Origin of the sequence: Amycolatopsis eburnea, assembly GCF_003937945.1 — a bacterium.
GTDB classification, from domain to species: domain Bacteria; phylum Actinomycetota; class Actinomycetes; order Mycobacteriales; family Pseudonocardiaceae; genus Amycolatopsis; species Amycolatopsis eburnea.
Genome location: NZ_RSEC01000058.1, coordinates 1,361,573 through 1,417,971, shown reverse-complemented (window position 1 = coordinate 1,417,971; position 56,399 = coordinate 1,361,573). Strand labels below are relative to the sequence as shown.

Genomic DNA, 56,399 nt, shown 5'->3' with positions numbered 1-56,399 from the left:
GACGCGGACGAGGTCCGGCAACGTCAGGTCGATGCGCACGATCCCTCCGGGTCTCTGCCCCTCCATCGGGTGAAGATCTCGTTCCGTTACATAGCTGACCTGGGTTTTTGCCTCTCCGGGAAATCTTCTCGACGAGGACGGACGGGCCCTGAATGATGGCTCCAGAGACCGCTTTCGGGGGTTCGCGGTCTCGACGAGGGGGAATCGCCGGCACGTTCCAGCGCCGGGCCGCGACGGTCCGGCGCCGGTTGCCGCGCGCCTTCGTCGTCAGCACACCGATGATCCGAAAAGGGGAACGATGACGAAGATGAAGCGCCTCATGGTGACGGTCGCCGCGACCGCGGGCCTGCTCGGCCTGGTGGCCGTGCCGCAGGCCGGCGCCGCGCCCGCCGACGGCAAGGGCACCGCGGTCACGTCGATCGGCGACCTGAAGCTGCGCCCGGCGAAGGTGGCCGGTGTCCAGCAGAAGAAGTCGACGAACACGATGGCCGCCGCGGCCGTCGACCCGGGCCCGTACCTCATCGAGTCCGTGGCCTTCGGCCGCTGCTGGGACGCCGACCTGAACACCATCAACGCCAACGGCACCAAGGTGCAGCTCTGGGACTGCAACGACACCGCCGCCAACCAGGCGTGGTGGCTGACGCAGAACCCGGAGGGCTACTTCCGGTTCCAGAACTACCAGAGCGGCCGGTACCTCGACGCCGACGCGAACTCGATCGGCAAGAACGGCACCAAGATCCAGCTCTGGGACTTCCAGGCCGGTGGCAAGAACCAGTGGTGGAGCCTGACCGAGATCCCCGAGGGCTACCTGCGCCAGCAGACCCCGGCCAGCCCGCGCTACCTGACCGCCGAGGGTTCGGTCGGCGGCAACGGCACGCGGCTGCAGCTGTGGGACTTCATCGCGGGCGGCAAGTCGCAGTGGTGGTTCTGATCCGCTAGGCAAGGGAACGCGGGCCCCGCTCGGGGCCCGCGTTTCCGCTTCCGCGTAGTACCTTTGCAGATTCGGAAGGTGCTGCGGAGGGATGGGCTTGGACCGGCACGAACGGCTCAGCGCACTGCTGGACATGGTGGGGCAGCGGGAAAAGATCGACGTCGAGGCCTCCGCGGAAGAGCTCGACGTCTCCGCCGCGACGATCCGGCGCGACTTGGACCACCTGGCCGGGCGCCAGCTGCTGACCCGCACCCGGGGCGGCGCGGTGGCCAGCAACGTGGCGTACGACCTGCCGCTGCGGCACAAGGCCGCGCGCAACGCCCCCGAAAAGCAGCGCATCAGCGCCGCCGCCGCCCGCCTGGCCGAACGCGGCATGGTGATCGGCCTCAACGGCGGCACGACGAGCACCCAGGTCGCCCGCGCGCTCGCGCTGCGCCCGGAACCGCCGGGCCGGGACGGCTCGCCGGCGCTGACGGTGGTGACCAACGCGCTCAACATCGCCCACGAGCTGGCGGTGCGCCCGCACATCAAGATCGTGGTGACCGGCGGCGTCGCCCGGCAGCACTCCTTCGAGCTGACCGGGCCACTGGCGAGCCTGTTCCTCGACCAGATCACCCTCGACCTGGTGTTCCTCGGCGTGGACGCGTTCGACGCCGAGCGCGGCGCGTACGCCCACCACGAAGGCGAAGCGAGCATCAACCGGCTGATGGCCTCGCGGGCGCGGCACGTGGTGGTGATCGCGGACAGCGGCAAGCTCGGCGGCCACGCGTTCGCCCGCATCTGCGACACGGCGGCGGTCGACCGGCTGATCACCGACTCGGGCGCGGACCCCGGCCACATCGAGGCGTTCGAAGCGGCCGGGGTCGACGTCCTGCTGGCGTAGCGGCGTCGCGGGGACCGCCGGACCGGCCGCGCTGACCCGGTCCTGGCTCAGGCGTCCAACAGGTCGAACGCCAGCAGGCCGGCGCCGAGGCGGCCGGCTTCGTCGCCCAGCTTCGCGATCCGCAGCTCCGGCATCTTCTGGAACGTCAGGTGCGCCGCCAGCCACTCGCGCACCGGCTCCAGCACGTAGTCGGCCGCGGTGAACAGGCCGCCGCCCAGGACGATCACCTCCGGGCCGAGCAGCGTCAGCAGCGTCCGGATGCCGTGGCCGAGGCCGTCGAGCGCGTCCTGGACCACCGCGACCGCGACCTCGTCGCCGCCGCGGGCCAGCTCCACCACCTCGCGGGCGCCGTCGGCCGGGCGGCCGGTGCGCTCGGTGTAGCGGCGCGCGATCGACGCCGCCGACGAGATCGCCTCCAGGCAGCCGGTCGCGCCGCAGCCGCACTTGCCGGGGTGGCCGACGTCGATGTGCCCGACCTCGCCCGCCTGCCCGTGCGCGCGGTGGATCCGGCCGTCGAGCAGCAGCGCGGCCGCGATGCCGGTGCCGACCGGGATGAACGCCGCGTTCGTCGCGCCCTGCCCGGCGCCGACCCGGAACTCGGCGATGCCGCCCGCGGTGACGTCGTGCCCGAACGCCACCGGCAGCCCGAGCCGTCCTTCCAGGAGCTCGCCGAAGTGCACCTCGCGCCAGTCGAGGTTGGCCGAGAAGTGGCAGATCCGGGTCTCCTCGTCGACGATCCCGGGCACCACGACCCCGACGGCGGCGGGCCGCCCGGTGCCCGCCTGCTCCGCCAGCGCGGCCACGATGTCCACGACCTGCGCCGCGAGCGCCGTCCCGTCCGCGCTGCGCGCCGTCTCCGCCCGCAATGCCGCCTGGGGCCGCAGCTGCTCGTCGAGCAACGCCGCCTTGATCGTCGTCCCGCCCACATCGAGGGCCGCCACCATTCGAGTCACCGCGGCATTGTCACATTGACGGGGCCGGAACGGCGGACCTACGCTCAACCGGCCAGACGAGGAGATTCCGGAACGCGGTGCAAGTCCGCGCGGTCGCGCCACTGTGACCCCCGCCAGGGGGAAGCCAGACCCGGACCCTCGTGACCGACCCCGATGAGGCCGCGAAAGCCCGAGGAGGCCACGCCCATGTCCCACACGGCAGCTCCCGCCGTCCCGCTCCCGATCCGCATCCCGATCCGTGAGATCGTGCCGTGGGCGGTGTTCGTGGTGCTCCTCGCCCTGATCGCGCTGTACTTCGTCAGCGCCGAGCAGGGCGCGATGGCGGTCTTCGCGAACTCCTACGTCCACGAGTTCGTGCACGACGGCCGGCACCTGCTGGCCTTCCCCTGCCACTGAGCGGCGGGCACGCACTCCCATGATGAAGACCCTGCTGGTCCGCGGCATGCTCGCGGGCCTGATCGCCGGCGTGCTCGCGTTCGGGTTCGCCTACGCCTTCGGTGAGCCGTCGGTCGACACCGCCATCGGCCTCGAAGAGTCCGGCGGCCACTCGCACTCGCATTCGCACGACGCCGGCGCCACGCCCGCCGAGGAGCACGACGAGGAGCTGGTCCCCCGGGACGTCCAGAGCACCCTCGGGCTGCTCACCGGCGTCCTGGTCTACGGCGTGGCGATCGGCGGCCTGCTCTCGCTCGCCTTCGCGTTCGCCCAAGGCCGCCTGGGCACCCTGCGCCCGCGCGTGACGGCACTGCTGCTCACGGCGGGCGCGTTCGCCGTGGTGTTCCTGGTGCCGTTCCTCAAGTACCCGGCCAACCCGCCCGCGGTGGGCCAGCCGGGGACGATCGGCGCGCGCACCGAGCTGTACTTCGGGTTCGTCGCGGTGTCCCTGCTCGCGGGCATCCTCGCGACGGTGTTCGGCCGCAAGCTCGCGGACCGCTTCGGCGCCTGGAACGGCTTCCTCCTCGCGGCGGCGGGCTACCTCGTCGTGATCGGCGTGGTGGCCTGGCTGATGCCGGCGGTCGACGAGGTCCCGGCGGAGTTCCCGGCGTCGACGCTGTGGAGCTTCCGCACGGCGTCGGTCGGCACGCAGGTGACGCTGTGGCTGGCGCTGGGCCTGGCTTTCGGCGCCTTCGCGGAGAAGGCGCTCACGAAGAAGACCGCCGTCGCCGCTTGACTAGGGGGCGCCCGGCGGGACGAACGGAAGTCCCGCCGGCGCGCCCCGCTCGAGCAACGCGAGCAGCGTCGCCGCGTCCAGGTGGGCGTCGATCGCGTCGGCCAGCTTGTCGAGCATTTCCTCGCGCAGGTCCCCGAAACCGGGCGCGTCCGGCGCGGGCGTCCACCCGACGCCCGCCTGCGCCGCCGCTTCGGTGAGCCACGCGCGGCGGAAGCCGTCGTTCTCGAAGGCGCCGTGCCACATCGTGCCCCACACCGATCCGGCGCGCACGCCGTCCAGAAAGGACTCCAGACCCGCCGGCGCGGTCACCGAGCCGTGGTGGATTTCGTAGGCGCGCACCGGGTTTCCGCGCCACTCCCCTGACGGCCGCGCCAGCACCTTCTCCGCGGCGAACGCCACCCGCGTCGGCAGCAGGCCGAGCCCGGACACCGGACCGGCGCCGGACTCGACATCGTCCACAATGGACTCCGCGAGCATCTGGTAGCCGCCGCAGATGCCGAGCACCGGCCGTCCGGCCGCCGCGCGCGCCGCGACCGCCCTGTCCAGGCCGCGTTCGCGCAGCCAGGCGAGGTCGTCGACGGTGGCGCGCGAACCGGGCAGCACGACGACGTCCGCGGCCACGACGACGTCCGGGTCGGCGGTCAGCGTGACCGTGACCCCGGGCTCGGCGGCGAGCGCGTCGACGTCGGTGGCGTTGGACGCGCGCGGGAACCGGACGACGGCCACGCGCAGGCCGCCGCCGTGGGTCTCCCGCCGCCAGCCCGCGGCCGCCAGCGCGTCCTCCGAGTCGATCCACACGCGGTCGAGCCAGGGCAGCACGCCCAGCACGGGCCGTCCGGTGACCTTCTCGAGGCTGTCCAGGCCCGGGCGCAGCAGGCCGACGTCGCCGCGGAACTTGTTGACCACCCAGCCCGCGACGAGCGCCTGGTCCTCGGCCGAGAGCAGCGCGAGGGTGCCGAACATCGCGGCCAGCACCCCGCCGCGGTCGATGTCGCCGACGACCAGGACCGGCAGCCCGAACCGCCGCGCGAGCCCCATGTTGACGTAGTCGCCGCCGCGGAGGTTGATCTCCGCCGGGCTGCCGGCGCCCTCGCAGACGACGACGTCGTAGCGGGCGCTGAGGTCTTCGTACGCGCCGAACGCGATTTCGGCGAGCCCGGCCCGGCCGGTGGCGTACTCACCGGCTTCGAGCGTGCCGAACGGCTTCCCGAGCGCGACGACGTGACTGCGCCGGTCGCTCCCGGGCTTGAGCAGCACGGGGTTCATGGCGGCCTCGGGCTCCACCCCGGCGGCGCGCGCCTGCACCCACTGCGCCCGGCCGATCTCGGCGCCGTTGCCGCAGACCATGGAGTTGTTGGACATGTTCTGGGCCTTGAAGGGGGCCACGCGGATCCCGCGGCGTGCGAGCCACCGGCAGATCCCGGCGGTGACCAGGCTCTTCCCGGCATCGGACGTCGTGCCGGCGACGAGGAGGCCGCTCACCGGTTGTCCACAGCCACGGCGCCGGCCCCCGAGTTGTCCACAGATCGCCGAGCGGAGCTTTTCCCCCGGCGGGGGCCGATAGACTGGACAGGGGCCGCCCCCCAGGGAGTGGTGGGGGCTGCGATGGCGGCGGCGACCAGCAGCGCGGCCGCGCCGACCCGCCGGGACAACCGCACTGCCCGCCGCAGGTCCACCGGCTCCGGCTCGCGGCCCTCCCCCAGCCTCGCCCGGCTCTCCACCTCGCCGCCGTAGCTGTTCGTCCCGCCCAGCCGGATGTCCAGCGCGCCGGCGAACGCCGCCTCGACCTGACCCGCGTTCGGGCTGGGGTGCTGCCCGCCGTCGCGGCGCCAGACCCGCCACGACGCCCGCGCCCGGCCGCCCGCGCACACCGCCGTGAGCGCCGCCCCGAGCCGCGAGGGCACCAGGTTGACCAGGTCGTCGGCCCGCGCCGCGGCCCAGCCGAAGTTCCGGTGGCGCGCGGAGCGGTAGCCGACCATGGCGTCGAGCGTGTTGAGCGCCCGGTACCCGAGCAGCCCCGGCAGCCCGGCCACCGCACCCCAGAACAGCGGCGCGACCACGGCGTCCGACGTGTTCTCGGCGATCGACTCGGTGGCCGCGCGGGTCAGTTCGGCGGAATCGAGCGTCGTCGCGTCGCGCGCGCAGAGGTGCGAGAGCCGCTGACGCGCTTCGGGCACTTCGCCCGCTTCGAGCAGTCTGGCCATTTCGGTGCCTTCGGCCGCGAGACCGCGTCCGCCCAGCACGACCCAGGTAGACACCGCTGTCAGCACGAAGCGCGCGAAGGGACTTCGCCGTGAAGCCGTCTGAAGCGCGACGCCCAGCCCTACAGCGGCGAAGGTGCACAACCCCGCGTACACGGCTCCGCGCGGCTTCGAGTCCGCCCACAGACGGTGTTCCAGCCGCGCGGCGGCACTCCCGAACAGGGCGACCGGATGGCCCGTTCGGGGGTCACCGAACAGAGCGTCGGCCCCATATCCGGTAACGAGTCCGGCAGCGGTTGTCCCTAGACGGAGTGGCACGTGGCGCACGGTAGCGCGTGCACCACAATGCCGGGTATGACCAAGCTGACCCACCGGCTCGCCGGGTACCTCGAGACCCTGGCGCGCGCACTACGCCGGTACGGCCGCGACGAAGGCAAGGTGCTGGTCCTCGGTGGCGTCCGCTCGGGGAAGTCGCGGCACGCCGAGCGGCTCGTGGCCCGCCACCCGCACCTCGTCTACGTCGCGCCCGGCCTGCCCGCGAGCGACGACGACCCCGAATGGGCCGCGCGGGTGGCCGCGCACCAGGCGCGACGGCCGGCGCACTGGAAGACCGTGGAGACCACCGACCTCGCCGGCACCCTGCGCACGGCCACCGAGCCGCTGCTCATCGACTGCCTCGGCACCTGGCTGTCGCGCGTCCTCGACGAGATCGGCGCCTGGGACGGCAAGCGCGGCTGGGAGCACCGGCTCGACGACCGGCTCGAAGACTTCCTCGCCGCGTGGGCCGCGGCGCGGGTGCCGGTGGTCGCGGTCAGCAACGAGGTCGGCAGCGGTGTGGTGCCCGCAACGTCGTCCGGACGGCTGTTCCGTGATGTGCTGGGCGCACTCAACAACCGGGTGTCCGCCGACGCCGACCGGGTCGTGCTGGTCGTCGCGGGCCGGGCGCTCGACCTGTAGCAGGAGGCGCCCCGTGTTCGACGTACCCGTGCCCGACCCCGCCGCCCGCGCCGCCGCGCTGGAGCGGCTCGACGGCCTGGTCAAGCCCCTCGGCGCGCTCGGCAGGCTGGAGGAGCTCGCGGCCTGGCTGTCCGCGGCGCACGGCAGCGTGCCGCCGCGTCCGCTCGACGACGTCCGGGTGGTGGTCTTCGCGGGCGACCACGGCGTCTCGGCGCTGTCGGCGTACCCGCGCGAGGTCACCGCGGCGATGGTCCGGGTGTTCCTGGCGGGCAAGAGCGGCGTGAACGTGCTGGCGGCGCAGGTCGGCGCGCGGGTCCGGGTGGCCGACCTCGGCGTCGACTGGGACGGGGCGGACGTCCCGGACTCGGTCACGGCGCACAAGATCCGCCGCGGTTCGGGCTCGATCGACGTCGAGGACGCGCTGGCCCCCGGCGAAGCGCGCGCGGCGTTCGAGGCAGGCCGCGCGATCGCCGGCGAAGAGGGCGAAGCGGACCTGCTCATCCCGGGCGACATGGGCATCGGCAACACAGCGGTGTGCGCGGCGGTGGTCGCGGCCTCGCTGGGCCTGCCGGCGGCGGAGGTGGTCGGCACGGGCACGGGCGTGGACGCGGCGGGCCTGTCGCGGAAGACGTCGGCGGTGGCGGCAGCGTTGTCACGGGCTTCGGGCCGCGTCGAGGACCCGTTCGACCGCCTGACGGCGCTGGGCAGCGCGTGCCTCGCGGCCACGGCGGGCTTCCTGGTCGAGGCAGCGGTTCGCGGCATCCCGGTCGTGCTGGACGGCGTCTTCTCGGGCGCGGCGGCCCTGGTCGCGCGGGACATCGCACCGGGCGCGGAGCAGTGGTGGCTGGCCGGGCACCGGTCGACGGAGCCCTCGCAGGCGTTCGCGCTGAAGGCGCTCGGACTGGAGCCGATCCTGGACCTCGGCCTGCGGCTGGGCGAGGGCAGCGGAGCGGTGCAGGCAGTCCCGACCCTGCGAGCGGCGCGGGCGATCCTGGCGGACATGGGCCTGCTGGCGGACCTGGCGTGAGCACCGGGCCCAAGCGCCCCAATGTGGCCTTCGTTGCGTCTAGCGCACCCAAGGCGGCCTTGGTTGCGTCCCGCGCACCCAAGGTGGCCTTCGGTGCGTCCCGCGCACCCAAGGTGGCCTTGGTTGCGTCCCGCGCACCCAATGTGGCCTTGGTTGCGTCCCACGCACCCAAGGCGGCCTTCGGTGCGTCCCACGCACCCAAGGCCACATTGGGGCGCGCGTGAGCCGCTGGGGGGACTCCGCGCGGATGGCCGTCGGAACCCTCACCACCATCCCGGTCCCGGCCCCCCGCACCATCAACCCCCGCACGGCGAGCGGCGCCATGGTCCTCGCCCCCCTTGCCACCCTCCCCCTGGCCCTCGCCGCCGCCCTCATCGTCGCCGCCGGGCAAGCCCTCCACCTCCCGGACCTCGCCACCGCCGCCCTCGCCGTCGGCGCCGTCGCCCTCGGCAGCCGAGGCCTCCACCTCGACGGCCTCGCCGACACCGCCGACGGCCTGGGCGCCTCCTACGACCGCGCCAAGGCCCTCGACGTCATGCGCCGCGGCGACTCGGGCCCGACCGGCGTCGCGACCCTCGTCCTCACCCTCCTCATCCAAGTCGGCGCCCTCACCGACCCGTACCAAGCGTTCGCCGCCGTCCTCATCGGCCGCTGCACGCTCTCGATGGCCTGCGCCCGCGGCATCCCCTCCGCGCGGCCGGAAGGACTCGGCGCCACCGTCGCGGGCTCGGTCCCCCGCACCGCCGCCCTCGCGATCGCCGTGGCCGCCGCCGCACTCGCCACCCTCCTGCCCGGACTCCCGTGGTGGCGCGGCCCGCTCGCGGTCGTCCTCGCCTACGCGGTCACCGCCGCGCTCCTCAACCGCTGCACGAAACGGCTCGGCGGCATCACCGGCGACGTCCTCGGCGCCGGGGTCGAAGCCGCCGTCGCGGCCTCGCTCCTCGCGCTCGCCTGAAACTGTCGTACCCCATCCCTACAGTCGGCTACGTGAACCGCACCGACCGTTTGTACGCGCTCGTCGAAGAGCTCCGCGCCGTCGCGCCCCGCCCGCGGAGCGCGCGCTGGCTCGCGGGCAAGTTCGAGGTCAGCGCCCGCACCGTGGAGCGCGACATCGGCGCGCTCCAGCAGTCCGGCGTGCCGATCTACGCCGAACCCGGGCGCACCGGCGGCTACTGCCTCGACCGGTCGCACACGCTGCCGCCGGTCAACCTGACGCCGGGGGAAGCCGTCGCGATGGCGCTCGCCCTGCGCCGGCTGGACGGCACGCCGTTCCGCGCCGAAGCCGGGTCGGCGCTGCGCAAGCTCGTCGCCGCCATGCGGAAGGACGACGCCGCCGCGGCGCAGGACCTCGCCGCCCGCGTCCACCTGCTCGGGGACGCGGGCAGCCCGCCGCCGATGCCGCACGTGCTCGGCACCCGCCGCGTCCTGCGCATCGGCTACGCCGACCGGGAAGGAGCCGTCACGCGCCGGGAGGTCGAGCCGCTGGGCTACGTCGGCAAGCCCGACCACTGGTACCTGGTGGCCTGGTGCCGGCTGCGCGAGCAGGTCCGGGTCTTCCGCACCGACCGCATCACCTCGATCGCCGCGACCGCCGAGGTGCCCCCGCCCCGCCCGTTGCGGCGCGAGGACCTCGACATCCCCTACGGCGTCGTCGAACAGCTCACTTTGGCGGGGTGAACACGGAAAAATGGTTGCCCGCGGGATCGAGCAGGTGCGCGAACGTGACGCCGACGGGGTTGACGACCGGAGGCCGCTGCACCTTGCCCCCGGCGGCTTCCGCGCGCTCGCACGCGGCGGCGACGTCCTCGACGAGCACGGTGAAGATCGCGTAGTCCCCGGCACCCGTGGCGAGCCCGCCGCGCGAGCCGCCGGTGTCGATCACGCGGTAGGCGGGGTCGGGGCTCGCCGACTCGTCCTGGACGGCCTTCCAGCCGAAGACGTCGCCGTAGAACCGTTCGGCGGCCGCCGGGTCGGTCGCGCCGATCTCGAACCAGGCGACGTCGTTGAATCCGGGCATGGGGTTCCTTTCGCTGCCACGCCGGGCGTTTCCCGGCTCCGCCCACTGTGGGCGGTGGTGGCGACAGCCCCCTGTCGGTGTTTAGCGAACTTCTTCCAGCGCCTTCAGGAACGCGTCCGTCGTCGCGCGGTCGCGCACGGCGAGCCGCAGGTGGTCCGGGCCGAGGCCGGGGAAGGTGTCGCCGCGCCGGACCGCGTAGCCGGCGTCCCGCAGCCGGTCCCGCACCGCGGCCCCGTCCGGGATCCGCACCAGCACGAACGGCCCGCGCGGCTCGCCCAGCACCGGCACACCCGCCGACGCCAGCCCGGACACCAGGTAATCGCGATCTTCCTCCGCGGCTACCGCCAGCTTCTCGGCTTCTTCCAACGAGCTTGGACGACAGCACGCCACTGTGGCGACCGCGGCCAAGGTGGACACCGACCACGGCACCTGCACCGCCCGCAGCCGCTCGACGACTTCGGGCTCGGCGAGCACGTAGCCCGCCCGCAGCCCGGCCAGGCCCCACGTCTTCGTCAGGCTCCGCAGCACGACGACGCCCGGGTGCCCGCCGGCCAGGCTTTCCCCCTCGCCGGGAACGGCGTCGAGGAACGCCTCGTCCACCACGAGCAGCCGGCCCGGCCGCGTCAAGGCCAGCAGCGCGGAAGCGGGGTGCAGCACCGAAGTCGGGTTGGTCGGGTTGCCGACGAACACCAGGTCCGCGTCGGCCGGGACCAGCGCCGGGTCGAGCACGAATCCGTCCTCTTCGGACAAGATCACGCGCGAGACATCGTGCCCCGCGGCCCGCAACGCGGCCTCGGGCTCGGTGAACTGCGGGTGCACGACGACTGCCCGGCGCGGCCGCAAAGCCGACGCCAGCAGCGTGAACGCCTCCGCCGCACCGGCGGTGACCAGGACTTCGTCCACCGCACGCCCGTGCCGCGCGGCCACCGCCGCCGCGGCTTCCGAGGAGGAGGGGTAAGCCGCGAGGGTGTCCAAAGCGGACGCCAGCTCGTCGCGCAGCCACGCGGGTGGCCGCGGGAGGCGGACGTTCACCGCGAGGTCCACCAGCCCCGGCCCGACTTCGCGGTCGCCGTGGTGGTGCAGGTCGTAGTCACGCATGGGCCCGCACCCGGGCCGCGAACCGCTGGGCCAGTTCCGGATAGCCCGCCCAGTGGACGTGCAGGTAGGACGCGTGCAGCGTCGGTGAAGCGAAGCCGTCCAGCTGCCGGTCCCAGCCCCAGGCCGCCGTAGCGCCGTGCGACGGCGTCACCTCGGTGCGGTGGAACTCGTGCCCGGTGACGCGCTGCCCGGCCGCGGCCAGGAGGTTGTCCTCCACGGCCACCGCGCGCCGGTAGCCGAGCTTGCCGCGGGCGGTCATCTTCGCGTCCGCGGGCACCGCACCGACCATCGGGAGGCCATCCAGGGACTGGCACAGGTAAAGCAGGCCGGCGCATTCGGCGCTGACCGGCATCCCGCGCTCGATCGCCGAAGCGACCTGCGCGCGCAACGCCGTGTTCGCCGACAGCTCGGCCGCGTGCACCTCGGGGAACCCGCCGCCGAAGTACAGCCCCGCACACCCTTCGGGCAGGGCTTCGTCGCGCAGCGGGTCGACGTCCACGACGTCCACCCCGCACGCGGCCAGCAGCTCGACGTTCTCGGTGTACCGGAAGGTGAACGCGGGTCCGCCGGCGGCCGCGACCGTCACGCGCGGACCGTCCACACCGGACGGTTCCCACGGCCGCGCCGAAAGCCGCGGCGCGCCCGACGCGATCCGGACGATCGCTTCGAGGTCGACGCCCTCGGTGACCCACGCGGCCAGCGCGGGCAACACGTGCTGGGCTTCCGCGGCCCGTTCCGCCGCCGGGACGAGCCCGAGGTGCCGGCTCGGCGCGTGGATCTCCTCGTTGCGGTACAGCGCGCCCAGCAGCGGGACGCCGGTCGCTTCGAGCGCGGAGGCGATCTCGTCGAGGTGCCGCTGCGAGCCGAGCTTGTTGAGGATGACGCCGGCGAGCCGCACGCGGTTGTCGTAGTGGGCGAAGCCGAGCACGGTCGCGGCGACGCTGCGCGAGGCGGCCGAAGCGTCGACGACGAGCACGACCGGGGCGTCGAGCAGCCGGGCGACGTGCGCGGTCGAGGCGTAGCCCTCGGTGCCGAGCGCGCCGTCGAACAGGCCCATCACGCCTTCGATCACGGCGATGTCGGCACCGGCGGAACCGTGGCGCAGCAACGGGATCAGCCGGTCCTCGCCCTGCAGGAAGGGGTCGAGGTTGCGCGCGGGCCGTCCGGTGGCGAGCGCGTGGTAGCCCGGGTCGATGAAGTCCGGGCCGACCTTGTGCCCGGACACCCGGTGCCCGGCCGCGCGCAGCGCCGCCATCAGGCCGGCGGCGATGGTGGTCTTGCCGTGCCCGGAACCGGGCGCGGCGACCACCACGCGCGCTACCACTCGATCCCCCGCTGGCCCTTCTGGCCGGCGTCCATCGGGTGCTTGACCTTCGTCATCTCGGCGACCAGGTCGGCGGCTTCGACGAGCTCGGGCGGCGCGTACCGGCCGGTGATGACGACGTGCTGGTGGCCGGGCCGCGAGGTCAGGGTGGACACGACGTCGTCCACCTCGAGCCAGCCCCACTTGAGCAGGTAGGAGAACTCGTCGAGGACATAGAAGTCGTGCGCCTCGGCGGCGAGGCGGCGCTTGATCTCCGCCCAGCCCTCGCGGGCGTTCGCGGCGTGGTCCGCTTCGGTGCCAGACTTGCGCGCCCAGCTCCAGCCCTCGCCCATCTTGTGCCACTCGACCGGCCCGCCTTCGCCGGTGTCGTCGTGCAGCCTGCCCAGCGCCTTGAACGCGGCTTCCTCGCCCACGCGCCACTTCGCCGACTTCACGAACTGGAACACGCCGATCGACCAGCCCTGGTTCCAGGCGCGCAGCGCCATCCCGAACGCGGCCGTCGACTTGCCCTTCATCTCGCCGGTGTGCACGGCGAGCAGCGGCCGGTTGCGGCGCTGGCGGGTGGTCAGCCCGTCGTTCGGGACGGTTTCCGGTTTGCCCTGTGGCATCAGGCGGCCCTTCCGGTCCGGGCGCGGACGGCGCTCGCCAGCGATTCGGCGGCGACGTCGGCGAGGGGAACGTGCTCGGCGCCGAGGTGGGCGGCCAGATCGGCGGCCAGGCCGAGCCGCATCTTGCCGCTTTCGCAGTCCATGACGACAGTCGTGACGCCGTTCAGCAGTCCGGCCGCGGCCTGAGCGCGCGCGACGGCGTCCGGGCCGCTGGTGGCGCGGCCGTCGGTGACGACGACGAGCAGCGGGCGGCGCCGCGGGTCGCGGATCTCCTCGACGCGCAGCACCCGTGCGGCCTCCAGGAGCCCTTCGGCCAGCGGCGTCCGGCCGCCGGTGGGCAGGCCTTCGAGGCGGGCCGCGGCGGCGTCGACGCTGATCGTCGGCGGCAGCGCGAGTTCGGCTTCGGCACCGCGGAAGGTCACCAGCCCGACCTTGTCGCGGCGCTGGTAGGCGTCGAGCAGCAGGGACAGCACCGCCGTCTTGACCTCGCGCATGCGAGCCTTGGCGCCCATCGAGCCGGACGCGTCGACGCAGAACAGCACGAGGTTGCCTTCACGGCCTTCGCGCAGCGCGTAACGCAGGTCTTCGGGGCGCAGCTTCAGCGCGGCGCCGTCGCGGCCGCGGGCTTTCTGGTGCGGTGCCGCGGCTTTGACGGTCGCGACCAGGTGCGGCCGTCCGTCGCGGACGCTCGGGGGCTGGACGCCGATGGTGCGGCCGCTGTCGGTGATCGCGCGCGACCGGCGTCCGCGCTCGCCCTCACCCATGCCCTTGACGCGGAAAACCTTGGCCTTGAACGTTTCCCCGGCGCCGATGGTCTTCTGCTGCCCGCCGTTGCGCTGCTGCTGGGGCTGTCCCTGGGGCGCGTCGCCCGGCGGAATCTCCTGCGGGGCCTCGTCCGGGGTCGAACCCGAGCCGGGACCGTCGTCCTCGGGGCCGGGCTGCGGGGGCTGGGCGTCCTGGAGGGCCTGCTCCAGCTGCTCTTCCGAGATGCCGGGCGCGTCGAACGGGTTGCGGCGGCGCCGGTGCGGCAGCGCGAGCCGCGCGGCGACGCGGACGTCTTCGGTGGTCACCTCGTCGCGGCCGGCCCAGGCCGCGTGCGCGACCGCGGTGCGGGCGGTCACGATGTCCGCGCGCATGCCGTCGACCTCGAAGGACGCGCAGACCTCGGCGATCTGGCGCAGGGCGTCGTCGGGGAGCTTCACGGCGGGCAGAAGCTTCTGCGCCGCCTCGATTTCCGCGGCGAGCCGGGCGTCCTCGCCGGCGTACCGCGCGGCGAAACCGTCGGGATCGGCTTCGTAGGCCAGGCGGCGCCGGACGACCTCGACGCGCTGCTCGGGGTCGCGGCTGGAGGCGACCTCGACGGTCAGCCCGAACCGGTCCAGCAGCTGCGGCCGCAGCTCGCCCTCCTCCGGGTTCATGGTGCCGATCAGCACGAACCGCGCCGCGTGCGAGACCGAAACGCCCTCGCGCTCGACGGTCGCGCGGCCCATCGCGGCGGCGTCGAGCAGGGTGTCGACGAGGTGGTCGTGCAGCAGGTTGACCTCGTCGACGTAGAGCAGCCCGCGGTGCGCGGCGGCCAGCAGGCCGGGCTGGAAGTCCGTGACGCCTTCGGCCAGCGCGCGTTCGAGGTGCAGCGACCCGATCACGCGGTCTTCGGCCGCGCCGACCGGCAGCTCGACCAGCTTGGCGGGCCGCCGGTGCGCCTTGGCGCCGTCGTGCGGGCCGTCCGGGCAGAGCGGGTCGGGGGCGGCGGGATCGCAGGAGAACCGGCAGCCGTCGACGACGTCGACGCCCGGCAGCAACCCGGCCAGCGCGCGGACCATGGTCGACTTCGCGGTGCCCTTTTCGCCGCGCACCAGCACCCCGCCGACGGCGGGCGAGATCGAGGACAGGACCAGCGCGAGACGCAGGTCCGGCAACCCGACGACGGCGGTGAACGGGTAGGGCTTCAACAGCACTCCTCCTGGTGGGCGACCGGCCGATCATCGCACAGCGCCGGGCTCGCTTAGGGTGGGAAATCGTGCGCGAAAAATCACGGTTGACGGTGGTGGGGATCGGGGCCGACGGGTGGTCCGGCCTGTCCGAACAGGCGCAAGCCCTGGTCCTCGGCGCCGACGTCGTGCTGGGCGCGCCGAGGCAGCTCTCGTACTTGCCCGACGACGTCGCGCGCGAGCCGTGGCCGTCGCCGTTGCTGCCGGGGCTGGACGCGTTCCTCGCGGAGCACGAAGGACAGCGGATCTGCGTCCTGGCCAGCGGGGATCCGTTTTTGTCGGGGGTCGGCACTACTCTCGTGGCACATGGATACGAGGTCGACGCGTTCCCCGCGCTCTCGTCGGTGACACTGGCCCGCGCCCGGCTGGGCTGGTCCGCCGAGGAGACCGAGGTGGTGACGATCGTCGGCCGCTCGTCGGCCCGGGTCGCCCGGGTGCTGGCCCCGCGGCGGCGGGTGCTGGTGCTGGGTGCCGACGCGACGGCACTGCGCTCCCTCCTCACCGTGCGGGGGTATGGCGAGAGCGAGCTGTTCGCGCTGGAAAACCTGGGCGGCCCCGAAGAGCGCATCACCGACGGCTGGGCGGGCGAACCCGGCCCGCTGACGGTGTTCGCGCTGGAGTGCGCGGGTCCGGCGCTGCCCCTGATCGGCATCCCGGACGACGTGTACGCCCACGACGGCCAGCTGACGAAGCGCGACCTGCGGGTTTCGGCGCTGTCGAGGCTCGCGCCGAGCCCCGGCGAGCTGCTGTGGGACGTCGGCGCGGGCGCGGGCAGCGTCGGCATCGAGTGGTCGCGGCTGCACGGGCTGAACCGCGCGGTCGCGATCGAGCGCGACCCCGAACGAGCGGAGCGGATCGGCCGCAACGCGGTGGACCTGGGAGTACCGGAACTGGAGGTGGTGACGGGAGAGGCACCGGAGGCGCTGAGCGCGTTGCCGGCCCCGGACGCGGTGTTCATCGGCGGCGGGGTGACGGTGCCGGGAGTGCTCGAGACCTGCGTGGCCACCGGAGCACGGGTGGTGGCGCACGGAGTGACGGTGGAGGCGGAACAGGTGCTGGCACGGGCCTATGCGGAACACGGAGGTGAACTGGTGCGGATCGGGGTCGAGCGAGCGGCGCCCCTGGGCGGCTTCACGGGCTGGTCGCCGGCACGTGTGGTGACGCAGTGGAGCAGCCGATGACCCGCCCGCAGCCGAGCCCGGCCGCCGCCGCGGTACGCACCTCGCGGAGCAGCGCCCGCCCGACCCCGGCCGCCACGCCGGCCCGCAACCCCTGGAGCAGCCGATGACCGTGCACTTCATCGGGGCCGGTCCCGGGGCCGCCGATCTCATCACCGTCCGCGGGCGCGATCTCCTCGCCCGGTGCGGGATCTGCCTCTACCCCGGCAGCATGACCCCCACCGACCTCCTCGCCCACTGCCCGCCCGGCGCCGAACTCGTCGACACCGCGAACCTCAGCCTCGAACAGATCGTCGCCCGCATGGTCGAGGCCCACCGCGACGGCCGCGAAGTCGCCCGGCTGACCTCGGGTGACCCGTCGCTCTACAGCGCCGTCGCCGAACAAATGCGGCGGCTCGACGCGGAAAACGTCCCGTACGAGGTCGTCCCGGGCGTGCCTGCCTTCGCCGCGTCGGCTGCCGCGTTGCACCGCGAACTCACCGTGCCCGAAATCGGGCAGAGCCTCGTCATCACCCGCGTTCAGGCGCGCTCCACGAAGATGCCGCCGGGTGAAACCCTCGCCGCCTTCGCCGCTACTGGGGCGACGCTCGCGTTGCACCTCGCGATCAACCACGTCGAGCGGGTCACCGGCGAACTCATCCCGCACTACGGCGAAGACTGCCCGGTCGCCGTCGTCGCGCTCGCGAGCCAGCCCGGCGAGACGATCGTGCGCGGGGTGCTCGGCGACCTCCCCGGCCTGGTCCGCGAAGCCGGGATGACCCGCGCGGCCACCATCTTCGTCGGGCGGGTGCTCGCCGCCACGAACTTTCCCGACAGCTTCCTCTATTCGAGTGCCCGTGACCGGGCCGACCAACCGGAGTCGTTGTGACGGAACTGCGCTGGGGCCTGCTGGCCGCGGGGACGATCGCCGGGCACTTCGCCGCGGGTGTCGAAGAAAGCAGGCACGGCACGCTGGCCGCCGTCGGCGCGCGCGACGCCGGCCGCGCGCGGGAGTTCGCCGCGCGGTTCGGCATCCCGAAGGCGTACGGCAGCTACGAAGACCTGCTCGCCGACCCGGACGTCGACGCCGTCTACGTCTCGACGCCGCACGCCCTGCACAAGGAGTGGGCGATCGCCGCCGCCGAAGCGGGCAAGCACGTGCTGTGCGAGAAGCCGCTGACCATCACCGCGGCCGATGCCGAGGAGGTCATCGCCGCCGCGCGGAAGCACGACGTCTTCCTCATGGAAGGGTTCATGTACCGGCTGCACCCGCAGACGCGGCGGCTGACCGAGCTGATCGCGAACGGGGCCATCGGCGAGGTCCGCGCGGTCGACACCGCGTTCTCCTTCGACAGCAACCCGGAGGAGACCGCCCGGCTCGGCGATCCGGCGCTCGGCGGGGGCGGGATCCTCGACGTCGGCTGCTACTGCACGTCGCTGGCCCGGCTGGTCGCCCAGGCCGCGACCGGCGAGGCCGTCGTGGAGCCGACCGAGGTCAGCGGGATGGCCCGGCTGAACGCGGACGGCGTCGACGAGTACGCGACCGGCCTGCTGCGGCTGCCCGGCGACATCCTCGCGACGATCTCCTGCGGCATCCGCCTGACCCGCGAGGACGGCATCCGCGTGTACGGCTCGCGCGGGCACCTCCACATCCCGCGCCCCGCGTGGATCCACCCGCTGCGGACGCCGGGCACGTCGCAGATCATCCTGACCCCGGCCGGCGGCGAGCCCGAGGTCATCGAGGTCGAAGCGACCCAAGGGGTCTTCGCGCGCGAAGCCGACCACGTCGCCGCGCACGTCGGCGACCGGCAGGCGCCCGAACTGACCTGGGCGGAAACCCTCGCCAACCTGCGGACCCTCGACCGGTGGCGCGAGGCCGTCGGGTACGGGCGGCCCCGGTGATCCTCATCCTCGGCGGCACCGGCGAAGCCCGGAAACTCGCCGAAGACCTGACAGCGCGCGAAGTCCGGGTCGTCTCTTCGCTCGCCGGACGCGTCGCGCGGCCGCGGCTGCCTGTCGGCGAAGTGCGCGTAGGCGGCTTCGGCGGTCCCGAAGGACTCGCGGCCTGGCTCCGCGAGAACGACGTGGCCGCCGTCGTCGACGCCACGCACCCCTTCGCCGAGCGCATCGGCGCCAACGCGGCGAAGGCCGCCGAGCTGACCGGCACTCCGCTCCTGCGGCTGGCCCGACCGGGCTGGCAGCCGGGGCCCGGCGACGTCTGGCACTGGGCGGACGACCTCGCCGACGCCGCGAAAATGCTCCCCGAGCTGGGAAAACGCGTGTTCCTCACCAGCGGCCGCCAAGGGCTGGCCGCCTTCGCGCACCTCGACGACCTGTGGTTCCTGATCCGCTGCGTCGACCCGCCCGGGCCGCCACTGCCGCGCCACCACGAGCTGATCCTGGCCCGCGGGCCGTACGAGGTGGCCGCCGAGCGCGAGCTGCTCGGCCGCGTCGACGTCCTGGTCACCAAGGACTCCGGCGGCGGCCAGACCAGCGCGAAGCTGACCGCGGCCCGCGAGCTGCAGAAGCCCGTCGTGGTCGTCCGGCGCCCGCCGCGGCCGGCGTCCGAGACCGCCGCGACCGTCCCCGAAGCCGTCGAATGGGTCCTGCGCCGATGATCGAAGAGTTTTACGAAGTGCTCCGCAAGCGCCGCGACGTCCGCGGCGAGTTCACCGGCGCGCCCATCCCCGAAGCGACCCTCACACGGGTCCTCGAAGCCGCGCACGCCGCGCCCAGCGTCGGGCTCACCCAGCCCTGGGACTTCGTGCTGGTCGACGACCACCCGACGCGCGAGAGGTTCGCGAAGCACGTCCACGAAGAGCGGGAGGTGTTCGCCGCGCAGCTCGCCGAAGACCGTGCGAGCACCTTCGCGAACATCAAGATCGAGGGCATCCTCGAGTCGAGCCTCGGCATCGTCGTCACCTACGACCCCGCCCGCGGCGCGCCCGACGTGCTCGGCCGGCACGCGATCGCCGACGCCGGCCTCTACTCGGTGTGCCTGGCGATCCAGAACCTCTGGCTCGCCGCCACCGCGGAAGGCCTCGGCGTCGGCTGGGTGAGCTTCTACCGCGAACCGTTCCTGAGCGAGCTGCTCGGCATCCCGGACGGCGTCCGCCCGGTCGCGTGGCTCTGCGTCGGCCCGGTGAGCCGGCTCGAGACCGTGCCGGACCTGGAACGCCACGGCTGGCGCGACCGCCGTCCCCTGACCGAGGCGGTCCACCACGGGCGGTTCACCCCGCGTGATCCGGGGGCTGCGTCAGCCGCCGACCACTGACCCGTTAGCGTTGCGCCGATGCGTCTGATTGCCGTAGCGCTGGGGTTGCTCTCGGCCTTGTGCGCGCTGGCTTTCCCCTTCCTGCCGGTGGTGCAGGACACGGCGGAGGTCGTCTGGCCCACCGGCAGCGACACCCGCTCCGTCAACGCGCCCTTGACCGGGTACTGGGCGCAAGACCTGCGCGCCGAACTGCCGTGCGCGGCGATCCGCTCGGTCGACGCGCGCACGAACGGCCCGGGCCTGCTCTTCGCCACCGTGCCGGACGGGCGCACCGACCCGAACGCCGGCAAGGGCGTCGGCCTGCAGCTGCGCGTGGACAACGGCGTGCTGTTCGCCTCCAGCCAGGGCCAGCAGATCGCGCAGCAGCCGCTGCCCGCCGAGAAGTGCGACGTCGAGCTGGACGTCGACGCGACGCAGATGACCCTGGCCGTGGCCGGGACGCCGATCTTCCACGCCGAAGGCGACGTCCGCCCGCGGGTCGTCGGCATCTACTCCTCGATCAACTCGAGCAAGGACCCGATCGCCGGCCTGCACGTCTCGGTCGTGCCGGACACCCGCTACCAGACGTCGCCGACCGCGCTGAAGATCGTCGTCGGCGTGGTCGCCGTGCTGTCGCTGATCGGCTGCATGATCGCGGTCTGGCGGCGCGACTCCGGCTTCGCGCGCCGCGCCCCGCGCTGGGCGCCGGTCGGCTGGTGGCGGCTGACGCTGCGCGACGCCACGGTGATCGCCGCGCTCGGCGCGTGGGTCTTCATCGGGCCGGTGACTTCGGACGACGGTTACATCCTGACCATGGCCCGGGTCACCGAAGCGACCGGTTACCTGACGAACTACCACCGCTGGTTCGGCGTCGCCGAGGCGCCGTTCGGCTGGTTCTACCACGTCTTCGAGCTGATGACGCACGTCAGCACGGTGCCGCCGTGGATCCGCCTGCCGTCGTTCCTGCTCGGGGTGCTCAGCTGGCTGCTGATCAGCCGCGAGGTGATGCCGCGCCTGGGCACCCAGATCCGCACCAGCCGCCCGGCCAGCTGGGCGGCCGCGACGGTGTTCCTGATCTGGTGGATGCCCTACAACAACGGCGTCCGGCCGGAACCGGTGGCCGCGCTCGGCTCGCTGCTGGCGATCTGCGCGGTCGAGCGCACGCTGGTGACGCGGCGGCTGCTGCCGCTGTGCCTCGGCCTGACCGCGGCCGGGTTCACCCTGGCCGCGACGCCGACCGGGCTGATCGCGGTGGCGCCGTTCCTGGTCGCCGCGCGGCCGCTGTTCAAGCTGGTGCGCCAGCGCGCGACCGAGAGCGGCTGGCTGCCGGTGCTGGCTCCGGTCGCCGCGGCCGGGCTGCTCGTGCTGGTCGTGGTGTTCGCCGACCAGACGTTCGCGACCGTGCAGGAGGCCACCCGGATCCGCACCCAGGTGGGCCCGAACCTGTCGTGGTTCCAGGAGCTCGCGCGCTACCAGCTGCTGTTCGAGAGCCTGCCCGACGGCTCGGCGCCGCGCCGCTTCCCGGTGCTGCTGGTGGTGCTGTGCACGGCCACCTGCCTGGTGATGCTGCTGCGCCGCGGCCGGATCCAGGGCGCGTCGCTCGGCCCGGCGCGCCGCCTGATCGGCACGACGGCGTTGTTCTTCCTGCTGCTGGCACTGACGCCGACGAAGTGGACGCACCACTTCGGCGCGTTCGCCGCGGTCGGCGCGTCGATGGCGGCGCTGACCGCGCTCGCGACCAGCTCGACGGTGCTGCGGTCGAAACGCAACCGCGCGGCGTTCCTGGCCGGGCTGCTGGTCGTCGCCGCGCTGGCCGCGACCGGGCCGAACACTTACTGGTTCGTCTCGCGCCTCGGCGTCCAGTGGACGAACGTGGCACCGTCGATCGGCGGCATCCCGCTGTCGACGATCCTGCTGGTGGCGGCGGCGATCGCCGGGGTGTACGCGTTCGTCGAGAACGTCCGCGCACACCGGCCGGGCGCGCCCGCGCCGGTGCAGGAGGGCCGGCTGCGCGCGCTGCGGCTCGGGTCGCTGTCGCTGGTGGTGGTCTGCGGCCTGGTGGCGGCGGGCGAGTTCGTCACGATGGCGTGGGCGATCCACAACCAGGCCGGCAGCTACAGCCTGGGCGCGGCGAACGTCGGGCACCTGTTCGGCAAGAGCTGCAACCTTTCCGACCACGTGATGGTCGAGCGCGACGCGGCGACGAGCATCCTGCACACGCAGTCCGAGCAGCGGACCGTCGCGGAGAAGCCGCAGGAGAACTCGCCGCTGCCGAACCCGGACCAGGACAACGGCCGCGTCCAGACCGGCTTCCACACCCGCCCGGTCGACGACAAGGACCCGCTGGCCGAGCCGCCGCACGGGTTCACCCCGGACAAGGTGCCGATGTGGTCGAGCTTCCTCGACCCGGAAACCCGCGCCGGACGGCTGCGCAGCGACTGGTACGCGCTGACGGAGAAGCCGGCCGACGGCCAGGTCGTGGTGGCGACCGCGGGCGCGGCCCGCCGCCCGACGTCGGTCAGCCTCGACTACGGCGTCAACACCCCCGACGGTGTCAAGGTCCTGCGCAGCCAGTTCATGCTGCCGCCGGGCGCGGGCACCGGCGGCTGGAACGACACCCGCATCAACCTGCGCGACCTCCCGCCGGAGACGAACGCGGTCCGCATCAACATCGTCGACAACGACCTCACCGAGGACGGCTGGATCGCGGCGTCGGCCCCGCGCGTGCCGACCTTCACGACGCTGACCGACCGCATCGGCTCGAAGCCGGTGTACGTGGACTGGCCCGCGTCGTTCGTGTACCCGTGCGTCCAGCCGGTGACGTCCCACGACGGCATCTCCCAGGTCCCGGCCTACCGCATCACGGCAGGCGGCCTGGCGGACGAAGCGAACTGGGCGTCGTCGACGAACGGCGGGCCGATCGGGTGGCTGGAGGAACTGGCCGAGGAGCCCGAGGTCCCGAGCTACCTGATCGGGCAGCCGAGCCAGTCGTGGGGCCAGCTGCTGCAGATCGAGCCGTTCACCGAAGGCATCGCGCCGACGTTGGTGCACGGCGAGAAGACGGTGCCGGGCTGGTGGTCGCCGGGTCCGGGGCCGCGGCAGCCGAACGGCAAGGACCCGACGCGCTGAGCCGGTCGGCGGACCTCCGGTACCGCCGACCGGGTGCGCGTACCAGCCGTCGCTCTACCCTCAGTGGCGCGAAACAATAGGGCGGAAAAGGCGACGCCCGAGATATCCATTACCGGCATCGACTCGATCACGAAACTCGTCGGTTCCCATTCCCGGAACTACTTTTCAGTGATGCGCAGACCCGTGATCCGGCTGGTCGCACTGGCCGCAACAGCACTGACCACCGCAGGTCTCCTGACCGGCGCCGCCACGGCGAGCGAGCGGACGCCGTTGCCGGGCAGCACCCCGGCCTGGGCGAAATCGTCCGCGCGGACCGGGGCGGCGAATGCGGCGGACAATGTCGCGTTCCGCGTTTACCTCGGCTGGAGCGGCGACGCGGCCGCCACGGCGAGCAGCGTCTCGACGCCGGGCTCCGCCGGGTACGGCCGGTTCCTGACGGCCGCGCAGTTCCGGCAGCGGTTCGCGCCGTCGCAGAACGACGTGAGCGCGGTGCAGCAGTGGCTGCGCAAGGCCGGCTTCGACGTCGGCTACACCCCGGGCAACCGCCGGTACGTGCAGGCCGAGGGCACGGTCGCGCAGGCCGCGGCCGCGTTCGGCACGAGCTTCGGCGAGTACAAGGTCGCCGGCAAGACGCTCCGCGCGCCCGAGCAGGACCTCTCGCTGCCCGCCGGCCTCCCGTCGAGCGTCGGCGCGGTCGTCGGGCTCGACGAGTCGTTCGCGCTGCTGCAGCCGTCCGCGGGTCCGGCCGCGACGCCGTCGCCCGCCTTCGTCAACGCGCCGCCGTGCTCGGCCTACTACGGCGAGAAGACCACCGCGACCACGCTCACCCCGGACGGCGTCAAGGTGCCGGACGCCTACGGGCACCCGAACCCGTGGGCGCCGTGCGGGTACACGCCGGCGCAGCTGCAGAGCGCGTACGGCGTCCAGCAGGCCATCGCCTCCGGCACCAACGGCAGCGGACAGACCGTGGCGATCATCGACGCCTACGCTTCGCCGACGATCCTCTCCGACGTCAACAGCTACTCCCGCCTGCACGGCTTGCCGCAGCTGTCCGGCAACCAGTTCAGCCAGGTGGTGCCGCCGGGCGTGTACAACCGCCCGCAGAACCCGAAGCAGGACCCGCAGGGCTGGTACGGCGAGGAAACCCTCGACGTCGAAGCGGTGCACAGCATCGCGCCGGGGGCGAACATCGTCTACGTCGGTTCGCCGAACAACTACCAGGACCTCGACGCGGCCATGAACCACGTCGTCGACCAGCACCTGGCCTCGATCGTCACGAACTCCTACGGGTTCTCGACCGAGCTGCTGCCGACCGGCTACGTCAAGCCGTTCAACGACACGCTCATCGAGGCGGCGGCGACCGGGATCGGCGTCTACTTCTCCAGCGGGGACAACGCCGACGAGACCGACGGCGTCGCCGCGAACTTCCCGAACGCGACGCCGGACTGGCCCGCGGTGAGCCCGTGGGTGACCGCGGTCGGCGGGACGTCGCTCGGCGTCGGCAAGAACGGCGAGTACCTCTTCGAGACCGGCTGGGAGACCGGGCGGTCGACGCTGACGAACGGCGCCTGGGTGCCGGCGCCGCCGGGTGAGTTCTTCGGCGGTGCCGGCGGCGGGACGAGCCGGCTGTTCGCCCAGCCCGCGTACCAGGCCGGGGTGGTGCCGAACGCGATCGCGACGGCGAACGGCGCGCGCCCGCAGCCGATGCGCGCGGTGCCGGACGTGGCCGCGCTGGCCGACCCGAACACCGGTTTCCTGGTCGGGCAGACGCAGGCGTTCCCGGACGGCACGGCGAAGTACAGCGAGTACCGCATCGGCGGCACGAGCCTGGCGTCTCCGCTGTTCGCCGCGTTCGTCGCGCTGGCGCAGCAGCGGGCGGGCCGCACGTTCGGCTTCGCCAACCCGCTGCTGTACGGGAAAGCGGGCAGCTCGGCGTTCCACGACGTCAAGCAGCCGCCGTCGCCGATGGCGGTCGCCCGGGTGAACTACAACAACTCGGTGGACGCCTCGGCCGGGTACTCGGCGGCGAGCCTGCGTTCGCTGGACGCCGACGCCGTGCTGACGATCCACGTCCGCGACGGCTACGACGACGTCACGGGCATCGGCACCCCGAACGGAGCCGCGTTCCTGACCGGGCTCGGCTAGTGTCGTGCGTCCGAGGTTCGGTGACAGCGCCCCGGCAATGCACCCCAATGTGGCGTTGGTTGCGTCCAACGCACCGAACGCCACATTGGGTGCGCTGGACGCACCGAACGCCACATTGGGGCGCTCGGCCCGGCCGTGAAACGACTCGCGACGCGCGACACTAGTAGCTGCGTGGGGTCCAGACGACACCGGCTTCCGCCCGGGTGCGGCTGGACCCCACGATCAGCAGGCAGCGCATGTCCACTGTGGACGGATCGAGGTCCCCGAGCGTCGTGATCCGGATGTCCTCCTCCGGGCCGCCGACGTCCCGCGCGACCACCACCGGTGTCGCCGGGGCGCGGTGGCGGAGGAGGACGTCACGGGCATCGGACAGCTGTGTCGTCCGGGTGCGCGACGCCGGGTTGTACAGCGCCAGCACCAGGTCCGCCGCGCCCGCCGCGTCCAGCCGCTTCTCGATGATCTCCCACGGCTTCAAGCGATCCGACAGCGAAAGCACGCAGTAGTCGTGTCCCAGCGGCGCGCCCACCCGGGACGCCGCCGCCTGGGCCGCCGTCACGCCCGGGACGATGCGGACCTTCACCCCGGTGCCGTGGCCCGCGGCCACCTGCTCCAGGACCGCCGACGCCATCGCGAACACCCCCGGGTCGCCCGAGGAAACGACCGCCACCCGGGCACCGGCGGCGGCAAGGGACAGAGCCTCGCGGGCGCGGTCGGCTTCGACCCGGTTGCCCGACGCGTGCCGCTGCTGCCCGGCTTTCTGCGGTACCCGGGCGACATACGGGCCGTAGCCGACGATGTGCTCGACCTCGGCCAGCTCGGCAGCGGCCTCCGGGGTCAGCCACTCCGGCCCCGCGGGCCCCAGTCCGACCACCACGACCTCGCCGCCGGACGCGGCCGGAGCCGGAGCCGGAGCGGGCGATTGGCGCGAGGCATAGGCGGGCGAAGGCAGCAGCGCCAAGGAAAAGTACGGCACGGAAGCGGGATCGACGTCAGCGAGGGGCTCGATCCGCTGCTGTCCCCACGTCGCGCGCTCGACGAACACGGCGTCGTCGAGCTTGCCCGCCTCCGCGAACGCCTCGCGCACCGAGCCGAACGTCCGGCCCAGCTTCAGCACGGCCGCCGCGTCGGTGTCCGCCAGGCGGCGGGCCAGTTCCGGGGCCGGGAGGGTGCCCGGGAGCACCGTCAGGACCTCGTCGCGCTGCACCAGCGGGCGGCCGAGCACCGAGGACGCCGCGCTCACCGACGTCACGCCGGGCACGACGATCGCTTCGAACCGGCCGGAAAGCCGTTCGTGCATGTACATGTACGAGCCGTAGAAGAACGGGTCGCCCTCGCAGAGGAGGACGACGTCGCGGCCTGCGTCGAGGTGCTCGGCGAGCCGTTTCGCGCTCAGCTCGTAGAAGTCCGCGATCGCGCCCTCGTAACCGCCGGGGTGGTCGGTCGTCTCCGTCGTGACCGGGTAGACGAGCTTCTCCTCGATCTGCCCCTCGCGCAGGTACGGCTCGGCGACCGACCGCGCGATGCTGCGGCCGTGCCGTGCGCTGTGGTACGCGATCACCGACGCTTCCGAGATGAGCCGCGCCGCCTTGACCGTCATCAGTTCCGGGTCGCCGGGGCCGAGCCCGACGCCGTACAGCTTGCCCAGGCTCATTCTTCGGCGCTCGCCAGTGCGTTGATCGCCGCGACGGCCATCGCGCTGCCGCCGCGCCGCCCGTGCACCACCAGGTACGGGGCCGGGGCGCGCTTCGCGAGCTCCACTTTGGACTCCACGGCGCCGACGAAGCCCACCGGCACGCCGATGATCGCCGCGGGGGCCCCCACGCCTTCGTCGAGGATCTCCAGCAGGCGGAACAACGCCGTCGGCGCGTTGCCGATCGCCACGACCGAGCCGGGCAGCTTGTCGCGCCACAGTTCCAGGGCCGCCGCCGAGCGCGTGGTGCCCATCCGCTCCGCCAGCGAAGGCACGCTGGGATCCGACAGCGTGCAGAGCACTTCGTTGGCCGCGGGCAGGCGACGGCGCGTGACGCCGCTGGCGATCATCTGCGCGTCGCACAGGACCGGCGCGCCGGCTTCCAGCGCGGCCCGGCCCGACTCGACGACGTCGAGGGTGTAGCGCAGGTCGTCGACCAGATCGACCATGCCGCAGGCGTGGATCATCCGGACCGCCAGCCCGGCCACGTCGTCGGGCAGGATCGCCAGGTCCGCCTCTTCGCGGATCGTGGCGAACGAGTGCCGGTAGATCTCGGCACCGTCCCGCAGGTAGTCGATCACAGCATTCCCTTCACCTCGTCGAGCGGCACCCAACGACCGTCGACCCGATATCCGTCCGCTTCGGCGACCACGTCCACGTGGGACCCCGACGGCTTGCCGCACCGCCGTTCGCAGCCCGAAAAGTGCGCGCGCAGGCCCGGCCGGAACACCGCGTCGGCACGCACGTCGGCACGCGACTTCGCGCAGCCGGGGCGGCCGATGCAGGCGGTGGTGCCCAAGGCCTCCGCGCCGAAACCCAGCCGCTCGAAGACGTCCGCGGGCGCGTCCGGCAGCACCACGGACTTCCACGGCGTGACCAGCGCCGTCCCGAACCCGGCCAGCGCCCGCGCCTGCGCGGCCGAAAGCTGCCCGAACCGCGGCACGACACCCGCCGCGAGACCGCCGTCGTCCCGCGTGAACACCCCGGCCACGGCTTCGGTGTCCGCGAAGGGCACGGGAGTCCCCCGCCACGCCGGGTCGTCGAGTTCGGCGACGCGCCACGCGGCCCCGCGCACCCGGCCGAACTCGAGCGCGACGTCGATCAAGGCGGCGACGGCATCGGCGCGGGCCACCCGCCGCCCGGTGTCGCCGCCCGCGAGCAGCAGCGTGCCCTCGTCCGGACCGGTCGCGCGCCAGCAGACGTCGGCGCCTTCCCCGGCGACGTCGCCGCGGCCGTCGTCGAAGGCGAAGAGGAACCGCCCGGGCAACTCGGCCAGCTCCGGTGCCGCACACAGCGCGAGGTCGAGCGACTCGGCCAGGCCCCGGACGTCGGCGAGCCCGCCGCGAAGCCCGCTCAGCGGCGACGCGAGGACGTTCCGGACCCGCTCGTGCGACGGCGAGGGCAAGAGGCCGGCGTCGGTCAGGCGCTCGGCGAGCCCGGGCCGGGTGACGCCGCGCAGCTGGACGTTGCCGCGCGAGGTGAGGTGGAGGTCGCCGTCACCGCACGCCTCGGCGGCGTCGGCCAGCGCCCGCAGCCGTGCCGCGGAAATCGTGCCGCCGGGCAGCCGCACCCGCGCGAGTGGCCCGTCGGCGGCGTCGTGCGGTGCGGAAACACCAGGGCACGCGTCGGCTCGCACACGTGCTGGGGTCGGCATGGGGTCACTGTAGCTGGCCGTTTTCCGGCTCCGGCGGGTCCGAACGGGGCCGGATCCGGGCGATCCCGGCGTCCAAGTCCACGTCACGCCAGGGAGGCGCCCCTTCGCCGTCCTGCTCGACGAGCATCGACATGGTTTCCCGGTGTTCCAGCTCACGCCGCTTGGTGCCGTAGAGGAAGGCGGTCGTCTCTTCGATGTACGTCGCAGACAGCCGGGCTTTGAAGCGCGAGCCGTCCTTGCGCGGCCGCAGTTCGATCGCGGCCATGACCAGCAGGATCACGACGCCACCCGGGAGCGCGAGCCCCAGCCAAGTTCCCATGCCCGGCGAACCGGGTGACCGCCGGTCAAGTTCCCGGCCGCGGGAGAAAGTTTTCAGCGTCCGGCGACCACGGCCCGGGTGGCGTCTTGAATGACTCATTCAGGTCTTCGGAGGTCCTGAATGACTCATTCAAGACCCGGGCCGGGCCGCCGCGGAGGCCGGGCGCGCCGCCGGAGCCGCGCCGGAACCAGAACACCAGGCCCAGCAGCCACATCAGTCACCGCCCACGCCGGCCAGCCGGCCGGATACGACAGAGCGCCGACCGGCCGCGATGTCATGAACGAGTCGTTCACCTCGCCAGACGACATGAACGACCCTTTCATGGCATCGCCCAGCCCGCACCCGAAGCAGGACTCTGATCGAATGTAGTAGGTGTGCTACATTCGATCGCATCAGTCAGATGGGGGTGACGCGCGATGAGAGATCCAGCGGACCCGGTGGTCCACGTGCGCGGGCTACGGATGCGCTACGGCACCAACGACGTGCTCCACGGGGTCGAGTTCGAGGCCCACCGCGGTGAGGTCGTGTGCCTGCTCGGGCCCAACGGCGCCGGCAAGACGACCACGATCGAGATCCTCGAAGGCTTCCGGATGCGGTCGGCGGGCGAGGTCAGTGTGCTGGGCACCGACCCGGCGCACGGCGGGGAGGACTGGCGGGCGCGGCTGGGGGTCGTGCTCCAGTCCTGGCGCGACCACGGGAAGTGGCGCGTGCGCGAGCTGCTCGCGCACCTCGGCCGGTACTATGCGCCCTACTCGACGCCCGAGCTGCCGCGGCCGTGGGACGTCGACGAGCTGATCGGCGCGGTCGGGCTGACCGAGCACGCGCACAAGAAGCTCAAGCAGCTCTCCGGTGGGCAGCGGCGGCGGCTCGACGTCGCGATCGGCATCGTCGGGCGGCCCGAGCTGCTGTTCCTCGACGAGCCGACCGCGGGGTTCGACCCCGAGGCGCGCCGCGAGTTCCACGACCTGGTGCACCGGCTCTCCGACGAGCTCGACACCACGATCCTGCTCACCACGCACGACCTCGACGAGGCCGAGAAGCTGGCCGACCGGATCCTCATCCTCAACGGCGGCCGGATCATCGCCGACGGGTCGGCCGATGAGCTGAGCCGGCGGATCTCCGGCGAGGCCGAGGTGCGGTGGAGCGTCGGCGACCAGCGCTTCGTGCACTCGACGACCGAAGCGACGAAGTACGTGTACGACCTGTTCAAGCAGCACGGCGAAGCGGTCGCGGACCTCGAGGTCCGGCGGGCGTCGCTGGAGGACACCTACATGACGCTGGTCCACCGCGCCGAGACCGGTGGCGAAACGGAGCTCGGCCTCCAGGAAGCGGGTGCGCGATGAACGCCAGGACCGCCGCGGTGCGTGCCGGCCTGGCGCGCGGCTGGATCGAGTTCAAGCAGACCTGGACCAACCGGGACGACGTCGTCGGCCAGCTGGTCTTCGTCGCGCTCTTCCTCGGCGCGCTGTTCTTCATGCGCAACGCCACCCTGCCCGGCACCGGGTTCTCGCTCGGCGCGGCCACCGTGCCCGGCGTGCTCGGCGCCGGGATCGTGTTCAACGGCCTGAACAGCACGGCGGGCTACCTCGCCATCGACCGCGAGGACGGCACGCTGCTGCGCGCGAAAGCGACGCCGAACGGCATGCTCGGCTACCTGGTCGGGAAGACGGCGGCGGTGGCGCTGGCGCAGGTCACCTCGATCCTGCTGGTGCTCATCCCCTGCCTGTTCCTGTTCGACTCGCTGGCGCCCGACGGCGTCTGGTCGTACGCGCACCTGGTGTGGGTGCTCGCGCTCGGGCTGGTCGCGACCCTGCCGCTCGGGGCCGCACTGGGGTCGCTCACGAACAGCCCGCGCTCGATCGCGCTGATCACGCTGCCGATCATGGGCCTCGGCGCGATCTCGGGGATCTTCTACCCGGTCACCGCGCTGCCGAGCTGGGTGCAGGGCATCGCGCAGGTGTTCCCGATGTACTGGCTGGGCCTCGGCATGCGCTCGGCGCTGCTGCCGGACACCGCGGTCGTCGTCGAGATCGGCCAGTCGTGGCGGCCGGTGCCGACCCTCGCCGTGCTCCTCGCGTGGGCCGTGATCGGATTGGCACTGGCCCCGGTCCTGCTCCGCCGCATGGCGCGGCGCGAAGCGGGTTCGTCGGTGGCCGAACGGCGGGAGAAGGCCATGCAGCGTGTGGGGTAATGATGAGTGAGGTCGTCTACAACCGGATCGCGATGCTGCGCGCCGAGCGGTCGATCTCGCGGCGCCAGCTCGCGGAGGCACTCGGCGTGCACTACCAGACGATCGGCTACCTGGAACGCGGCGAATACAGCCCGAGCCTGTACCTGGCGCTGCGGATCGCGGAGTTCTTCGAGGTCCCGGTGGAGGTCCTGTTCTCCACGAAGCCGTTCCCCCGGCTGGGAGAACGCTCCGCGTGAGGCGTCAGCGGAACAAGTAGGCGGCCATCGCGACGACCGCGCCCGCCGCCACGCACAGCGGGCCCGCCGCGCCGAGGGCCGCGCAGCCGAGGCTGCCGGCGGCGAGCACGGCCGCTCTCGCCACCACGGCCCACGACACCGCCTCGGCGCCGAAGCAGCCGCACGGCACGCCGGGCCGTCGCACGCGCAGCACGCCCGCGTACCCGGCGAAGGCGGCGTAGAGCACGGCCTGCGCGAGCAGGGCGGGTGCGGCGGCCGCCGGGGCCGCGAGCAGGAGCAGCAGCGCGGAGGTGCCGACCAGCACCTCCGCGCCCGTCGTCAGCGGGGCGACCACCGGGGGCAGCAGGCGGTGCGCCCGGACCACCGCGCGGTGTTCGCGACGGCGCACCGCGTGCCCGGCGCCGGCCGCGAACAGAAGAATCGCGCCGGCCGCGGACAAAACGGTCAGCACCGCCGCCCAGGAAATGCTCACCAGCCCCACGGTATTCGCTGCCCGAATTGCCGTCCCCGTTCGGCGGTATTCGCACCTCCCGTTGGCCGAACAATCGTGACCGCGGCCGAAATCGTCGGTTAGTCTCGCGAGACGGAATACCGCCGAAGCGGAGGTCCGATGGGGAGTCAGGCACTGCGGTTCACGGCGCCGGGCGGCGGCCGCGTGACGGTCGGCCTTTCCGCGCGGGCTCCGGTTTCGCACGTGGTCGCCGGCATCCGCTTCGTCGGCGGTTCGTACGGCACGGGCTTCCAGATCGGGTCCCGCGGCTACCACGACTTCGCCTGCACCCGCGTCGCGCCGGCCCGCACCCGCGAGCGCCTGCTCGTGCACGGCCGCGAGGTCGTCGTGGCCGAGGCAGCCGACGGGCAGTCGTCCGTGGCCACCCTGCTCGGCGAGTACCACGAGCTGATGACCGTGTACGCCGGCCCAGCGCCGCACCGCGACCGCGTGCTCGGCCTGTTCGGCTCCCTGCGCATCGAAGACCGGGTCGACGGCATGGTCGTCACGCCCCGGCCGGCGACGCTGCTCGACCCGGCGGGCGAGCACCTGGTCGTCGTGGTCCGCGACCACGGCTCGCTGTCCATCCCCGCCCCGCGCGAGGCCGCCGCGCTGCTCCCGGCGCACGCGGGCGCGCGCACGAAGCACGGCGAGGTCTGGAAGACGAACACCCGGTCGTTCGTGCTGGGCTGCCCGGCGGGCGTGGCCGAGGTCCACCTCGCCGACACGGCCGCGACGACCGAACGCGAGCGGCTCGACTGGCTCGACGAAATCGACGTCGCGTGGCAGCGCCGATGACGACGTCGACCGCGGTCCTGCTGATCACCTGGGCGGCCATCGCCGTGCTCTTCTTCGGCCTCGCGGCGGTGCTGCGGGAAGTGCGGCTGCTGCGCGGGATCGTCACCCGGACGTCCGACGGCTTCGTGGCCGCGCCGCCGGACGTCGACCTCGGGCCGCGGTTCGCCGGCCGGGTCGTGGCGGCCGTCGACTCCGGCTGCCCGCTCTGCCTGACCGTCGTCGACCGGCTGGCCGAGCTGGCCGCCGGGACGACGCTGCTCACGCACGAACCGGCGTCCGTGTGGGAGGACCTGGCCCGTGGGCTGCCGGTGGTCTCGGACGCCGAAGCGTGGCGTTCGGTCTCGCACCTCGCGCCGCCGGTGCTGATGCTGACCGACGGCACCGGCCGCGTCCGGCGGCTGCGGCTCCCGGTCCGCGCCGCCGACGTGGACACCACCCTGGCCGGCTGGGCCGGCCCGAAGGCGGGAGGGGATGTCGGTGGCACTCGAGCCGTCGCAGATTCCGGATCTTGACCGAGCGGCACCGGACGCCGTGCCCACGCGCGCGGGGACGAAGCTGCCGGGGACCACCGGCCGCCGGACGTTCCTGCGGGCGGTCGCGCTCGGCGTGCTGACCATCGGCGCGACCGCGCTCGACTGGTCCGGCCTGTCCCGCCTGCGGCGCGCGAACGCGGAGATCGGCCCGAACGGCATGCAGGGCTGGGACCGCAACGACTGCCACGACGCCTACGCCACCGGTTACCCCGAGCTGCCCGACACCAGCGGCGCCTACGTCAACACCTACGCCGCCTGCTTCGGCGGCTACTGGCGCGGCAGCACCTACTGCGAAGCGGGCTGGCACAAGTACGGGACGTGGAACGAGAACGGCGTCCAGGTCGACCACCAGCCGCTGTCCAACACCTGCGGCCAGACGATCGCCAAGAACGCGTGGCGGTGGACGACCCCGGACAAGAAGGTCTACCGCTGCTCGGACGGGTTTTCGACGTTCTGGGGCGACGGCAGCACCGGGCAGACGTACCTGACGATCTGCCGGGCCGAGCTCTGACCGCGGCGCTCCCCCGCCGCCGCTGGCACCCGCTGACGATCGCCGCCGGGCTGGTGGCCGCCGCGCTGGGTGTGGCCGTGCTCGCGCCGCCGGGCTGGCTGCTGCCGAGCGCGTGGCTCGTCCTGTGCGCGGCCGCGGGCTTCGCCACCAGCGGTTCCGTTTGAAGCCGGAACTCGGCCGCCGTGCTGAGCTCGCCGGTCTGGCGGGGCACACCGACACTGGCGTTCTGCGCGGGACTCGTCTGCGGGGGCGCCCTCACCGCACTGGTGCTCGTGGTCGCGGGATCGCTGCTGCGCGCGCCGTTGCCGGTCGCCGTCCGCTGGGGCGTGGTGGCCGCGGCGCTCGTGGCCGTGCTGCTGCGCGAGGCCGGCGTGTGGTCGTTCCGGCTGCCGGAGAACCGCCGGCTGGTGCCCGACACCGTCTTCCGGCTGGGCCGGCACCTCGGCCCGCTGCAGTTCGGGTTCGAGATGGGCACCGGCGTCCGCACCTACCTGCCCAGCGGGCTGCCGTACGTCGCCGCGATCGACGTGGCGCTCACCGCGCCACTGCCCGCCGCGCTGGCCGCGGGCGCCGGGTTCGGGCTCGGCCGCGCGCTGATGACCACGGCGAACACGCGCTACGACACCGAAGGCGGCTGGGACGGCGAGTGGCTGGCCCACGGCCGGATCCTCCGGCTGCTCACCACCGCCGCCTTCGCCGTCCCGCTCGCCGTCGTCATCCCGCTGACGTCCGGTACGCCCTGAGCACGGTCTGGGTGACGCTGTTCCCGTCGGTGTCGCGGGCGGTGATGCGCAGCGAGACGAAGCTGTCGCCCGCCGGGTTGCGCACCACCGCCAGGCCGCCGTCGCCGATCCGGACGGCGTGCGCGTCCGCCCAGGTCACGCCGTCATCCGCGGACGTCTCCACGCGCAGGTCCGCGAGGCGGAACGCGCCCGCGCCCGGCTGCCGCTGCGCGGTCAGGGAGAGCAGGAACGGCCGGCCCGCCGGGGCGCGGCTGTCGTCGTCGAGCGCGCCCTGGGCCCGGACCACCAGCAGCGGCGGCGGGACGGCCGGGCCGGTGTCGCGGAACGTCCAAGCCACGTCGACGTGGGTGCCGAGCAGCGACCACGGCACGCTGCGCGTGGCGACCGACCGCAGGGTGAGCGCGCCCCCGCCGCCGGGCACGGTGAAGGCCCCGAAGGCCGGATCGGCCGTGCTGCCCAGCTCGACGCCGTCGCGCGACAGCGTCGCCGTGCCGGTCAGGCCGACCGGCGGCGCGCTGTACTGCTCCGGGTCGCTGCCCGAGACGATCGGGATCGCGTAGGTCAGCTGGTCGCCGGCGCGCAGGACACCCCAGCCGTCGCGCGGCGCGCCGAACGCGGGCCCGACCGGGCCGCTGTTCCAGTCGGCGCGCTGGGGGCCGGGCCGGTAGGTGCGGTAGGAGAACTGGTTTTCCGAGTCGGTCAGCGTCGGCGGGTACACCGCGAGGATGTGCTGCCAGCTCACCGACGGTCCCGGCGTGTAGTACTCGGTCCGCCGGCTCGGCAGCGTGTGCGGCAGGATCTGGTACGCGCCGCTGTCCGCGCCCGGGAAGCCGAAGGACGCGTAGTCGACGCGCAGGCCGTCCGTCACGCCGCCCTGGGTGCGGTAGCGGGCGTCGACCACGGCGAGGTCCTTGTCCCGCACCCGGAACACCGGGTCGGCGGGCACGCGGCCGCGTTCGAGCAGCGCCAGCTGGTAGACGTACCCGGCCGGGTCGGCGCCCGGCTCGCGGGCGGCGAGCGTGGCCCGGAAGTACGTCGCGTAGGTGTGGTCGGTGACGCGGGCGCCGGAGCCGGCCGCGAACAGCTCGTTGCCCGGCTGGACGAGCCAGGCGAGGGTGCTGGTGCGGTCACCGGCCGGGTTCCCCGACACCAGGCCGAGTTCGCCCGACTGCAGGTGCGCGTCCGCGTGGTCGACGACCGCGCGCACCGGCTTGCCCGTGCGGGCGTCCAGCGTGAACGACGTGGTCCCGGTGATCGCGACGCCGGGCTTCGACAGCAGCGTGACCGCCTGGCCCGCCACGGCGAACGCGTTGAGGTCGTAGCTGCCCTTGGGCACCCGGACCACGGCCACGCCGTCGGCCCCGATCGGCCGGACGCCGAACGCTTCCCCGGTCGTGGTGCTGACGAGCTTGGCGATGCCCGCGCCGGGCCCGCCGTCCCGGCCGGTCAGCCGGACCGTGACGTCGTAGCTCTCCCGCTCGAGGGACGCGCCGAACGCGGTCTGCACGGCGATCCCCGGTGCCGTCGCGCTCAGCCTGCCGCTGTGCGGGCCGGTCGCCGCCGCCGTCGGCCGGAGCGTGACGCCGACGTCGGCGGTGCCGTGCGCGGGGACGACGACAGTGGCGGCGGACGGCGTGACGAGCGCGTCGGAGCTGGTGAGCGTGAGGGTGACGGGTGCGTCGCCGTCGTTGCGGTAGGTCACGGTCTTCGTCGACGGCGTGGTGTGCGGCCAGGCGAAGAAGCCGTAGCTGAGGCTCCCGGTGGTGGCGGTGACCCGCTGGGTGACCGCGCGGGCGGCGTCCACCCGGCCCGCGCCCTGCCCGGGGACGTCTCCGGTGGGCTGCGCGGTGCTGGTCAGCGTGGGCTTGAGCCGGGCGGCGGTCCAGTCCGGGTGCTGCTGCCGCAGCAGCGCGGCCACGCCGGCGACGTGCGGCGCCGCCATCGACGTGCCAGACAGCCGGGCGTAGTCGGCGTCGACCGGCGCGGCGTCCCCGTCGCGGGTGCCCGGGGCCCGCGCCGAGACGATGCCCTCGCCGGGCGCGGACAGGTCGGGCTTGACCGCGTAGTCGCCGAGGCGCGGCCCGCGGTTGGAGAACGGGCTGGTGACGTCGGCGGCGGACACGCTGCCGACCGCCAGCGCCGCGTCCGCCGCCGCGGGCGCCACGACCGGCAGGGGTTCGGGCAGGTCGAGCGTCCGGTCGTTCCCGGCGGGAGCGACGAAGAGGGTGCCGTACCGCGCGGTGAGCGCGTTCACCGCCTGGGACAACGGATCCGTGCCGTCGGTCGCGTCGCCGCCGAGGCTGAGGTTGACCACCGGCACCTGCGGCGCGAGCCACTCCATCCCGGCGATCACCGCCGACTCCGGGCAGCCGTAGACGACGCAGACCTTGCCGCTGATCAGCTTCGCGTCCGGGGCCACGCCGCGGTAGCGGCCCCCGGAGGCGGCGCCGGTGCCGGCGATGATGCCCGCGACGTGCGTGCCGTGCCCGAGGTCGTCGCTCGCGTCCGGCCGGGTCCCGGTGAAGTCCTTGGCGGCCACGACCTTTCCGGCCAGGTCCGGGTGGTCGGCCTTGACGCCGGTGTCGAGCAGCCCGACGGTGACCCCGCTGCCGGTGTAGCCGGCCTGCCAGGCGGCCGGGGCGCCGATCCGCGGCACGCTGACGTCGAGCGCCGGGGTGGCCAGGCCGTCGAGCCACACCTTGCCGATCCCGGCCGGCAGCGTGCCCGGCGACGCGGTGAGCCACGTCCAGAACTCCGTGCCGCGCCGCCGGTCCTGGCGCAGCGCCGCCCCTCGCACGCTGGGCAGGTCCCGGACGCTCGTGGCGGCCACCGCGGCGGGCCGGGCCCCGGCGGCGTAGGTCATGATCAGCGGCAGGCCGGGTTCGGGGTCGGCCAGGTGCCGGCGCAGCAGCTCGGAGACGTCGAACAGGCGCGGGTCGAGCCGCCCGGCGGCCAGCAGCGGCAGCGCGTCCGCGGGCACCACGGTGACGTCACCCGGGCGGCCGCCGGTGCTCGTCTCGCGCAGGAAGCCGATCCCGCCGCGGCCCGGTCCGGGCTCGACGACGACCGCGGCCGGTCCGCGAGCACCGGGCAGCACGCGCACGCGGTCGCCGGTGATGAGCGTGACCGACTGACCGTCCGCTCGGGGGGCCTGGCTCGCCACCGCCGGAACGGGGACCGCCAGTCCGGCCACCACGGCGATCGCGACCGCAATTTGTTTCCGACGCACGAGGAGCCTCCCCGAATAGAGATCGGAATTGCCTCCGGTCGCGCTGCGAGCCCCCATGACCCCATTCCCGCGGCAGGCGTGGAATGCGAGAGCGACCGGCCTCCGCACTTTACGACGCGGGGATGTGGTGTCAATCACCCGTCGCGGTCGAAAAAAGGGTCAGGGTTTCGCGAGATCGGCTTCCGTCAGCGCCCGCACGACGTCGGCGCGCCGCTCGGGGGACTCGCGCACCGTCCGGCTCATCTCGACGTGCAGGAAGACCGTGTCGTCCGAGGCGGCCATCTTGCCCTGGACGTTCGTCGTGCCTTCCAGGCCCTTGCACCGCTCTTCCCAGGCGCGGCACACGGCGAACCCGTCCGCGGTAAGCCGGTCGGCCGCGCGCCGGGCCGCGTCGCCGGCGACCGTGGCGCCCGAAGAGAGCACTATGTCCGTCGAAGGCAGGTTCTGGTCGTGGAAGCCGTGCAGCTGGACCTGCGCCAGCCCGCGGCCCGCGAGCGCGGTGGCGACGACGTGGAACACCGAATCCTCTTCGTGCGCGACGTCGGCCTGGCCGTCGTCCGCCTTGCGGTGCGCGCCCGCGACCAGCAGCACCGCGCCCGGCACGCGCCGGAACAGGTCGACGCCGAAGAGCTCGGTGCGCAGGTCGAACGCCGGGTGCGGCACCTCGACCACCAGCGACGGCGGCGCCGAACGGTCGATGACGTACATCCCCCACGCCCGGTCGGTGCCGGTCTCGTTCACCGCGATCGTGTACGGCCGCCCGGTCGCCGGGTCGACGCCGTCGCGCACCGAAAAGCCGAGCCGCGCGAAGTCCGCGGTGCCCCGGCGATCCAGGACGGCGGCGAACCCGGTGGCCGCCGTGCGACGTTCGTCGGATTTCGGTGAGCGGTACTCCTGGTCCGCGGACAGCCCGGCGGTGAACTGCGTGACGAGGGAATCCAAACCGGCCTCCGGCGCGGGCGGTGGTGGCTCGTCGTCACCGAGGACCAGCACCAACGTCAAGGCCAGTCCCAGCGCGACGACCACGCCGGCCACGCTGAGCAACGTCCGGGGCCGACTGATCACCACCCGGAGTGTACTGACTCCATCCGGCCGTCACCCATGGCCGCTGTTTGTCGCACGATGGGGTGAGTTGTACCGTCACCGCTGACAACTTCGAGACTTTCACGTGACCCGAAAGAGTGGACCTTCCGCTACGGCCCCTGGTGGCCGGCGACCTTCCGGGATCGCCCGACTGAAAGGCCCTGGGGAGACCAGGTGAACCGGCCAAGACCGCACGACGATCGAGCCGCCCGGTTGCGCGCGCAGATCCCGGAAGCGGGGTTCCCGCGCGGCGTGGGCGTCGCGTCCGCGACCACCTTCGCGTTGCTGCTGCTCATCGCGGCCTTCACCGCGCTCTACCTGTCCACCGCGGGCCCGCTGTCGCTGATCCGCGCCGACGACCAGTCCGGCCGGGTCTCCGACGAGGTCACCGCGAGCCGCCAGCGGACCACCGCCGGGCTCGCGCAGAGCGTCGCGACGTCGGCGACGGCCGCCGCCGGTGACCTGCAGGTCGCGGCCGGCTCCGGCGTGTTCGACACCGCCGACGACGCCGCGCTCCTCACCCGTCTGGGCGAAACCTACGACGACTGGCGCGGCATCGCCGTCTACGACCCGGCCGCGCAGAAGGTGGCGGCCACGCGCGGCGAGCCGGTGCCGGTGGAGACGCTGCGCGGGGTCCCTGTCGCGAACCTCACGGTCCGTCCGGTCGCCCGCCCCGGCGACACCCCGCTCGTGCTCACCGCGCTCCCGCTGACCGGTACCCGCGCCGGCAAGCTCCTCGTCGTCTCGACCGCGTTGCGCGGCATCGGCGGCGACCTGGACGCGAGCACCCAGCAGCAGGTCCGCCTGGTCACCTCGGACGGCGCGGTGCTGCACACGCACGGCACCGACGTCGCCGCGACCGACCGGCCCGCCCAGGAACTGCTCGCCCGCGCGGCGACCGCGGCCGCCGCGGGCCAGACCGGCGTCCTCACCGGCGACCCCGACCAGGCGGGCAAGCGCGCCGCCGTCGTCTCCTACGCGCCGGTCACGCCGTCCGGCACCGGCGGCAGCCTCGGCCTGTCGGTCGTGTCGTTCAGCCGCGTCCCGGTCGACGCGGTGCCGGTCCGCTGGCCCGGCCTGATCCCGGCCGCCGCGCTGCTCGTCCTCGCCGTCGCCGGGTTCGTCCTGCTGCGGCGCACGGTCGTCGCGCCGATCCGCCGCCTGCGCACCGACGCGCTCGCCGTCGCGGCCGGCGCGCTCGGCAAGCCGGTGCGGCAGTCGCGGATCCGCGAGGTGAACCGGCTGACCACCGCCGTCGAGCGGTACCGCGGCAAGCTCCGCCGCCGCAAGCCCGCGAAGCCGGTCCGCCCGTTCCTGTCCGCCCAGTTCGTCATCGTCGCGGTCGCCCTCGCGCTGCTCGGCTGGTCGGGCGCGGTCGCCGCGACGCTCGGGCGGCAGCACGCCGAGGTCTCGGCGACGACGCTGTCCGAGCACGGCGTCCGCGTCACGCACTCGGCGGACACGCTTCGCCGCAGCCTCGCCGAGGGCCTGACCGACCTGCAGTCCGTCGCGCGGCTCGGCAAGGGCAAGGAGCCGGACCGGCTGCGCGGCATGCTCGACCAGCTCGCCGGCACCGAAAGCCGGTTCCGCAGCGTCTACGTCGCCGACGAGCAGGGCGCGGTGGTGCTGCAGGCCGGGCGCGAGGCCCTGCGCGACCCCGGCAAGCTGCCGGACGGCGAAGGCCTGCGCCAGCACAACACCAGCGGCCGCGTCCCGGTCGTCTACGCCTTCACGCCGCTGCCGGACTCGAAGAACGTCCTGGTCGGCGAGTACGACGTGCCGCGGATGGCGGCGCTGCTCGGCCCGGCGGGCGGCCGCGTCCGGGTCGTCGACGAGGGCAAGCGCACCATCGCCGACACCGAGGGCTACCTCGCCTTCTCCGCGCTTTCCGACCCGGCGCTGATCAAGAGCGTCGACGCGGCGCAGGCCGGCAAGGACGCCCGCGAGACGACGCCGTCGGCGCTCGTGGCGGCGCAGCGCCTGGCCGACAAGGGCAACGCGGCTTCGCTCAAGTGGGTCGTCGTCGCCGAGCAGCCGATCGGTTCGCTCGGGCTCGCGGACAACACCGTGCGCTCCGGCGCGCGGGTCGCCGCGCTGCTCACCGCCGTCGTCGCGCTGATGCTGTTCGCCTGGCACTTCCTGGTGGTCGTCCGGCCGCTGCGGCGGGTCGGCGCGGAAGCCCGGCGGATCGCCCGCGGCGACACCGGCGCCGTCGTCTACCCCCAGCGGCAGGACGAGATCGGCACCATCGCCTCCTGCGTCGAGATCTGCCGCCAGGCGCTGACCGAGGGCACAGCCCGGCTCGGCGAGGTCCGGCGGCCGACGGGCGCGGCGACCGACGAGACCGAGCTGATCCAGCGCATCGAGGTCGACGTCGAGCCCCGACGGCAGCGGGCCAAGAGCGACTACCTGAGCTGGCTGGACGGGGCCGGGGTCTGACGTGACGTTCCTCTACGTCGTGCTGGTCCTGGCATCGGCGGCGATGCTGCTGGCCGGGATCGCCGAACAGCGCCAGCACTACAAGCACCTGCACAGCATCCCGACGCGCGTGCTCGTCAACGGCATCCGCGGCAAGTCGTCCATCACCCGGCTGTGCGCGGGCGCCCTGCGCGGCGGCGGGCTCGTCACCACGGCGAAGACCACCGGCACCGCGGCCCGGTTCATCCACCCGGACGGCAGCGAAGAGCCGGTCTACCGCAAGTTCGGCATCGCCAACGTCGTCGAGCAGATCGGCATCGTCCGCCGCGCCGCCGCGTACCGGCCGGACGCGCTGGTCATCGAGTGCATGGCCGTGATGCCGGACCTGCAGGAGATCAACCAGAGCAAGCTCATCCGCTCGACCATCGGCGTGCTGTGCAACGTCCGCGAGGACCACCTCGCCGAGATGGGGCCGACCCTGGACGACGTCGCGCGGTCGCTGTCGCGGTCGATGCCGGTCGGCGGGATCTGCCTGACCGCCGAGAAGGACCGGCTGCACATCCTCCGGGAGGAGGCCGCCAAGCGGGACTGCGAGCTCATCGCGGTCGACCCCGAATCGGTCTCCGACGAGGAGATGCGCGGCTTCGGCTGGATCACCTTCAAGGAGAACGTCGCCATCGCGCTGGCCGTCGCGGACCTGCTCGGCGTCAACCGGCAGCTCGCGCTGGACGGCATGTGGGCCGCGCCGCCGGACCCCGGCGTGCTGCAGGTCCACCGGTACCGCGCCGGGCGCCGCCACCTCCGCTTCGCCAACGTCTTCGCGGCGAACGACCCCGAATCGACGTTGATGAACATCGACCAGCTCCGCGCGCAGGGCGCGATCACCGACCCCCTGCACGTGATCATCAACTGCCGCCCGGACCGCGTCGAGCGCAACGGCCAGATGGGCGCGCTGATCCCCCGCATCGCGCCCGAACGCGTCGTGCTGATCGGCGAGCCGACGCGCAGCGCCCGCGTCGCGATCCCCAGCGAGTGGCACGACCGCGTCGTCGACCTCGGTGGCTCGCGCTCGCCGCGGGAGCTGCTGCGCGGGATCGTCGGCGGCGTCGAGCGGCAGGCGTCGCTGATCGCCATCGGCAACATCCACGGCCAGGGGGAACTGCTCATCGAGGAACTCGCGAAACTGGAACCGGTCGCCTGATGCTCACCACGTCCCTCGCCCCCGAGGTCGCCACCGTCGGGCTCGCCATCGGCCTGCTGCTGTCGCTGGTCTGCTACCTGACGACGAACCTGTCCCCCGGCGGGATGATCACGCCCGGCTGGATCGCGCTGACCATGGTCGAGGACTACCGGCGCGCGGCGATCATCGTCCTGATGACGGCGCTGACCTTCGGCGGCACCAAGCTGCTGCAGCGCATGGTGATCCTCTACGGCAAGCGGCTCTTCGCGGCGGTCGTGCTGCTCGGCGTCGTGCTCCAGACGACGTTGCTGCTGTTCCTCCAGGCCGACTTCCCGCTGCTGTTCGTGCACCAGACGCTCGGGTTCGTGGTGCCCGGCCTGGTCGCCTACCAGCTGGTCCGGCAGAAGCCGGTGGCCACGATGCTCGCCACTGGCGGCGTCAGCCTGGCCAGCTACGCGGTGCTGATCAGCGGTGTGCTGGTCGGCCTGGTCCCCACGGTGTGAGGTGACGATGCGCAAAGCGGTCCGGATCGGCGTCCTCGCCGCGGTCATCGGCGTCTCCGGCACGGCGGCGGTGTACGTCGCCACGCAGGACCGCCCGGACATCACGGCCATCTCGGCGTCCCCCGCGGCCTCGGGCGCGGCCGTCACCGGCGGCTACACCTACGACCGGCTGGACCACCCGGCCCGCACGATCGTCCGCGACGCGGCGGGCGCCCAGCTCGCGTCGTTCACCGACGGCTCCCGCACGGTCATGCTGACCGGCCGGTCCCGGACGTTCACCGAGCCGAAGTTCACCACCGCCGGCGTCACGACGACGGCCTGGATCCGGCTCGCGCCGCAGGCCTGGCAGGCGGGCGCGGAGAAGGAGAAGTGGTTCGCCGACTGGCTCCCGAAGGCCGCCGCCGACACCGGCCCGGACGTCCTGGCGATGGCGCTGCAGTACACCGACGGCGCGGCCGACCAGGTCGTGAAGAAGCTGCGCGTGGCCGGGGACGCCAGCTTCGGCCCGGACAGCGCCGAGGGCAGGCTCGAGAAGTCGGATTTCTACGACTACCTGGGGATCGGCTGGGACTTCCCGGACGGCGTCCACGAGGCGGCGGAACCGCGGCGCGCCCGGTCCCTCGACTGCTCCGGGTTCGTGCGGATGGTCTACGGCTACCGGGCGGGCTACCCGCTGCTCGGGACGAACAAGAAGGGCCCCGGCCTGCCGCGGCGGGCGTGGGCGCTGGCCGAGCTGGGGCCGGGCACCACGCTGATCCCCGACGAGAAGAAGCAGGCGACGGACTTCAGCGCGCTCCAACCGGGTGACCTGCTGTTCTTCAACCTGGAGCCGCAGCTCGGGCCGCAGGTGTCGCACACGGGCATCTACCTGGGCATCGACGGCGACGGCCACCACCGCGTGCTGTCCAGCCGCAAGGTGGCGAACGGCCCGACCTTCGGGGACGCGGGCGGGGTGTCGCTGATCGACGGCTCCGGGACCTACGCGAAGGCGTTCCGCACGGCCAAGCGGCTCTGAGCCACGCACGTCACCTTGACGCCGGGTCGGCCGCACCGGAGAGTGAGGCGGAACCCACGCGTCGGCAGGTGGAGGAACCCGGTGGGAGTCCGGGGCGGTCCCGCCACTGTCAGCGGAGCGATCTCCGCGAGCCAGGAACTCCGGCCGGCGCGACCGTCGACCCGGGGCGCGGACCCCGAGGAGGAACCTCGTGATCCTGCTTCTGTCCACTTCGGACACCGACCTGCTCAGCGCGCGTTCGGCCGAGGGCGAGTACCGGCTGGCGAACCCGGCCCGGCTCGACGTCGCCGAGCTGCCGGGCCTGCTCGAGGACGTGCGCATCGTGGTCGTCCGCATCCTCGGCACCCCGCGGACGTGGCAGGACGGCCTCGACACGCTGCTGGCGTCGGGCGCGCACGTCGTCGTCCTGGGCGGGGAGCAGACGCCGGACGCCGAGCTGATGAAGCTCTCGACCGTCCCGGCGGGCATCGCCGCCGAGGCCCACGCCTACCTCGCGCAGGGCGGCCCGGCCAACCTCACCCAGCTGCACCGGTTCCTCTCCGACACGCTCCTGCTCACCGGCGACGGCTTCGAGCCGCCCGCCGAGCAGCCGTCGTGGGGCGTCCTCGAGCGGCCGTCGCGCGCCGAAGGCCCGGTGGTCGGGATCCTCTACTACCGGGCGCACCACCTGTCCGGGAACACGCAGTTCGTCCACGCGCTCGCCGACGAGATCGAGGCCGCGGGCGGGCGCGCGTTGCCGATCTACACCGCTTCGCTGCGTACGCGCGAGCCGGCGATGATGGCCGAGCTGGCTTCCGTCGACGCCCTGCTGGTCACCGTGCTCGCGGCGGGCGGCACGCGGCCGTCCGAGGTGGGCGCGGGCGGGGACGACGAGGCCTGGGACGTCGCCGAGATGGCCGCGCTCGACGTCCCGATCCTGCAGGCGCTGTGCCTGACCAGCGACCGCGAGACGTGGGCGGCCAACGACGACGGGCTCTCCCCGCTCGACGCCGGCAACCAGATGGCCGTCCCGGAGTTCGACGGGCGGCTGATCACGGTCCCGTTCTCGTTCAAGGAGCTGGACGAAGACGGCCTGCCCCGGTACGTCCCGGACGCCGAACGCGCGTCCCGCGTCGCCCGGATCGCGCTGGCGCACGCCCGCCTGCGGCACACGCCACCCGCCGAGCGGCGCATCGCCCTCATGCTGTCCGCGTACCCGACCAAGCACTCCCGCGTCGGCAACGCGGTCGGGCTGGACACGCCCGCGTCCGCGATCGAGCTGCTGCGGCGGATGCGCTCGCTGGGGTACGACCTCGGGCCGGACGCCTTCCCGGGCGTCGACCCGACCGGCACCGACCAGCCCGACGGCGACGCCCTGATCCACGCGCTGATCGCGGCCGGCGGCCAGGACCCGGAGTGGCTGACCGAGGAGCAGCTGTCCGGGAACCCGATCCGCGTCCCGGCCGCGCGCTACCAGGCGTGGTTCGACGCGCTGCCGGAAGAGCTGCGCCAGGGTGTCGAGGAGCACTGGGGTCCGGCGCCGGGCGAGCTGTACGTCGACAACGGCGACATCGTGCTCGCGTCGCTGCAGAGCGGCAACGTGATCATCATGATCCAGCCGCCGCGCGGGTTCGGCGAGAACCCGGTGGCGATCTACCACAACCCGGACCTCCCGCCGAGCCACCACTACCTGGCCGCCTACCGCTGGCTGGAGGAGGAGTTCGGCGCGCACGCGGTCGTCCACCTCGGCAAGCACGGGTCGCTGGAGTGGCTGCCGGGCAAGACGGCCGGGCTCTCGGCGTCGTGCGCGCCGGACGCCGTGCTCGGGAACCTGCCGCTGGTGTACCCGTTCCTGATCAACGACCCGGGCGAAGGCGCGCAGGCGAAGCGGCGGGCGCACGCGACGATCGTCGACCACCTGATCCCGCCGATGGCGCGCGCGGAGTCCTACGGCGACCTGGCGCGGCTGGAGCAGCTGCTCGACGAGCACGCGAACATCGCGGCGATGGACCCGGCGAAGCTGCCCGCGATCCGCGCCCAGATCTGGACGTTGATCCAGGCCGCGAAGCTGGACCACGACCTCGGCGTCGAAGAACGGCCGCACGACGCGGAGTTCGACGACTTCCTGCTGCACATCGACGGCTGGCTGTGCGAGGTCAAGGACGCGCAGATCCGCGACGGGCTGCACGTCCTGGGCGCGGCACCCACCGGCGAGGCCCGCGTCAACCTGGTGCTGGCGATGCTGCGCGCGTCCCAGATGTGGGGCGGCAAGCAGGGTGCGGTACCCGGCCTGCGTTCGGCGCTGGGACTGAAGGAAGACGCGCCGATGTCCGAAGTGGACGCGGTCGAGAAGACGGCGCGGGAACTCGTCCAGGCGATGGAGCTGCGCGGCTGGGACGCCACGGCGGTCGCCTCGGTGGCGCCGGACGAGCAGGTCGCGAAGGTGCTTTCCTTCGCGGCGGAGGAGATCGTCCCGCGGCTGGCGGGCACCACCGCGGAACTCGACTCGGTGCTGCACGCGCTGGACGGCGGCTACATCCCGGCCGGGCCCAGCGGGTCGCCGTTGCGCGGGCTGGTCAACGTGCTGCCGACCGGGCGGAACTTCTACACCGTCGACCCGAAGGCGATCCCGAGCCGGCTCGCCTGGGAAACCGGGCAGGCGCTGGCGGATTCGCTGCTTCGCCGGTACCGCGAGGACACCGGGGACTGGCCGCGCTCGGTCGGGCTTTCGGTGTGGGGCACGTCGGCCATGCGCACCTCGGGCGACGACGCCGCGGAAGTCCTGGCCCTGCTGGGGGTCCAGCCGTTCTGGGACGAGGCGTCGCGGCGCGTGACGGGCATCGAAGCGATCCCGCTCGCGGAACTCGGCCGCCCGCGCATCGACGTCACGATCCGGATCAGCGGCTTCTTCCGCGACGCGTTCCCGCACGTCATCACGATGCTGGACGACGCGGTCCGGCTGGTGGCCGCTTTGGACGAACCCGCGGACCAGAACTTCGTGCGGGACCACGTTTCGGCGGACCTGGCCGCGCACGGCGACGAGCGGCGGGCGACCACCCGGATCTTCGGCTCGAAGCCGGGCGCGTACGGCGCGGGCCTGCTGCCGCTGATGGACTCCGGGAACTGGCGCGACGACAAGGACCTCGCGGAGGTCTACGCGGTGTGGGGCGGTTTCGCCTACGGCCGCGACCTCGACGGCCGCCCGGCGCGCGAGGACATGGAGAGCTCGTACAAGCGGATCGTCGTCGCGGCGAAGAACACGGACACGCGCGAGCACGACATCGCCGACTCGGACGACTACTTCCAGTACCACGGCGGGATGATCGCGACGGTCCGCGCGCTGACCGGCTCGGCCCCGGCGTCGTACGTGGGCGACAGCACGTCCCCGGACGCGGTCCGCACCCGGACGCTCGGCGAGGAGACCGCCCGCGTGTTCCGCGCCCGCGTGGTGAACCCGCGCTGGCTGGCGGCGATGCGGCGGCACGGCTACAAGGGCGCGTTCGAGCTGGCGGCCACCGTGGACTACCTGTTCGGCTTCGACGCGACGGCCGGCGTCGTCGGCGACTGGATGTACGAGAAGCTGACCGAGTCCTACGTCCTGGACGAAGTGACCCAGGAGTTCCTGCGCCAGGCGAACCCCTGGGCGCTGCGCGGCATCGTGGAACGGCTCAACGAAGCGGCCGACCGCGGGCTGTGGGAGGAGCCCGACCCCGCGCTGCTGGAGAAGATGCGTGAGGTCTACCTGTCCTTGGAAGGTGATCTCGAGGCGGAGTAGAAACGCCCGGGAAACGCGGGCCCGGGTTGGGTGGGCAGCATGATCACCGCCGCTCCCCCGAAGACCCGCTCCTGGGCGCTTCCCCTCATCTGCCTCGGCGCCGCCGTCCTCTACGCCTGGAAGATCGGCGACGGCCAGCTCGGCAACACCTACTACTCGGCCGCCGCGAAGTCGATGACGAGCGGCTTCACGAACTTCCTCTTCGGCTCCTTCGACCCGTACGGCGTCGTGACAGTCGACAAACCGCCGTTCGCGTTGTGGCCGCAAGCGCTTTCCGTGCTCGTCTTCGGTTTCCACGGCTGGGCGCTGCTGCTGCCGCAGGTGCTCGAAGGCGTCGCGGCGGTCTTCCTGCTGCACCGGACGGTCCGGCGGTGGGCCGGGGAGAACGTCGCCCTGCTGGCGGCGGCGATCCTCGCGCTCACGCCGGTGACCGTGATCATCAACCGGGACAACAACCCCGACACGCTTCTGGTGCTGTTCCTGGTCGCCGCGGCGTACGCGGTCACGCGGGCGCTCGAGGACGGCCGGAAGTGGCTGTTCTGGTGCGCGTTCTTCGTCGGCTGCGGCTTCCTGACGAAGATGCTGCAGGCGTGGATCGTCGTGCCCGCACTGGTCGCCGCGTACCTCGCCGGGACGTCCGGGCCGCTCAAGCGGCGGCTGCTCGACGTGCTCGGCGCCGGCGCCGTGCTGATCGCGTCGTCGTTCTGGTGGATCGCCCTGTACGACTGGTGGCCCGGCGCCAAGCCCTACATGGGCGGCAGCGCGGACGGTTCGGCGTGGGACCTCGTCTTCGGCTACAACGGCTTCGGGCGCCTCTCCGGGAACGGCGAAGGCGGCGGCATGATGATCATGCGCAATGGCGAGCAGACGATGTCGTCGTTCGGCGGCGATCCCGGGCCGGGCCGGATGTTCAACGACCTCGTCGGCGGGCAGATTTCGTGGCTGCTCCCGCTCTGCCTGCTCGTCCTTGTCGTACTGGGCCGCCGGTGGCGCGACGCCGGCTGGCTGCTGTGGGGCGGCTGGCTGCTGGTGACGACCGCGGTGTTCAGCTTCGCCGGCGGCATCTGGCATCCGTACTACACGACGGCGATGGCTCCCGCCGTCGCCGCGGTCTCCGCCGCCGGGCTGGCACTGCTGTGGCGGCGGCACCGGCGGACGCTGCTCCCGCTCGTCATCGCGCTGACCGCCGCCTGGGCGTTCGTCCTGACCTCGCGGGACACGACGTTCCACGGCTGGACGCGCTGGGCGGTGCTCGGCACGGCCGTCGCGGCGATCGCGGGCCTGCTCGCGGTCCGGAGCCGGACGACGCTGGTCGCCGGGCTGGTCCCGGTGCTGCTCACCCCGGCCGTCTGGTCGTACGCGGCGGCGCAGAGCACGTCGGCCGGGACGCTGCCCGCCGCCGGCCCGGCCACCGGTCCTGGCGGTCCGACCGGCCCCGCCCCGGTTGTCACCGGTCCCGGCTCCCCGCCGCCCCCGGGCGGCGCGGCCCCGCGGCTGATGATTTCGGGCGGCGACGGCACCACGACGTTGACCGACGAGCAACGGCGGATCCTCGGCTACGCCGCCCGGAACGGCACCGAGATCACCCTCGCGGTGAACGCCGAGGCGGGGACGGTCGCGCCGTTCCTCATCGAGTCGGACGCGACCGTGATCGGCATGGGCGGGTTCGGCGGCCGCGACGACGCGCCGTCGACCGCGCAGCTCGACCGGTGGCTCGCGGAAGGCAAGCTGCGGTTCGTGCTGAGCGGCTCCGGCGCGGGTCCGGCGGGTCCGGCCCGGAGCCCGGCCCAAGAGGCGCGCGGCCGCTGGATCGAGCAGCACTGCGCGGCCGTCGACCCCGCCGAGTACGGCGGCCGGTCCGGCCCGGGCGCGGGTCCGGTGCGGATCGGCGGCGCGGACACCCTCTACCGCTGCTAACGGCGAAGAAACACCGCCGCGGCGATCATCGGGACATGCGGGTCCTGGTGGTGGAAGACGAGCCGATGCTCGCGGACGCGATCGCGGAGTGGCTGCGCGAGGACGCCCACGCGGTCGACGTCGCCCACGACGGCGGCGCGGCGCTCGAGCGGATCGCCGTGCACGACTACGACGTCGTCGTGCTCGACCGGGACCTGCCGGTCGTGCACGGCGACGACGTCTGCCGCGAGCTGGTGGGCGCGGGGGTGACCACCCGGGTGCTGATGCTGACGGCGGCCGCGGAGGTCACCGACCGGGTCGCGGGCCTGTCACTGGGCGCCGACGACTACCTGACGAAGCCGTTCGCGTTCCCCGAGCTGGCCGCGCGGATCCAGTCGCTGGGCCGCCGCTGCCGCCCGGCCGCGCCACCGGTGCTGCGCCGCTCCGGCGTCACCCTCGACCCGGCGCGCCACGAGGTGTTCCGCGACGGGCGGTACCTGCCACTGTCCAAAAAGGAGTTCGCCGTGCTCGCCGAGCTGCTGCGCGCCGACGGCGCCGCCGTGTCCGCGGAACACCTGCTGGAGAAGGTGTGGGACGAGCACGCCGACCCGTTCACCGGCGCGGTCCGGCTCACGGTGCTGAAGCTGCGCCGCAAGCTCGGCGATCCCCCGCTGGTGGAGACGGTCACCGGCGTCGGCTACCGCCTCCGGTGAACCTCCGCCTGCGGCTGACCGTCCTGTACGGCGGCCTGTTCCTGCTGGCGGGCGTGGCCCTGCTCGGCGTGACGTACCTGCTGTTCACCCGCCAGGTCGGCCAGCGGGTGGCGATCATTTCGGGCACCCCGCCCCCGGGCGCCGCCCCACTCCCGTCCCTGGCGGCGCTCGACGACCAGGCCCGGCAGCTGCGCGCGGCGGCGGCGACGTCGTTGCTGACGCAGGGCGCGGTCGCCCTCGCGGCGGTGGCGGTACTGGCGGCGGCACTGGGCTGGCTGGTGGCGGGCCGCGCACTGGCGCCCCTGCGCCAGGTGACGGAGACGGCCCGCCGCATCGCCGCGGCCGCCGACCCGGGCGGCCACGCGCGGATCGCGCTGCGCGGGCCGGAGGACGAGGTGAAGGACCTGGCGGACGCGTTCGACGTGATGGTCGAGCGCCTGGACCGGTCGTTCGACGCCCAGCGCCGGTTCGTCGCGAACGCGTCCCACGAGTTGCGCACCCCGCTGACGTTGAACCGCTCGGTGGTCGAGGTGGCGATGCACCGCAGAACCGCGTCGGACGACGTCCGCGAGCTGGGGAGCAAGCTGCTGCACATCAACGCGCGGCACGAACGGCTGATCACCGGGTTGCTGCTGCTGGCGAAGTCGGAGAGCGCGCTGACCGAGCGCTGCCCGGTCGACCTGGCGGCGCTGGTCGCGCACGTGGCACCCGAGGACGTTTCGCAGCATCTGGCGGAGGCGTCGACGATCGGCGACGCGCTGATGCTGGAGCGGCTGGTGCACAACCTGGTGGAGAACGCCCTCCGCCACAACAACGACGAGAGCTGGGTGGAGGTGACCACCCGGACGGCACCGGGCCGCGCGGAGCTTTCGGTGGCGAACAGCGGCCCGGTGATCCCGCCGGCGGACGTACCGGCGCTGTTCGACCCGTTCCACCGCCGGGCCCGGGTGGCCGCGGAAGGCGCGGGGCTGGGGTTGTCGATCGTCCGCTCGGTAGCCCACGCGCACGGCGGCGACGTGGTGGCGAGGGCACGACCGGAGGGCGGCCTGGTGGTGACCGTGTCACTGCCCGCGGCTTGAGGGTCGCGGTGCGGCGACGCCTCGGCGGTCGCATCACCCTCGCGGTGTCGTTCCCCGGACCAATTTCGGATATCTCGGCGCGTTTCGCCCACGCCCGGCGGCGATCCACCCGTTGTGCCTTGACTTCGTCAATGGTCTAGTCCAATGATCTGTCCACCCTCGATCCCCACCGGGAGGACAGCTCATGCGCAAGAGCAGACTGGCCGCCATCGGGCTCGCCGCCGCCACGTTCGCCGCCACCGCCGTCAGCCTCGTGCTCGGCGCGCCCGCGGCCACCGCGGCGTTGAGCAACAACTGGTACGCCGCGGCGCCATACCTGATGCCCCAGAGCAACAACCCGCCCGATCCGGTCACCGTGATGAACGCGACCGGGCTCAAGGCGTTCCAGCTCGCGTTCATCCTGGCGCCGAACGGCGGCGGCTGCAGCCCCACCTGGGACGGCACCGACCCGATCGCCACCGACACCACCGTCGCCGCCGCGATTTCGAAGATCCGCGGGGCGGGCGGGGACATCTCCGTCTCCGTCGGCGGGTACGGCGGCACGAAGCTCGGCCAGACCTGCGGCACGGTCGCCGCGACGGCGGCCGCGTACCAGCAGGTCGTCACGAAGTACTCGCTCAAGGCCATCGACTTCGACCTCGAAGAGCCCGAGTACGAGAACACCGCGGCCATCGCGAACGAGCTCGGCGCGGCGAAGACGTTGCAGGCCAACAACCCCGGCCTCTTCGTGTCGGTGACCATGCCGGGCACCGCGGCCGGCACCGGCTGGTTCGGCACGCAGCTGCTCGACCAGGCGAAGTCGATCGGGTTCACGCCCAACAACTTCTCGATCATGCCGTTCGACGGCGGCTTCAACGGCGGCTCGTCGCAGGTGTCGGCGCTGGAAGCCCTGCACGGCCTGCTGATGTCGCACCTGGGCTGGGACAGCGCGACCGCGTACTCGCACGAGGGTTTCTCGGGCATGAACGGCAAATCGGACGCGGCCGAGATGTTCTACACGTCGGACTTCCAGACGGTGTACGACTACGCGACCAGCCACGGTCTCGGCCGCTTCACGTTCTGGTCGGTCAACCGCGACCGCGCCTGCGTCGGGACGACCGACAACGGCGTCTGCAGCAACGTCCCGCAGAACGACTGGGACTTCACGAAGTTCAGCGTCCGCTTCGCGGGCGCGACGCCGCCCCAGACGACCCCGACCCCGCCGACCACCACGACCCCGACCACCCCGGGCGGCGGTTCGTGCACCGCGGCCGAGTGGGACCGGACGAAGGTCTACGTCAAGGACAACGTCGTGTCGCACAACAGCCACAAGTGGACGGCCAAGTGGTGGACGCAGGGCGAGGAGCCCGGCACCACCGGCGAATGGGGTGTCTGGCAGGACAACGGCGCCTGCTAGCCGGCGCGCGTCAGAAGTCGAGGTGGGTGTTCTCGCGCTGGACCTCCGGGGTCAGCGCGGGCACCTCGACGACGTGCCGCCCGGCCTGCCGCAGCAGCTCGGTGCCCTGGGCGTCGACGAAGACCGGCGGCTCGCGCCACGCGAAGACGACGCGCGGGATCCCGGCGTCGAGGATCAGCTGCGTGCAGCTGCGCGGGTGCGAGCTCCGGTTGCTGCACGGCTCCAGTGAGCTGTAGATGGTCGCCCCGGCCAGGCGCGGGTCGCCGGCGCACTTGGCGAGGGCGGCTTCTTCGGCGTGGTTCGACGGGTCGCCCTCGCCGGAGTGCCCGGTGGCGATGACCTCGCCACCGGCGTCGGTGATGACGGCCCCGACCCGGAACGTGTGGCTGGGCGGGCACTCGGCGGCGAGTGCAATGGCTTCCTTGAGCCGCCGGACGTCCGGCCCGTCCGGCTCGGCCGCGGCGCGGTACTCGAGGATCGCCATCCCCTGCAGTTCCCGCACCCCGGCGAGGGTGAGCGGCCGCGGGTAGAGCCCGGGCCCGACGAACCGCGGCGCGCCCGGCTGCCCCACGAAGAACGGCGCGATCGCGAGCCGCAGCTCGTCGGCGAGGCCTTCGGTGAGGAACCGGGTGTGGATCCCGCCGCCGCCTTCGACCAGCAGGTTTTCGATGCCGCGCTGCCCGAGGTCGTCGAGGACGCGCCCGAAGTCGGGCGGGCTCCCGGCGTCCACGACGGTGGCGACTCCCTTCAGGTCGTCCGCCACGCCCGGCGGCGCGTAGACGATCTTTTCGCTGTCCCCCACGGTGAAGAACCGCGAGTCCGCGTCCAGTCCGCGGGTGGTCACGGTGACTTTGACGGGCTGCTCCGGCTTTCCCCGGTCCAGCCGCTGCCGCCGCAGCTCGGGCGACCGGACGAGCAGCCGCGGGTTGTCGGCCCGCACCGTCCCGGCCCCGACGAAGATCGCGTCCGCCTCGGCCCGCAACCGGTCCACGACGGCGAAATCGTCCTCAGTGGACAGCACGAGCCGCTCGGGCGAGGTGTCGTCGAGGTAGCCGTCGAGCGACTGCGCGGCGGACAGCAGGACGTGCGGCCGGGAGATCACCCGGCCCAGTATGCCGTAACGCCTCCGGCCGCCCGGGCGTCCTACGACGTATCCCTGTCGAGCCCATCCCCCGGAGCTGCGGAACATGACGACGCGAGGCTGGTACAAGGAGCGGACGCTCACCACGGTCGACACGGTCGGCCGGGAAGTGTCGGTGACCACCGGGCTCACCCGCGACCCCGAAGGCCGCCTGGTCGCCGCGATCGCGATCAGCGACGGCCCGACCGCCATCTACCGCCACGCCGCCGACCCGGACGACCGGACGGAACTCCTGGCCAACGTGACGGAAACCGTCAAGGAGCTGAAGAAGCTGGCGCACGTCCCGCCGCGTTAGGGTCCGCGGCCCGGAACCGGCCGAGCAGCTCCTGCCCGGCCGGTGAGTCCGCGTCGAACCCTTCGAGGCCGGTCTGGGCGCCGCCGGCGAAACCGAGCGCGTTGTGGCAGCGGAAGCAGAAGGCGATCTCGAAGAGGACGCCTTCCGCGCCGTGCGCCCGGAGCGCGTACATCGGGTGGTAGCACCGCATCATCCCGGCCTCCGGGAGGTCGGTGACGAGCCCGACGAGCGCTGTCGCGTCCGCGCCCGTCACCGACTCGAGGACGGGCCCGGGCACGGTGGTCCACCGTTCCCACTCCCGGTCGCCTTCGACACGGATGAGGTCCGCGCGCCGGACGTCGCCCGGCACGTCGATCGGCAGCCGCACCGTCAGGCCGGGAGGACGGCGTACTGGCGGACGTAGAGGTCCGTGTACGTCACCGGACCGCGGGGGCCGGGCACCTTGTCCAGGTTGATGCCGGTCTCCGGGACCGCCAGCATCTTGAAGCCGTCGAGGAGGCGGGTCGGGGCGTTCCAGAAGACGCCGGTGCCGGTGTAGCCGTCGAAGAAGGCGTCGGCGGCCGACTCGTCCTCGGTGGCGATGCCCGCCGCCAGGCCCGACGTCTGCTCGTTGGCGATCCCGACCGCGTCGGCGAGCGCGCCGACCTTGGCCACCGTGACGGTCGCCTCCCGGTCGGAGTCCAGCGCCCACTCGTAGCCGATGGCGTGCTCGTGCGGCGCCAGCGACGGCGTGACACCCCGCTCGGCCAGCGCGTCCGAGATCGACGGCCAGACCTCGTCGTGGATGTCCTCGTGGATCAGCAGCAGGTTCAGCCGGTTGCAGACCCCGAGCCGGTCGAGGCTGTTGTAGACCAGGTCACGCGCCTTGGTGACGTCCGCGCCGCGGTCGACGTAGAGCACGCCGCCGCCGTCGGCGTGGGCGAGCGTGCGCACGCCGTGGACCGCCGCCTCGGTGGCGAGCGCCCGGGTGCTGTCGCCGCTGCCGCGCAGGATCACCAGCGGCACCAGGTCCGGCAGCCGGACCAGCGCCGACGCCGCCTCGCGCTCCACCCGCGGCACCAGCTGGACGCAGTCGGCGTCGATGCCCGCCTCGGCGAGCGCGGGCGCGATGACGACCTCCCGCAGCCGCTGCGCCGAACCGAGCGCGGCCGAACCCGTGCGCAGGACACCGGCGTTGCGCGACTTCACCAGCTGCGACGCCACGTCGACGGTCACGTTCGGCCGCGCCTCGTAGTTCGCGCCGATGACGCCGACCGGCCGCCGCCGCTCGACCAGCCGCAGCCCGCCGTCCAGCGTGGACACCTCGACCGAGCGCTCCTGGTGCGGCGCGCCGGCGAGCAGCCGCAGCTGCTCGGCCATGCCGGTGAGGCGCTCCGGGGTGATGGTGAGCCGGTCGAGCAGACCGGCGCTCATCCCCTCGGCCTTCGCGCGTTCGACGTCGGCCTGGTTCGCCTCGAGGATCTCCTCGCGGTGCGCGAGCAGCCGCTCGGCCATCCCGGTCAGCGCGGCGTCGACGGCCTCGGCGGAAGCGGCGGCGAGCGACGGCGCGGCCAGCTTCGCCGCCCGTGCGCACTCCTCCACGGCCTTGGCGACCTCGTCCATCGTTCGTCTCCCTCCGCGCGGACCAGCGAGAGACCAGTTTGCCGCATGGGCTCGCTCAGGTGGCCACGGGCTCCAGGAGCCACAGCCCGCCGGCGATCAGGCAGCTGACCGTCGCCACCGCGAAGACCAGCACCCACAGCACCGGCGGCACCGCGGTGAGCCGGCCGAGCTGGTCGGCGTCGGAGTCCCGCGCCTGGCCGCGGCGGCGCTTGGCCTGCAGCTCGGCCACCGGCCGCACGCCACCGAACAGCAGGAACCAGGTCACCAGGTAGCTGAACGGCGCCTGCACCTCGACCGGCGCGACGAACGCGACCAGCGCGAGCACCACGGCACTGGCGACGACGGTGAACACCCCGTAGGCGTTGCGCACCATCACCAGGACGCCGAGCAGCAACAGCGCGATCAGCACGAGCACGGTGCCGACCAGGTCGTTGCCGAGCAAGCTGGCGAACAGCAGCCCCAGCACCGACGGCGCCAGGTACCCGGCCATGGCGGTGAACGCCATGCCCGGCCCCTCGGGCTTGCCGCGCGAGACGGTGACGCCCGAGGTGTCCGAGTGCAGCTTGATGCCCTGCAGCCGGCGCCCGACGAGCACCGCGGCCAGCGCGTGCCCGGCCTCGTGCACGATCGTGACGACGTTGCGCACCAGCCGCCACGGCCTGCCGCCCACGAGGACGACCAGCAGCGCCACGCCGCCGGCGACCAAGGTGATCACCGCGGGTGCCTGGGCCTGTTCGAGCAGCGAGCCGGCCGACGAGGTGCCGGCCGCGGCCGTCCGGAGGGCTGACAGGACGTCACCGGCGGTGCTGCCGAGCGCGAGAGGAACGGGCAAGCTCACCCGGATACCTCACCACAGGCGACATCTGGCTACGGTGAGTCCCCGCCGACAGCGGTTTCGCGGGCTCCGGTAGTGGGTCGTGGTGGTCTCCTTTCCGCCGGTCGTGGTCGAGGGAGGGCGATGGACAGGTTCGAAGCGAAGAGCTTCGCGCTGATGCCCGGTCAGCGGGTCGAGGCCGAGGTCCTCAGCCACCACCCGTGGGGTGTGCTCGTCGAGATCGCGGGCCACGAGGACGACGGCCTGTCGG

53 protein-coding genes and 1 riboswitch (2 of these 54 running past the window's edge) are annotated in these 56,399 nt (G+C 73.2%); of the genes, 33 read left to right on the top strand and 20 right to left on the bottom strand.

Going from position 1 to position 56,399, the window contains the following annotated elements; all coding sequences use genetic code 11:
- On the bottom strand, nt 1–39 hold the beginning of the coding sequence (locus EIY87_RS31830; RefSeq protein WP_125313476.1) for an ArsR/SmtB family transcription factor. The gene continues 948 nt to the left of window position 1, outside the view; 39 of the gene's 987 nt are visible here — the first part of the coding sequence; its start codon is at nt 37–39; the stop codon falls past the left edge of the window.
- Nucleotides 40–298: 259 nt separating this feature from the next.
- Between EIY87_RS31830 and EIY87_RS31825 the strand changes: the two genes are divergently transcribed.
- Nucleotides 299–931, top strand: a complete 633-nt coding sequence (locus EIY87_RS31825) for an RICIN domain-containing protein (RefSeq protein ID WP_125313475.1) — start codon at nt 299–301, stop codon at nt 929–931.
- Between the two features lie 91 nt (nt 932–1,022).
- Nucleotides 1,023–1,814, top strand: a complete 792-nt coding sequence (locus tag EIY87_RS31820; RefSeq protein WP_375336688.1) for a DeoR/GlpR family DNA-binding transcription regulator — start codon at nt 1,023–1,025, stop codon at nt 1,812–1,814.
- Between the two features lie 47 nt (nt 1,815–1,861).
- Here EIY87_RS31820 and EIY87_RS31815 read toward each other — a convergent pair whose 3' ends face one another.
- Nucleotides 1,862–2,758: an ROK family protein gene (locus EIY87_RS31815; RefSeq protein ID WP_086864382.1), complete on the bottom strand. Its 897-nt coding sequence runs from the start codon at nt 2,756–2,758 to the stop codon at nt 1,862–1,864.
- Between the two features lie 195 nt (nt 2,759–2,953).
- Between EIY87_RS31815 and EIY87_RS31810 the strand changes: the two genes are divergently transcribed.
- Together EIY87_RS31810 and EIY87_RS31805 are read left to right on the top strand one after the other, a co-directional pair.
- On the top strand, nt 2,954–3,163 hold the full coding sequence (locus EIY87_RS31810) for a CbtB domain-containing protein (RefSeq protein WP_125313474.1): 210 nt from the start codon (nt 2,954–2,956) through the stop codon (nt 3,161–3,163).
- Between the two features lie 19 nt (nt 3,164–3,182).
- Nucleotides 3,183–3,938, top strand: a complete 756-nt coding sequence (locus EIY87_RS31805; RefSeq protein ID WP_125313473.1) for a CbtA family protein — start codon at nt 3,183–3,185, stop codon at nt 3,936–3,938.
- Here EIY87_RS31805 and EIY87_RS31800 read toward each other — a convergent pair whose 3' ends face one another.
- Both EIY87_RS31800 and EIY87_RS31795 read right to left on the bottom strand, forming a co-directional pair.
- Nucleotides 3,939–5,420 carry a cobyric acid synthase gene (locus EIY87_RS31800; protein ID WP_125313472.1) on the bottom strand — a complete coding sequence of 494 codons (1,482 nt, stop codon included), beginning with the start codon at nt 5,418–5,420 and terminating at the stop codon, nt 3,939–3,941.
- Nucleotides 5,417–6,457, bottom strand: a complete 1,041-nt coding sequence (locus EIY87_RS31795) for a cobalamin biosynthesis protein (RefSeq protein WP_125313471.1) — start codon at nt 6,455–6,457, stop codon at nt 5,417–5,419. The genes EIY87_RS31800 and EIY87_RS31795 overlap by 4 nt, the downstream gene beginning before the upstream one ends.
- Nucleotides 6,458–6,493: 36 nt before the next feature.
- Between EIY87_RS31795 and EIY87_RS31790 the strand changes: the two genes are divergently transcribed.
- The 4 genes from EIY87_RS31790 to EIY87_RS31775 all read left to right on the top strand — a co-directional run bounded on the left by EIY87_RS31790 (nt 6,494) and on the right by EIY87_RS31775 (nt 9,800).
- Nucleotides 6,494–7,096: a bifunctional adenosylcobinamide kinase/adenosylcobinamide-phosphate guanylyltransferase gene (locus tag EIY87_RS31790; RefSeq protein ID WP_125313470.1), complete on the top strand. Its 603-nt coding sequence runs from the start codon at nt 6,494–6,496 to the stop codon at nt 7,094–7,096.
- A 13-nt stretch (nt 7,097–7,109) separates the two neighbouring features.
- Nucleotides 7,110–8,123: a nicotinate-nucleotide--dimethylbenzimidazole phosphoribosyltransferase gene (cobT, locus tag EIY87_RS31785; protein ID WP_125313469.1), complete on the top strand. Its 1,014-nt coding sequence runs from the start codon at nt 7,110–7,112 to the stop codon at nt 8,121–8,123.
- A gap of 247 nt (nt 8,124–8,370) precedes the next feature.
- Nucleotides 8,371–9,078 (top strand): adenosylcobinamide-GDP ribazoletransferase, encoded by a 708-nt coding sequence (locus EIY87_RS31780; protein ID WP_125313468.1) that lies wholly within the window; start codon nt 8,371–8,373, stop codon nt 9,076–9,078.
- 32 nt (nt 9,079–9,110) lie between these two features.
- Nucleotides 9,111–9,800 carry a helix-turn-helix transcriptional regulator gene (locus EIY87_RS31775; RefSeq protein WP_191984322.1) on the top strand — a complete coding sequence of 230 codons (690 nt, stop codon included), beginning with the start codon at nt 9,111–9,113 and terminating at the stop codon, nt 9,798–9,800.
- Here the strand turns inward: EIY87_RS31775 and EIY87_RS31770 are convergent.
- The 5 genes from EIY87_RS31770 to EIY87_RS31750 form a co-directional block, all read right to left on the bottom strand.
- Entirely contained in the window at nt 9,784–10,140 is a 357-nt protein-coding gene (locus tag EIY87_RS31770; RefSeq protein ID WP_125313467.1) for a VOC family protein, read from the bottom strand. The two genes, EIY87_RS31775 and EIY87_RS31770, sit on opposite strands and share 17 nt — an antisense overlap.
- Before the next feature lie 81 nt (nt 10,141–10,221).
- The gene (gene cobC / locus EIY87_RS31765) at nt 10,222–11,238 is read right to left on the bottom strand and encodes an Rv2231c family pyridoxal phosphate-dependent protein CobC (RefSeq protein ID WP_125313466.1); all 1,017 of its coding nucleotides are present in this window, start codon (nt 11,236–11,238) and stop codon (nt 10,222–10,224) included.
- Nucleotides 11,231–12,562 (bottom strand): cobyrinate a,c-diamide synthase, encoded by a 1,332-nt coding sequence (locus tag EIY87_RS31760; RefSeq protein ID WP_125313465.1) that lies wholly within the window; start codon nt 12,560–12,562, stop codon nt 11,231–11,233. Before EIY87_RS31760 ends, cobC begins: the two co-directional genes overlap by 8 nt.
- A complete protein-coding gene (gene cobO / locus EIY87_RS31755) occupies nt 12,556–13,170 on the bottom strand; it encodes a cob(I)yrinic acid a,c-diamide adenosyltransferase (protein WP_125313464.1) in 615 nt (204 codons plus the stop codon). The genes EIY87_RS31760 and cobO overlap by 7 nt, the downstream gene beginning before the upstream one ends.
- Nucleotides 13,170–15,122, bottom strand: coding sequence for a putative cobaltochelatase (locus EIY87_RS31750; protein ID WP_125313463.1), 1,953 nt, complete (start codon nt 15,120–15,122; stop codon nt 13,170–13,172). Before EIY87_RS31750 ends, cobO begins: the two co-directional genes overlap by 1 nt.
- Before the next feature lie 68 nt (nt 15,123–15,190).
- Here EIY87_RS31750 and cbiE point away from each other — a divergent pair, with 68 nt between their 5' ends.
- From cbiE to EIY87_RS31715, 7 genes are all read left to right on the top strand, one after another.
- Complete coding sequence (gene cbiE, locus EIY87_RS31745; RefSeq protein ID WP_191984321.1) at nt 15,191–16,342, top strand: precorrin-6y C5,15-methyltransferase (decarboxylating) subunit CbiE; 1,152 nt, start codon at nt 15,191–15,193, stop codon at nt 16,340–16,342.
- A gap of 103 nt (nt 16,343–16,445) precedes the next feature.
- Nucleotides 16,446–17,207, top strand: a complete 762-nt coding sequence (cobM, locus tag EIY87_RS31740; RefSeq protein WP_125313462.1) for a precorrin-4 C(11)-methyltransferase — start codon at nt 16,446–16,448, stop codon at nt 17,205–17,207.
- Nucleotides 17,204–18,220: a Gfo/Idh/MocA family protein gene (locus EIY87_RS31735; RefSeq protein ID WP_125313461.1), complete on the top strand. Its 1,017-nt coding sequence runs from the start codon at nt 17,204–17,206 to the stop codon at nt 18,218–18,220. The genes cobM and EIY87_RS31735 overlap by 4 nt, the downstream gene beginning before the upstream one ends.
- Nucleotides 18,217–18,936, top strand: coding sequence for a cobalt-precorrin-6A reductase (locus EIY87_RS31730; protein WP_125313649.1), 720 nt, complete (start codon nt 18,217–18,219; stop codon nt 18,934–18,936). Before EIY87_RS31735 ends, EIY87_RS31730 begins: the two co-directional genes overlap by 4 nt.
- Nucleotides 18,933–19,592: a 5,6-dimethylbenzimidazole synthase gene (gene bluB, locus EIY87_RS31725; RefSeq protein WP_125313460.1), complete on the top strand. Its 660-nt coding sequence runs from the start codon at nt 18,933–18,935 to the stop codon at nt 19,590–19,592. The genes EIY87_RS31730 and bluB overlap by 4 nt, the downstream gene beginning before the upstream one ends.
- Before the next feature lie 18 nt (nt 19,593–19,610).
- On the top strand, nt 19,611–22,700 hold the full coding sequence (locus EIY87_RS31720; protein ID WP_125313459.1) for an arabinosyltransferase domain-containing protein: 3,090 nt from the start codon (nt 19,611–19,613) through the stop codon (nt 22,698–22,700).
- Nucleotides 22,701–22,871: 171 nt separating this feature from the next.
- Complete coding sequence (locus EIY87_RS31715; RefSeq protein WP_125313458.1) at nt 22,872–24,845, top strand: S53 family peptidase; 1,974 nt, start codon at nt 22,872–22,874, stop codon at nt 24,843–24,845.
- Nucleotides 24,846–25,005: 160 nt separating this feature from the next.
- Here EIY87_RS31715 and EIY87_RS31710 read toward each other — a convergent pair whose 3' ends face one another.
- Genes EIY87_RS31710 through EIY87_RS31695 form a run of 4 tightly spaced genes read right to left on the bottom strand, consistent with a single transcriptional unit; the run spans nt 25,006 to nt 28,469 of the window.
- Complete coding sequence (locus EIY87_RS31710; RefSeq protein ID WP_125313457.1) at nt 25,006–26,496, bottom strand: precorrin-2 C(20)-methyltransferase; 1,491 nt, start codon at nt 26,494–26,496, stop codon at nt 25,006–25,008.
- Nucleotides 26,493–27,116 carry a precorrin-8X methylmutase gene (locus EIY87_RS31705; RefSeq protein WP_125313456.1) on the bottom strand — a complete coding sequence of 208 codons (624 nt, stop codon included), beginning with the start codon at nt 27,114–27,116 and terminating at the stop codon, nt 26,493–26,495. The genes EIY87_RS31710 and EIY87_RS31705 overlap by 4 nt, the downstream gene beginning before the upstream one ends.
- Nucleotides 27,113–28,189: a precorrin-3B synthase gene (locus tag EIY87_RS31700; RefSeq protein ID WP_125313455.1), complete on the bottom strand. Its 1,077-nt coding sequence runs from the start codon at nt 28,187–28,189 to the stop codon at nt 27,113–27,115. Before EIY87_RS31700 ends, EIY87_RS31705 begins: the two co-directional genes overlap by 4 nt.
- A 4-nt stretch (nt 28,190–28,193) precedes the next feature.
- On the bottom strand, nt 28,194–28,469 hold the full coding sequence (locus EIY87_RS31695) for a DUF6191 domain-containing protein (protein WP_225440143.1): 276 nt from the start codon (nt 28,467–28,469) through the stop codon (nt 28,194–28,196).
- A 455-nt stretch (nt 28,470–28,924) separates the two neighbouring features.
- Between EIY87_RS31695 and EIY87_RS31690 the strand changes: the two genes are divergently transcribed.
- The 3 genes from EIY87_RS31690 to EIY87_RS31680 are packed head-to-tail and all read left to right on the top strand — an operon-like array spanning nt 28,925 to nt 30,935.
- A complete protein-coding gene (locus EIY87_RS31690) occupies nt 28,925–29,851 on the top strand; it encodes an ABC transporter ATP-binding protein (protein ID WP_125313453.1) in 927 nt (308 codons plus the stop codon).
- Nucleotides 29,848–30,699, top strand: coding sequence for an ABC transporter permease (locus EIY87_RS31685; protein ID WP_125313452.1), 852 nt, complete (start codon nt 29,848–29,850; stop codon nt 30,697–30,699). Before EIY87_RS31690 ends, EIY87_RS31685 begins: the two co-directional genes overlap by 4 nt.
- A 2-nt stretch (nt 30,700–30,701) precedes the next feature.
- A complete protein-coding gene (locus EIY87_RS31680) occupies nt 30,702–30,935 on the top strand; it encodes a helix-turn-helix transcriptional regulator (protein WP_125313451.1) in 234 nt (77 codons plus the stop codon).
- A 4-nt stretch (nt 30,936–30,939) separates the two neighbouring features.
- Here the strand turns inward: EIY87_RS31680 and EIY87_RS31675 are convergent, their stop codons facing one another.
- Entirely contained in the window at nt 30,940–31,407 is a 468-nt protein-coding gene (locus tag EIY87_RS31675; RefSeq protein WP_125313450.1) for a MauE/DoxX family redox-associated membrane protein, read from the bottom strand.
- 138 nt (nt 31,408–31,545) lie between these two features.
- Between EIY87_RS31675 and EIY87_RS31670 the strand changes: the two genes are divergently transcribed.
- From EIY87_RS31670 to EIY87_RS31650, 4 genes are all read left to right on the top strand, one after another.
- The gene (locus EIY87_RS31670) at nt 31,546–32,223 is read left to right on the top strand and encodes a hypothetical protein (RefSeq protein ID WP_125313449.1); all 678 of its coding nucleotides are present in this window, start codon (nt 31,546–31,548) and stop codon (nt 32,221–32,223) included.
- Nucleotides 32,220–32,735 (top strand): hypothetical protein, encoded by a 516-nt coding sequence (locus EIY87_RS31665; RefSeq protein WP_125313448.1) that lies wholly within the window; start codon nt 32,220–32,222, stop codon nt 32,733–32,735. Before EIY87_RS31670 ends, EIY87_RS31665 begins: the two co-directional genes overlap by 4 nt.
- A 19-nt stretch (nt 32,736–32,754) precedes the next feature.
- A complete protein-coding gene (locus EIY87_RS31660; RefSeq protein WP_225440142.1) occupies nt 32,755–33,267 on the top strand; it encodes a hypothetical protein in 513 nt (170 codons plus the stop codon).
- Nucleotides 33,268–33,449: 182 nt separating this feature from the next.
- Nucleotides 33,450–34,010, top strand: a complete 561-nt coding sequence (locus EIY87_RS31650; RefSeq protein WP_125313446.1) for a hypothetical protein — start codon at nt 33,450–33,452, stop codon at nt 34,008–34,010.
- Here the strand turns inward: EIY87_RS31650 and EIY87_RS31645 are convergent.
- Both EIY87_RS31645 and EIY87_RS31640 read right to left on the bottom strand, forming a co-directional pair.
- Entirely contained in the window at nt 33,982–37,239 is a 3,258-nt protein-coding gene (locus EIY87_RS31645) for a S8 family serine peptidase (RefSeq protein ID WP_125313445.1), read from the bottom strand. The genes EIY87_RS31650 and EIY87_RS31645 overlap by 29 nt on opposite strands.
- A gap of 159 nt (nt 37,240–37,398) precedes the next feature.
- Complete coding sequence (locus tag EIY87_RS31640) at nt 37,399–38,304, bottom strand: hypothetical protein (protein ID WP_225440141.1); 906 nt, start codon at nt 38,302–38,304, stop codon at nt 37,399–37,401.
- A 192-nt stretch (nt 38,305–38,496) separates the two neighbouring features.
- On the opposite strand from EIY87_RS31640, the gene EIY87_RS31635 reads away from it, so the two are divergent.
- The 9 genes from EIY87_RS31635 (at nt 38,497) to EIY87_RS31595 (ending at nt 52,276) form a co-directional block, all read left to right on the top strand.
- Complete coding sequence (locus EIY87_RS31635; protein ID WP_125313444.1) at nt 38,497–40,761, top strand: methyl-accepting chemotaxis protein; 2,265 nt, start codon at nt 38,497–38,499, stop codon at nt 40,759–40,761.
- A gap of 1 nt (nt 40,762) precedes the next feature.
- Nucleotides 40,763–41,941, top strand: coding sequence for a poly-gamma-glutamate synthase PgsB (gene pgsB / locus EIY87_RS31630; RefSeq protein ID WP_125313443.1), 1,179 nt, complete (start codon nt 40,763–40,765; stop codon nt 41,939–41,941).
- Entirely contained in the window at nt 41,941–42,423 is a 483-nt protein-coding gene (locus EIY87_RS31625) for a poly-gamma-glutamate biosynthesis protein PgsC/CapC (RefSeq protein WP_125313442.1), read from the top strand. The genes pgsB and EIY87_RS31625 overlap by 1 nt, the downstream gene beginning before the upstream one ends.
- Nucleotides 42,424–42,430: 7 nt before the next feature.
- A complete protein-coding gene (locus tag EIY87_RS31620) occupies nt 42,431–43,438 on the top strand; it encodes an NlpC/P60 family protein (protein WP_125313646.1) in 1,008 nt (335 codons plus the stop codon).
- A 71-nt stretch (nt 43,439–43,509) separates the two neighbouring features.
- A riboswitch (cobalamin riboswitch) is annotated at nt 43,510–43,579 on the top strand.
- A gap of 49 nt (nt 43,580–43,628) precedes the next feature.
- A complete protein-coding gene (gene cobN / locus EIY87_RS31615; protein ID WP_125313441.1) occupies nt 43,629–47,192 on the top strand; it encodes a cobaltochelatase subunit CobN in 3,564 nt (1,187 codons plus the stop codon).
- Nucleotides 47,193–47,231: 39 nt separating this feature from the next.
- On the top strand, nt 47,232–49,109 hold the full coding sequence (locus EIY87_RS31610) for an ArnT family glycosyltransferase (RefSeq protein ID WP_125313440.1): 1,878 nt from the start codon (nt 47,232–47,234) through the stop codon (nt 49,107–49,109).
- Between the two features lie 35 nt (nt 49,110–49,144).
- A complete protein-coding gene (locus EIY87_RS31605; RefSeq protein ID WP_125313439.1) occupies nt 49,145–49,801 on the top strand; it encodes a response regulator transcription factor in 657 nt (218 codons plus the stop codon).
- Nucleotides 49,798–50,880: a sensor histidine kinase gene (locus tag EIY87_RS31600; RefSeq protein WP_125313438.1), complete on the top strand. Its 1,083-nt coding sequence runs from the start codon at nt 49,798–49,800 to the stop codon at nt 50,878–50,880. Before EIY87_RS31605 ends, EIY87_RS31600 begins: the two co-directional genes overlap by 4 nt.
- A 184-nt stretch (nt 50,881–51,064) precedes the next feature.
- A complete protein-coding gene (locus tag EIY87_RS31595; protein ID WP_125313437.1) occupies nt 51,065–52,276 on the top strand; it encodes a chitinase in 1,212 nt (403 codons plus the stop codon).
- Nucleotides 52,277–52,286: 10 nt separating this feature from the next.
- Here the strand turns inward: EIY87_RS31595 and EIY87_RS31590 are convergent, their stop codons facing one another.
- A complete protein-coding gene (locus tag EIY87_RS31590) occupies nt 52,287–53,378 on the bottom strand; it encodes a dihydrofolate reductase family protein (RefSeq protein ID WP_125313436.1) in 1,092 nt (363 codons plus the stop codon).
- Between the two features lie 85 nt (nt 53,379–53,463).
- Between EIY87_RS31590 and EIY87_RS31585 the strand changes: the two genes are divergently transcribed.
- Complete coding sequence (locus EIY87_RS31585; RefSeq protein WP_125313435.1) at nt 53,464–53,712, top strand: hypothetical protein; 249 nt, start codon at nt 53,464–53,466, stop codon at nt 53,710–53,712.
- On the opposite strand, the gene EIY87_RS31580 is transcribed toward EIY87_RS31585, so the two are convergent.
- The 3 genes from EIY87_RS31580 to EIY87_RS31570 are packed head-to-tail and all read right to left on the bottom strand — an operon-like array spanning nt 53,672 to nt 56,152.
- Nucleotides 53,672–54,079: a hypothetical protein gene (locus EIY87_RS31580; protein WP_125313434.1), complete on the bottom strand. Its 408-nt coding sequence runs from the start codon at nt 54,077–54,079 to the stop codon at nt 53,672–53,674. The two genes, EIY87_RS31585 and EIY87_RS31580, sit on opposite strands and share 41 nt — an antisense overlap.
- Before the next feature lie 2 nt (nt 54,080–54,081).
- Nucleotides 54,082–55,314: an aldehyde dehydrogenase family protein gene (locus EIY87_RS31575; RefSeq protein WP_125313433.1), complete on the bottom strand. Its 1,233-nt coding sequence runs from the start codon at nt 55,312–55,314 to the stop codon at nt 54,082–54,084.
- 55 nt (nt 55,315–55,369) lie between these two features.
- The gene (locus EIY87_RS31570) at nt 55,370–56,152 is read right to left on the bottom strand and encodes a M50 family metallopeptidase (protein WP_125313432.1); all 783 of its coding nucleotides are present in this window, start codon (nt 56,150–56,152) and stop codon (nt 55,370–55,372) included.
- A gap of 120 nt (nt 56,153–56,272) precedes the next feature.
- Between EIY87_RS31570 and EIY87_RS31565 the strand changes: the two genes are divergently transcribed.
- Nucleotides 56,273–56,399: the 5' portion of a hypothetical protein gene (locus tag EIY87_RS31565; protein WP_125313431.1), read on the top strand. Its footprint extends 386 nt past the window's final position; the window shows 127 of its 513 coding nt (coding positions 1–127); the start codon lies at nt 56,273–56,275; its stop codon lies off the right edge, out of view.

Bases quoted from the DNA above. Each gene is read 5' to 3' on its own strand.
- EIY87_RS31610 (WP_125313440.1), top strand. From the start codon at position 47,232: ATGATCACCGCCGCTCCCCCGAAGACCCGCTCCTGGGCGCTTCCCCTC.
- EIY87_RS31625 (WP_125313442.1), top strand. From the start codon at position 41,941: ATGCTCACCACGTCCCTCGCCCCCGAGGTCGCCACCGTCGGGCTCGCC.
- bluB (WP_125313460.1), top strand. From the start codon at position 18,933: ATGATCGAAGAGTTTTACGAAGTGCTCCGCAAGCGCCGCGACGTCCGC.
- EIY87_RS31720 (WP_125313459.1), top strand. From the start codon at position 19,611: ATGCGTCTGATTGCCGTAGCGCTGGGGTTGCTCTCGGCCTTGTGCGCG.
- EIY87_RS31815 (WP_086864382.1), bottom strand. From the start codon at position 2,758: ATGGTGGCGGCCCTCGATGTGGGCGGGACGACGATCAAGGCGGCGTTG.
- EIY87_RS31605 (WP_125313439.1), top strand. From the start codon at position 49,145: ATGCGGGTCCTGGTGGTGGAAGACGAGCCGATGCTCGCGGACGCGATC.
- EIY87_RS31810 (WP_125313474.1), top strand. From the start codon at position 2,954: ATGTCCCACACGGCAGCTCCCGCCGTCCCGCTCCCGATCCGCATCCCG.
- EIY87_RS31770 (WP_125313467.1), bottom strand. From the start codon at position 10,140: ATGCCCGGATTCAACGACGTCGCCTGGTTCGAGATCGGCGCGACCGAC.
- EIY87_RS31700 (WP_125313455.1), bottom strand. From the start codon at position 28,189: ATGCCGACCCCAGCACGTGTGCGAGCCGACGCGTGCCCTGGTGTTTCC.
- cobO (WP_125313464.1), bottom strand. From the start codon at position 13,170: ATGCCACAGGGCAAACCGGAAACCGTCCCGAACGACGGGCTGACCACC.
- EIY87_RS31595 (WP_125313437.1), top strand. From the start codon at position 51,065: ATGCGCAAGAGCAGACTGGCCGCCATCGGGCTCGCCGCCGCCACGTTC.
- EIY87_RS31825 (WP_125313475.1), top strand. From the start codon at position 299: ATGACGAAGATGAAGCGCCTCATGGTGACGGTCGCCGCGACCGCGGGC.
- EIY87_RS31790 (WP_125313470.1), top strand. From the start codon at position 6,494: ATGACCAAGCTGACCCACCGGCTCGCCGGGTACCTCGAGACCCTGGCG.
- EIY87_RS31685 (WP_125313452.1), top strand. From the start codon at position 29,848: ATGAACGCCAGGACCGCCGCGGTGCGTGCCGGCCTGGCGCGCGGCTGG.
- EIY87_RS31680 (WP_125313451.1), top strand. From the start codon at position 30,702: ATGAGTGAGGTCGTCTACAACCGGATCGCGATGCTGCGCGCCGAGCGG.
- EIY87_RS31670 (WP_125313449.1), top strand. From the start codon at position 31,546: ATGGGGAGTCAGGCACTGCGGTTCACGGCGCCGGGCGGCGGCCGCGTG.
- EIY87_RS31690 (WP_125313453.1), top strand. From the start codon at position 28,925: ATGAGAGATCCAGCGGACCCGGTGGTCCACGTGCGCGGGCTACGGATG.
- EIY87_RS31715 (WP_125313458.1), top strand. From the start codon at position 22,872: ATGCGCAGACCCGTGATCCGGCTGGTCGCACTGGCCGCAACAGCACTG.
- EIY87_RS31805 (WP_125313473.1), top strand. From the start codon at position 3,183: ATGATGAAGACCCTGCTGGTCCGCGGCATGCTCGCGGGCCTGATCGCC.
- EIY87_RS31665 (WP_125313448.1), top strand. From the start codon at position 32,220: ATGACGACGTCGACCGCGGTCCTGCTGATCACCTGGGCGGCCATCGCC.
- EIY87_RS31575 (WP_125313433.1), bottom strand. From the start codon at position 55,314: ATGGACGAGGTCGCCAAGGCCGTGGAGGAGTGCGCACGGGCGGCGAAG.
- EIY87_RS31780 (WP_125313468.1), top strand. From the start codon at position 8,371: ATGGCCGTCGGAACCCTCACCACCATCCCGGTCCCGGCCCCCCGCACC.
- cobC (WP_125313466.1), bottom strand. From the start codon at position 11,238: ATGCGTGACTACGACCTGCACCACCACGGCGACCGCGAAGTCGGGCCG.
- EIY87_RS31710 (WP_125313457.1), bottom strand. From the start codon at position 26,496: ATGAGCCTGGGCAAGCTGTACGGCGTCGGGCTCGGCCCCGGCGACCCG.
- EIY87_RS31620 (WP_125313646.1), top strand. From the start codon at position 42,431: ATGCGCAAAGCGGTCCGGATCGGCGTCCTCGCCGCGGTCATCGGCGTC.
- EIY87_RS31585 (WP_125313435.1), top strand. From the start codon at position 53,464: ATGACGACGCGAGGCTGGTACAAGGAGCGGACGCTCACCACGGTCGAC.
- EIY87_RS31820 (WP_375336688.1), top strand. From the start codon at position 1,023: ATGGGCTTGGACCGGCACGAACGGCTCAGCGCACTGCTGGACATGGTG.
- cobM (WP_125313462.1), top strand. From the start codon at position 16,446: ATGACCGTGCACTTCATCGGGGCCGGTCCCGGGGCCGCCGATCTCATC.